Here is a 57,042-nt window from a genome sequence, read left to right on the forward strand (position 1 = left end):
GGCGCCATTGCCGCGCGAGCGGCTTCGTCCGCTTGGAACGGAAGCAGCCGCGCAGCTGAAACTGGACCAGTTCAACAAGGAAACCAAAGTCGCCGACAACAAGGAAGCCATCCGCCTTTTGCGCGAAGCAGACATTTTCGTCGAGGCCCAGTTCATTGTCGGCCTCGACAACGAGACTGCGGAAACGCTGGAGGAAACCTATCGAATGGCCTGGGACTGGCAACCGGATCTTGCCAATTGGGCGATGTATACGCCCTGGCCGTTCACTCCGCTGTTTCAGGAGATCCGGGATCAGGTCGAGATCTTCGACTTCTCGAAATACAATTTCGTCACACCGATCATGAAACCTGCCGCCATGAGCCGGGGCGAGCTGCTCAACGGCGTGATGAAGAACTATCGCCGCTTCTATATGCAAAAGGCGCTGTTTCATTATCCCTGGCGCGGAACCGGCTTCCGCCGCCGTTATCTGCTCGGCTGCCTGAAAGCCTTCCTGAAAGCGGGATTTGCACGCACGTTCTACGATCTCGGCAAGGCCGGATACTGGGGTCCCCAAACCAGGAACAAGGTGCATTTCGACTTTGACGAAACCCGGACGATCGCAGAGGCCCAGCTGGAAGACTGGGAATCGGCCGCAGACCGGGCCGCAAGGGCCGCAGAAAGACGGGAAGCATTGAAACTGCAGGGCAAGGAGCGCGCCAACCGCCGGCAAGCCGCTGCGGCCCAAGTCTCGGCCTGTGGCGGCGGAACACAGCAAATAACCGAAAATGCGTGACCACATCACAAGCTGCACGGAGGGAGCCGTGATCGGCCCCAATGCGGTCTTGCAGTTGTTTGAGGCTTTGGAGGAGGTCGGCGGCCCGTCCTTGCGCAATGCTTTTAGAACCGAACTGCATCTTCCTGCACGCACCGATTTCACCCGGATGATCCCGGAAAGCATGGCAGCAAAAGCCCACCGGCACCTGCGGAACAGATATCCCGAGAGTGCGGAACAGGTTGCCGGTCTGGCGGGAGAAAAAACCGCCAACTATATACTGGCGAACCGCATCCCGAGGCTCGCGCAAGCGCTACTCAAGACACTTCCGACAGGGATTGCAGCGCCGCTTCTTGCCATGGCCATTTCAAACCACGCCTGGACCTTTGCCGGATCAGGTTCCTTTGCGATTGTCCGTTTCCGCCCGCTGATTTTCAGCATTACGGGCAACCCGCTGACCGCAGGTGACACCGCCGAAGATCCTGTGTGTGCCTGGCACGCTGCCGTCTTCCAGCGCTTGTTCCGCATTCTGGTCGATCACCGCTACACTGTTCATGAGACTCAGTGCAGCGCAATGGGCGCGACTTGCTGCCAATTTGAGATCTTCAAAGAAATGTCTTCGGAACCAGCGCCTGGTCCAGCGCGAACCGCGGCACAGGCAAAACATCTGCCGCAGTCAGCGAAGAAGTGACAGACCTCCATTGGATTGCGCCGGCTGAAGCCCCACCGTATCGACTTCCGGACCAAACGGCTTGCTCCCCTCTGCGATCTCCAGAATGAGTTTCTTGCGCACGGCATCAGAGAATGTGTTGGCGTTGTCTGCCGTCACCACAAAGGCCCCGGGACCGCCGATAATATCCCGCGCAAAGCGCTCCTCCAGATCATAGGACACCGGGCGGCCCGAACAATGTCGGCACAGCACCGCCAATCCATTGATCACGATGCCGGAGTTGACCACCGTCTCACGTGCCTCGAAGATGCTTGGGCCGTTCCAGTTGTTGGCGCTGTCGGCGGACAGGTCGATCACCCGGCGCAGCCCCGTGATCCCATTGGTGTCGATCAGCGCCTTGCCTTTCAAAAGCGCTGCGCCGATGGCATTGCGGCCAAAAGCACGCCTCGGCGGTGTCATCAAGGCCTGCGCAAACCCTTGTGCGGAGGCGGGGCCGTCAATGATGGTCCAGTCCACAACAACGTCCTGCGAATTGACACTGCCCCATTCCACGTAGGTGACGGCGATCTTTCCATATATGTTGCTGGCGATCGCGGACAAAACTGCCGGATCGGTGATCGCCGTGGCATATCCCTGCCTCTGGAAACGGATCTCGGCCTCGTCAATCGATCCGGTCGCATCCGCCAGCAGCACAAGCTCAAGGTCAAGCTCTTCGGCAATGGCAGCAAGTCCCGACAGGAGAAACCCGAACAGGACAGCGGTAGGAACGGACAGTTTCAGATGAACCAAATCGAACTCCCGCCGAATAGTGAGATCTGCCTTTGACGTTCAACCGGCAAGCACATGTCACAAACGGTCAGGAGTGACGGTTCTCGGCCAACAACATGGACGCTCCCGAGATCGCCCCTTGCGGGCTTCCCGCAACAAAGTCCGCGCCGAGACGCAGATAGCGCTCCGGATCACGGGACACCGGCACCCCCCCTGCGGCGATCTTCAAGGTTTTGTTCCGCGACCTTGCACCGGCTGCGCCCAGAAATGCTTTCAGTTTTTGATCGGCAGTGTCCGTGCCAACCGACACACCGAGAATATCGATTGCATTTTTCTCAAGGATATCGAAGGCCTGTGGTCCGGCTTCCAGATCCGCTCCGCCCATGACCGTCCACCCGGCTTCCGCAAAACAGACACCAAGAACCGCGAGCCCAAGCACATGGTCATTATCCGGCATGCGCGCCAGCAAGACTGATGGTGCGCCCGGACAGCGCTCGACGGAAAACAACCGGAAAGACAATCGATTGACGAGGCACTGCAACCGGGTACCGGCAATGGAAACGGACACAAAATCCCGAAGGTCAGCCGCCCAGGCAATCCCGAGTTCACGCGCCATAGGCAAGACCAAAGCATCGCATATGCTCAAGATCAGGCAGTCTTCCTGTTCAAGGTCGGCCGAAAGTCTATCGAAAGCGGCAGAATCCGGGTCGAGCAAGGCCCGTTGAAATCGCGCAAGGTATTTTCCACCAAGGTCCGCGCACTGATCTGAGAGCGTTTCCTCGATTGACGGACAGGCTGGCGCGCTATTGCGGAAAGCGGAAACCGGTGCCTCGTGCTTGTGAACCAGTTCCTCAAGCACACGGTCCTCTATGACGGCAGCGAGGCACGAACGATCCCGGGAAGAAAGCGGCCCGGCACTGGTTGTATTGCAGGCGGGCGTCTGGCTTCCGACCGCATGGAGCTGCATCATCGCCCCGCCATTCAATGAGGATTGCGACCAGAGTCCGCCATCAACTCCGGCATCGGTCCCAAGCCCGTCGAGATCAAAATCCGACTCGCTTGAAACATCCGCAAGGCCGTCTGCGCGTTCTTGGTGTAGACTGATGATCCCCTTTGTCATGACCATGGCGTCCTCCAGCCGCCAAAAAGCCTCAACATAAAACAGAAAAATACTTTCCTTTATTATTCACACGGCCATTTTGCGGCACGCTTTCATGATTTTTCAGAAAGGCCTTATCATTCAAAAGGAGATAGATACATTAGGTTCTCAACGTCACGCGTAGCGAAACATCTCTCCCGGACCCCTCATCAACAGATAAACATTGCAGAACTGTCTTTGCAATATTTATCGAGTCTAATCGGGCTTTTGCGTACATCGTCTCAGGCGAGGCTTGGGGAATGTTTTCATCAGGCAAGGTCAGCGACCGGACCTGCAAGCCCGTGCCGAGCAGATCGGCAGCGGCAAGAAAATGCAAGACATGGGACCCGAAGCCGCCAACCGCGCCCTCTTCCACACAAACCAGCAGGTCATGTGATCGCGCAAGCCGCTCGATCAACGCCGTGTCGAGCGGCTTGGCAAAGCGCGCGTCCGCGATTGTCGGAAAGATGCCGCGGGCATTCAGGACCTTTTCGGCAGCAAGCGCTTCATAGAGGCGCGGACCCAGTGTCAGGATCGCCACGGACCGGCCCTGCCGCACGATGCGTCCCTTGCCGATCGGGACAGGCACGCCGACGCGCGGCAGCTCGACGCCAACACCGGTTCCACGCGGATATCGAAACGCAATCGGCCCGTCGCTGTGAGCCCGGGCGGTGGCCACCATGTGAACCAGCTCCGCCTCATCGGCCGGTGCCATGACGGTCATGCCCGGCAGGTTGGCAAGATATGCCAGATCATAGGCCCCGGCATGGGTCGGCCCGTCGGCACCCACAAGCCCGGCGCGGTCGATGGCGAAGCGCACAGGCAGATCCTGCAAGGCCACATCATGGACAATCTGGTCATAGGCACGCTGCAGGAAGGTCGAATAGATCGCGCAAAACGGCTTCATGCCCCCGGCTGCCAGACCGGCTGCAAATGTGACCGCATGCTGCTCGGCAATGCCGGCATCATAGGCCCGGTCCGGAAAGGCTTTCGCAAAGGCGGCAATGCCGGTCCCGGACGCCATTGCCGCCGTGATACCGACAATTGCGGGGTCGTGTTCGGCTTCCCTGATCAAGCTGTCGCCAAACACCTTGGTATAGCTCGGGGCCGCCGGTTTGGCTTTTGGAGACGTCTGGGCATTTGGTGCGCCTGTCACCAGATTGAATGTGCCAACCCCGTGAAACTTGTCGGCAGACTGTTCCGCAGGCTCGTAGCCTGCCCCTTTCCGGGTGATCGCATGGATCAGGACCGGCCCGTCGCCATGGTCTTTCAGCGCCCGCAAGAGCGTGAGGAGATCCTTCAGATTGTGGCCATCCACCGGGCCATAATAACTGAAACCGAGATGTTCGAAGATGTTGCCACTTCCAGCCAGCTCCCGCATGGCCCGCTGGGTCCGCTCCATGCCGGTCCGGATCGGGTCGGGCAGATACCTGGATCCTTTACGGACCAGACGGTCGATCTCCATCACCGGAAGCGTCCGGCACAGATTGGCAAAATGAGAGGAAGCCGCCCCGACCGAGGGTGAAATCGACATTTCATTGTCGTTCAGGATCACGAAAAGGCGCTTGCCGAGGGCTCCGGCATTGTTGATCGCCTCGTATGCCATCCCGGCAGACATCGCGCCGTCGCCGATCACACAGATCACATCTCCGATGTCAGCGCCCATGTCCCGCGCGGCCGCAAAGCCGAGCCCGGCGGAAATCGAGGTCGAGGAATGGGCCGCGCCAAACGGGTCATAATCGCTTTCCGAGCGTTTGGTGAACCCGGAAAGGCCGTTTTCCTTGCGCAGCGTTGTCATGCGCGCGCGCCGTCCGGTCAGGATCTTGTGAGCATAGGCCTGATGGCCGACATCCCAGATCAGCTTGTCGCGCGGTGTGTCGAACACTGCATGGATCGCGACCGTCAATTCGATCACACCCAGTGTCGAACCCAGATGGCCGCCTGTTCTGGAGACGCTGTCGATGGTGTCGGCTCTCAGTTCATCCGCGAGACGGCACAGGGTTGTGTCCGACAATCGGCGCAGCTGCTTGGGGTCGGTGATCTTGTCCAGAATCGGCGTGGCGCTCTGCGCGCTTGGCGAAACTTTCATGGTGTCCTCCCAGGCAGGAACCGTTCAAAAACCAGCTGTCATCTCGGCTTTACGCGGTTCGGCCCCGGATAGTGTTGAGCTAAACGGCAAAAATGTAAACTTTTTTTTACACTCACATACTGCAATCGACAGGCACACAAGACCCTTGCACCCAGCCATCAAATCAAACCAAATATCTGATTTTATTGAAACAAAAAGTTGATTGAAACTATTTGAAAACCGCTATGAGCTGCACTTAACCGTCCCGGGCACGGAATTCAACGCATTGCGTGAGTCTGAAAAATGTATAATCTAATTGACACTTTTTAGACAGAAACCGGCATGCCGGGCTCAGACTGCGAGGCCACAGGACATGACAAGGCCCTTTCCGTTTTCCGCGATTGTCGGTCAGGACGAAATGAAACATGCTTTGCTGCTTGCATCGGTCGAGCCGGCCCTTGGCGGTGTGCTTGTCTTCGGAGACCGGGGCACGGGAAAATCCACGGCGGTGCGGGCTCTTGCCGGTCTGCTTCCCAAGATCGAAAGCCGTGCCGGATGCGTCTATAATTGCACGCCCGATGCGCCTGCGGCGGAATGCAAGATCTGCAACAAGCCCCAAAAACCACGCAGAACAAAACGCCCCACGCCCATCGTCGACCTGCCTTTGGGGGCGACCGAGGACAGTGTCTGCGGCGCGCTTGATCTGGAACGCGCGTTGTTGAGCGGCGAGCGCGCGTTTGCCCCGGGGCTTCTCGCAAAGGCCCATCGCGGGTTTCTTTACATCGACGAAGTGAACCTTCTGGAGGATCATCTTGTTGACCTGCTTCTGGACGTGGCCGCCTCCGGCGTGAATGTGGTCGAGCGCGAAGGCCTGAGCATTCGCCACCCCGCAAGCTTCATTCTGGTCGGCAGCGGCAATCCGGAAGAAGGCGAGTTGCGGCCTCAGCTTCTCGACCGCTTCGGATTGTCCGTTGATGTCAGTTCACCGAAGGACATTCCGAGCCGGGTTGAAGTCGTCAAGCGCCGGGAAGCCTATGATGCGAGCCCGGAGAGCTTCTGCAAGGTCTGGGCACCCGAAGACCGGAAATGGCAGCGCCGGATCCTCGCCGCCCGCAAGCATCTTGCCGATCTCGACACTCCCGACACAGTACTGGCTCTCTGTGCAGACCTTTGTCTCAGGCTCGGGGTCGATGGCTTGCGCGGTGAGCTGACCCTGATCCGGGCGGCCCGCGCGAATGCAGCGCTTGAAAAACGGAAAACGGTCCGGGCCGCCGATGTGGTCAATGTTGCCGCCATGGCCTTGTGCCACCGGCTGCGGCGCGATCCGCTGGATGAATCTGGCTCGATTGCGAGGGTCAGCCGCGCCATCGGTGAAGTCACCGAAACCACCATGGGCGAAGCGGTGGCTGGCAATGCCTGACCCCGCCCTTGAACAAACCGGCGTCGAGCCTCAATACCGGCAGCAATGGCGGGACGCGGTGTTGGCGATCGACTTGCTGGCAGCCTATCCGGGCAACAACCTCTCCGTCCGCCTGCGCGGCGCGGCGTCTCCCGCGCGTGAGCGCTGGCTTCAGCTCCTGAAAGAGCGGCTGGAAGAAAACCGTGAGCCCGTCAGGCTTCCGCCCAACACTCCGGTCGAGAGCCTTTTGAGCGGTGTTGATGTGGTGGCTTCCCTCTTGAGCGGACGCATTTGCCAGCGCCGGGGTCTTTTGGAACGCGTCGCAGGCTCTCCGCTGCTGGTGCCCATGGCCGAGCGGCTGGAAGCCCCTGTCGCAACGATGCTGGCAAAGGCGCTTGAACAGGAGGTTAGAGGCGGTCGAGATCTGCCCTTGCAATCCAGCCCCGTCAGTCTGATCGCGCTCGACGAGGCTGTTTCCGATCACCATCAGCTCCCCACTGTTCTGGCGGACAGGTTGATGATCGATATCCGCCTCGACGGTATCGATCTGGCAACGGTTGAAAGCGGCGCAACTTGCATCCCGGCCTCTCTGGCGCTCGCCCCTGTTCCGGCGTTGGTCTCACCGGACATTGAGGAAAAGATCGCTCTTCTGGCTCTGGCCTTTGGCGCTGCCTCACTGCGGAAACACCTGCATATCTCCAGTCTTGCAAAACTGGTTGCGGGGCTTGACGGCAACCCGGACGTTGACGAGCAGCATGTGATCAGCGCCGCGCGCCTGGTCCTTGGTGTCTTGCCGGAACCTGAGTGTGTTGACGTTTCGGAAGAAAATGTTACCGACCCGTCTCCACCGGAGCCGGCCGACAACACGTGCGACACCGACACGTCCTCAGAGAATACCGGTGACCGGCCACTGGACGATCTTCTGGTTGCCGCACTGGCGGCCAATCCGGATGTGGTCGGAGCGCTCACGAAAGACGACAAGCACAAGGCGGCGCGCAACGCCCGTTCGGGCAAATCCGGCAACAGGACCCTGAAAAGCACACGTGGCCGCCCGGTCGGGCTGACGCCCCGGGCGCCCCATGCGGCAGCACGTCCGAATGTGGCTGCGACCTTACGGGCAGCGATCCCGAAGCAGCGGATCCGAAACCCCGAAGCGCTGCATAAGGGCTGGTCTCCGGACCTGGGTCTCCGGGTCATGCCACAAGACTTCCGCTACATCCGCTACAAGCATCGCACCGAATCCACCGCGATCTTTGCCGTCGACGCTTCCGGGTCGACCGCGCTTGCCCGGCTTGCCGAGGCCAAGGGGGCCGTCGAACTTCTGTTGGCCGACTGCTACGTCCGCCGCGACAGCGTCGCGCTGGTCGCATTTCGGGGCAAGGTGGCCGAAACCCTGCTGGAACCGACCCGCTCGCTGGTGCGGGCAAAACGCAGCCTGTCCGCCTTGCCCGGCGGCGGCGCGACCCCGCTTGCAAACGGCATCCTGCGGTCGCTCGAATTGGCTGAACACGCAAGACAACGCGGCCAGACACCGCTCGTGGTCTATCTTACCGACGGCCGGGGCAATGTGACCCTGTCCGGCGAGATCGACCGCAAAGCCGCAACGGAGGATGCGGAACGTCTCGCGCGGCGGGGGGCATTGCACGGAATCCGCTCGATATTGATCGACATTGCCGCCCGCCCTAAACCTTCAGCGCAAGCACTCGCGAATGCCATGGAAGCCGACTACTGCCCCCTGCCGCATGTGACGGCAACGGCGGTGTCCGGCCTTGTCAGCTGGTATATCCGGAAGCCCGCATGAGCAAACAGGACACCCGCAGCAGAGACCGACACCCGGACTGGCTGAGCCGCCAGCTGGAGCGTGCCGATTGGCCCAACCGGCAGTTCAGCCATCTGGTGCGCGCAGGCGGTCTCGAATGGCATGTCCAGCGTTTCGGGAATTTGGATGCTCCCGTCTGCCTTCTGGTGCATGGCACAGGCGCTTCTTGCCATTCCTATGCCGGGTTGGTGGCACAGCTCGCGAGCAAATGGCAGGTGGTCGTGCCCGACTTGCCGGGGCACGGCTTTACGCGGCACACATCCACCGCTCAGTTGACCTTGCCGGGCATGGCGAAGGCTCTTGCCGCCTTGCTTTCAGAGATGAACACTCCGCCGTCGATAGTTGCCGGACACTCGGCCGGTACGGCCATCCTGCTGCAGATGGCTCTCGACGGGCACTTGCGCGATGTTCCGGTTACCGGCCTCAACAGCGCCTTGCAGCAGATATCCGGCAACAGCTTCCTGTCTCCGCTTGCCAAGATGCTGTTTGCCAATCCGCTCACCCCGCGCCTGTTTTCCCTGCAAGCCCGCTTTGGCGGCGTGACGGAACGGCTTTTGAAGGCGACCGGCTCGACCATCGATGCCCAAAGCCAGGCCTGCTATGCGCAGCTTCTGAATACCCCACGGCATGTGCGGGGAGCGCTCGGCATGATGGCAGGCTGGGAGTTGAGGCCGCTTGTTACCCGTCTCAATGAAATCGGGCAGCCGGTCACCCTGATCGCGGCAATGGACGACCCGATGGTCCCGGCCCGGGTCTCCGAGGCAGCCGTGCGTGCCCTTTCTCAGGGAAAATTCATTCCTGTTCCGTCCGGGGGACACCTGCTTCACGAAGAAAACCCGGCCGCCATCGCCAAGCTCATGCAGGAACCGGAAAAGGCGGCCGCGTAATCGCATTCCGGCCATGCAGCCAAAACGCCAGGACAATTGAGGGCATCATGAACTACCTGAGCCATCATGCACTCGATGCCAAAACCGAAGACAGCCGCCCCCATGCCATTGTCATCGGCGCAGGGTTTGGCGGACTTGCCGCCGCCGTTCGGCTGGGCGCTCGCGGTTACCGGGTGACGGTGCTGGAACGGCTCGACCAACCCGGCGGACGTGCGCGCCGGTTCCGGCAGGACGGCTTCACCTTCGATGCCGGCCCCACGATCATCACCGCGCCTTTCATTCTGGAAGAGCTCTGGCAGCTTTGCGGCAAATCCCTTGCCGATGATGTCGAACTGGTCTCGCTGGACCCGTTTTACACAGTGCGGTTTGACGACGGCACGGAATTCCGCCCCTCGGCCGACACGGACCGCATGCGCAAGGAAATCGCACGGTTCAACCCGACCGACGTCGCTGGCTACGAGCGGTATCTTGAAGAGAGCCGCCGATGTTTCGATGGCGGGTTCACCGGCATGGTCGACCGGCCCATCGGCACGCTCGGGGCGATGGCTTCGGTGCTGCCGACCCTGATCAGGCGGCGCGCCGACCGTCCGATCATCAATCTGGTCCGGAAATATGTGCGCGATCCCAAGCTGCAGGTCGCATTGAGCTTCCATCCCCTGTTCATCGGCGGCAACCCGCTTCGGACCAGCGCCATGATGAGCCTGATCTCCTATCTTGAAAAGGAATACGGGGTTCACTACGCCATGGGCGGCACCCATGCGTTGATCGAAGGTCTGTGCGGGCTGATTGCCGGACACAACAACCAGATCCTGTGCAATGCAGCCGTTGAGCGGATCGAGACAGACGGCAACCGGGCAACCGCCGTCACCCTTTCCGACGGCGCCCGTCTTCCCGCCGATCTGATCATTTCAAACGCGGATAGCGGCTGGACCTATCGAGACCTTCTCAAACACCATTCCGCCCGGCGCTGGACGGACCGGAAAATCGCGCGTTCGAAATATTCCATGAGCCTGTTCGTCTGGTATTTCGGCACCAGCCGCAGATATCCGGGGGTCGATCATCACACGGTGATCATGGGACCACGCTTCGCCGAACTTCTGACAGACATTTTTGACCGCAAGATCCTCGCGGAGGATTTCAGCCTCTATCTTTACCGGCCGACCGCCACCGACCCCTCCATGGCGCCAGAGGGCTGCGACAGTTTTTACGTGCTGTCGCCAGTGCCGAACCTCGATGCAGACATCGACTGGACCGGCGAGCTGATCGAGACCTACCGGAAACGGATCGAGACCGCTCTTGAAGCCCATCTCATGTCCGGCCTGAGCGCCCATATTGCGGCCTCGAAGGTCATGACGCCGTTGAATTTCCGGGGTGATCTCCTGTCGATCAAGGGCGCTGCCTTCGGTATGGAGCCGCTCCTGACGCAGCTCGCGTGGTTCCGCCCGCACAACAAGAGCGAAGAGCTCGACAACCTTTATCTGGTCGGGGCCGGAACCCATCCGGGCGCCGGCCTGCCAGGTGTGCTATCCTCTGCCAAGATCCTCGACAAGGTTGTGCCCGATGCTTGCAAGATCTCCTGAAGCGTTCCGGCTTGCACCCGATTTGCAGCTGAGCTGCGATCTGGCGATCAATGACGGATCGAAATCCTTCATGATGGCTTCCTTGCTGTTGCCAAGGCCAACCCGGTGCGCGGCCCGGGCGCTTTATGCGTTTTGCCGGAACGCCGACGATCTGATCGACCAGTCACCGGACCCGGCCCAAGCCCTTGATCAGCTTCAAAAGCGGCTGGATGCGATCTATGCGGACGAAGACCCGGCCGAGCCCTGCGATCGGGCCTTTCAGATGGTGGTCAGGCACTTCGCAATACCCCGCCTTCTCCCGGACGCGCTGATCGAGGGCTTCGCTTGGGATGCAGGGGCGAGAACCTATCAGAGCTTCGGGGACGTCAAGGCCTATGCCGCCCGGGTCGCGTCCACAGTCGGGGTGATGATGACCCTGATCATGGGAAGCCGCGACGAGACCACACTTGCCCGTGCCGCCGATCTCGGCCTTGCCATGCAGCTCACCAACATCGCCCGGGATGTCGGCGAAGACGCCTTGAACGGCCGGGTCTACCTGCCGCTTGACTGGTTGCCCGAGCATCAGCACGACCTTGGGGCTTTTCTGTCCAGTTCCGGCGATCTGCGCCATGTGCGCAGCGCGACCCGCCGCTTGCTGGAGGAAGCCGACACGCTCTATGCCCGCGCGCTGACAGGTGTTGCCGGACTGCCCCTGGGCTGCCGGATCGCCATCGCAAGTGCCGGCCTGATCTATCAGGCGATTGGCCGGGAAGTGGCCGGAAACGGCTATGACAGCATCAGCAAGCGCGCCTTTACCAGCTCCTCCCGCAAACTGGCCCTTGTGGGCAGGGCCTGTCTGGTGACCGGCCTGACCCGGCACCACGATCCATCACCGCCCGATCCCGCGGCCGCTTTCCTTGTCGTTCCGTGCGCGCAGGCAAGTGCTCCGCCCGTCCGCGGTCTTGATGCCAAGGCAGCACGCATGCTCGAGCTGATCGCGCTGGCCGAAATAAGGCGGCGGGAAACCCGGGACAGCGGAGAGCTCAATGCCTGATGCCGCGCTTCTGGAAATCCTGCTCGGCTTCGGCGGCTTTCTGATCTTCTACATCTGGCAGCGCCGGTCTCTCGCCCGCGACATCCGGGCCCGCGAAGAACGCGAACGGCTTGAACGCGAAAACCGGGCGCAGTCCTCCGAAGAGGCCCGATAGGGACGTACACCAGACAGCCGCCACCATTCAATTATGCCTCGCAGTCGTCATCCCGGAAAAACCGAGAGGCTTTATCCGGCATCGGAGAGCCAGTGAATTCAGCAACAAACAGCCGGCAAGCGATATGAAATCCCTCAAAACCCTGTCCGGCCAATTCGCCTCGATCACTCACGGCACGGATACACCCCGCATCAGGCAAACGGCGGCCGATGGTTGCCGGTCCGGCGCGGCATGCGCCAGGGCAGCATCAGCTTGACCAGCGGCGAGGCATAACGGTCGCCGGACAGGCTTTCATGCATCAATTCAAGCGGTTGGCCAAACAAGCGGGTCTGGAGTTTTGACCGCGTATAAAACGGGCTGTCCTCCAGTGTCGCAATCAACTGCGGCTCGGTTCCGGGATCGTGGTGGCCATGGCGCATCATGCCCCAGAACCCGCGCCGCAACCGGGATTTGCCGGGCGTTTCGTGGGCCTCCACCTCCCCTTGCGCGTCCGCTGTCAGCATCAGGCAATGGCGGGTCTTGTCGCGCCGGTGGACGTCGTAAATCAGGGCCGCGCGCCCATCGGGCAGCACGCCACGTGCCCAGTCCCAATAGTGAAATCCACGCTCCAGCGGTTCCCGGCCCCAATTGCTGTCGAGATAGCCATGACCTCGCCAGTCCGGGCGATCCCCCTCAAAGGTCACCTCGATTTCGGCAAGGGGGGCAATCGGCCACCAGATGTGATCGCCCTGTCCGTCGATGTCATAGGTTTGCGCGGTGATGGCCTTCGGCCGGACCCGAACACGGGCCTTGAGCCGCTGCATCGACCATTCCGCAGGCGGACGTGGTACCGCCCGCTCGTTGAGGTCGAGTGTCAAAACACCCTCCTCCCATTGCAGTCCGCTCGGGCCGACGAAAAATCCGGTGCGATCCCGGGAAAGCGCCGGCGCGCCCCGCTCGGTCATCGCCCAGCGATTGCCCTCGGGCGCGTAGAGCGCAACATTGATACAGACATGATTGTCCGGATTCTGACGTCCCGACCAGGCGTAATAGGGCGAAAAAACCGACCCGACAAAGGCGATCACGCTGAGCCCGAAGCGCCCGCAATCGCTTACGCCGTCGACATACCACCAAAGATACCCCCCCGGCGGAACCTCCGCGTCGAAGCGCGGTCCGACACCAGGCACGCCGCCGCCAGTTTGCCGGAAAGCGCCGCCATCGGGACGCCGGGACCCGGATGCACGCTGCCTCCTGCGAGATAAAGGCCCGGAACCGGCGTCCGGTTGGCTGCCCGCCGGAATGCGCCCATCGCCCCATGTGTCTTCGGACCGTAGATCGCCCCGCCCGAGCCCGGAAACATCCGGTGAAACTCCTTCGGGCCGGCCGGCACCACCGACAGGCTCCCGGGCTGCAGGTGGAGGCCGCTGCGTTCCATGAGAGCGAGAGATCTTTCCAGACATATTGCAACCTCTCTGTCATCAGGGCTGTTCCGGTCGCCGGTGGCCGGGGCATTGACAAGACACAGCAGCCGTTCCGGGCCACCGTGCCGTGGCACATCATCCGTCAGCCGGTCCTCGGCGCAGACATAGACCGTCCCTGCCTCGGGCATCTTGCGGCGCTCAAAAATTGCCGCGAACTCCGCTCGATAATCGTCGGGCGTGAAAAAAACGGTGTGATAGGCGAGCGGAAAACCCTTCACCTCGGCACTCATCGACCAGGTGATGGCCGACAGGGACCGCTCTTCTTCCGCAACCGGCTGAAAGGCACGGTTTTGAACACCGGACATCAGTTCCGGGACCGCCGAGACATCGCCGTTGAAAATGACCGCCGAGGCCGCACGTTTTTCGCCGTTGGCCAGTTCGACCCCGGACACCGCGCCATTGCGCGTCAGGATCCGGGTAACCTCCGCATCGGTGCAGATCTCCGCCCCGAGGCTTTCAGCAGCCGAGGCAAGCGCCCAGGCGAGCGAACTCATGCCACCGGCCAGACGCCATCCGCCCGCCTGCTCCACATGGGCCACCAGCATCAAGGTCGCGGGCGCGTCGAAAGGAGACGACCCGCAATAGGTCGCATAGCGGCCAAACAGCTGACGCAGGCGCGGATCGGGAAAGTAATCGCCAAGCGCGCTCCAAAGTGTCGAAAATGGCCGCAGCTTGAGCTGTGCCCCCAAACTCCCGAGCCCCATACGGCGGGACAATTCGAAGAAACCCGGCTTTTCCGCCACGATAAAGGTTGTTTTCAGGTGATTGAAAACCTCGGCGCTGTCCGCGCAGAACCGGCGGTAACCATCGGCGTTCTGCGCATCGCTGAAAGTCTCGATCGCCTCGGCGCTTCTGGAGATGTCTTCAAAAAGATCCAGCCGCGATCCGTCCACCCAGGCATGGCGGGCCAGAAGGTCCGCAGGGCGCAGATCCGCAACGCTTTCCAAAGTCAGGCCAGCCTTCTTGAAAAGCTCATCAAAGACCCAGCGCATGGTCAATACGGTTGGACCGCTGTCGACCTGCTTGCCCGCGACCTCGACCTTGCGTGCTTTCCCGCCCGGGGCAGGCCCGCGTTCGAGGACGGTCACCGGCACGCCATCCGCAGCAAGGGACAGGGCCGCTGCCAGCCCGCCAAACCCCGCTCCGATGATGACAACCGGATGGCTTCCCATTGCTTGATCCCGTTCCGTCAACGCCGATTGACATTCATCGCAGTTATGTCAATCTTATTTGACATATTCTACCGTATTGTAAAACTGACACAAGGGGCGCGTGATGAACTTGCAGAAACGCATCGACCGCGGATTGGAGCAGGCCCTCACATTCGCCACCGCTGGCGGCCAGCCGGAGAAAGTCTGCAAGGCCCTTCGGCACGCGGTGTTTCCCGGCGGCGCAAGGGTGCGCCCGAGGCTCTGTCTAGCGGTGGCCATGGCCTCCGGCGACGGCAACCCGGAAGCGGCGACGGCAGCAGCCGCCTCGATCGAGCTGCTGCACTGCGCGTCCCTGGTTCATGACGACTTGCCCTGTTTCGATGATGCCGATCTCAGACGCGGCCAGCCTTCCGTTCATGCAGCCTTCGGTGAAGCTCTGGCCGTTCTGGCAGGCGACGGCCTGATCATACTGGCATTTGAAACACTGGCGCGCGGATGTGCCAGCGCGCCCGAAACGCTCGGACCGCTGGTCACGACGGTCGGGCGGGCGGTCGGCATGCCGCACGGGCTGGTGGCCGGTCAGGGCTGGGAAAGCGAACCGGAGATCAACCTGAACGACTATCACCGGGCCAAGACCGCGTCGCTCTTTACCGGGGCAACCGCAGCCGGAGCCATTGCCGCAGGAGCTGATCCCTTGCGCTGGCTTGCCCTCGGCGAGGCCCTGGGGGCCGCCTATCAAGTCGCAGACGACCTCCGGGACAAGGCCGCCACGGTCGAGGAAACCGGCAAGCCATGCGGTCAGGATGCCGTCCATGCCCGGCCCAACGCGGTCGAGGAACTGGGCCTTGCCGGTGCCGTTGCCCGCCTTCAGGACACCGTTCAGACCGCAGCCGACGCCATTCCCGACTGTGCGGGCGCAATGATGCTGCGCCAGTTGATCCTGGATGAGGCCAAGCGTCTGGTCCCGAAGAAGCTCGCCCGCTATGCCGCCTGACATGACATGGCCGAGGATCTTGCGATAACTAAGTCCGCCGATCCCGCGACACCGGACAGGCTGAGCTTGCGCGACCGGGTGCGTCTGCTCAGACAGCGCGCCGTCGGCACCCCGGCCTTTCACAGGTGGTTGCGGCGTTTGCCTTTTGGCCGCCAGTATGCCAACAGCCGGGCGGCAGACCTCCTGTCGGTCATGAGCGGCTTCGTTCAGTCGCAGGTTCTTTTCACCCTGCTGGACACCGGTGTTCTTGAGCTTCTGGAAAAGCAGCCGTTGTCGAGGAGCGACCTCGGCATCCGGCTGAGCATCCCGTCAGACAACTTGCGGCCCTGGCTGCAGTCCGCAGTGGCGCTTGAGATCCTGCAAGAGCTGGACAACGGCACCTTCACGTTGGGCGATCACGGCATCATGGTGGTGCGGGACCCGGGAATAGAAGCCATGATCCGGCATCATGCGGTGCTTTACCGGGATCTTGTGGCCGCGTCCGATCTTCTGAAATCCGGGCACCACGCCGCACGTCTCCACCGTTTCTGGAGCTATACCCAAGGCACCGATGTCTCGCCAGAAGAGGCCGGGGCCTATTCAAGAGTGATGAGCGAAAGCCAGATCATGCTCACCCGCGAGATCCTGGGAGCGGTCCGGTTCGACCGGTTCCGCTCGGTTCTCGACATCGGCGGCGGCACCGGCACGTTCCTGACCGCTCTTGGCAAACAGGTTCCGGCCACCACTCTCCATCTGCTCGACCTGCCAGCCGTTGCCGAACAGGCGCGTGCGGCATTCAACAAGGAAGGACTGACCGCGCGCGCAAGCGTTCATGGAGCCGATTTTTTCCAGGACCCGATTCCCGCTGGCCACGATTGTTATTGTCTGACGCGGGTTCTGTTTGATCATGACGACGCCGCGGTCATGAAATTGCTCAAGAATGTGCACCGCGCCATGGCGCCCGGTGCAAAACTCCTGATCGCCGAACCCATGGCCGGACCGTCAAAAGGCGAGCGCGTGTCCTCGGCCTATTTCGCGATTTATCTCTATGCCATGGGCGGAGGCCGCTGCCGAACTCCGCAGGAAATCAGGGCCTTGGCCGAAACTTCCGGGTTCTCCCGCACACGGGTGATCCGATGCGGCACACCGATGCTGGCAACGGTGATCGAGGCGGCTGTGTAGCTCCGGGCTGACACCTAGGTATGTAAATTTTAATTGACACATCCTCCTGTACATTTATTCTGACAACAGGAGGAGAGCAGGCTCGATCAATCCGGCCCGCCACGCACCATGAAAACCAACGCCGTCCTTTTCGAAGCACCGAACTCGGTGGCCATAAAACCCCTTCACCTGAAGGAGCAGACGCAGGACGCGGTTTTGGTGAAAGCCCTATGGAGCGGGATCAGTTCGGGCACCGAAAAGCGCCTGTTCGACGGCACCATGCCCTTCTTCCCCGGCCTGCAATATCCCCTCGTTCCCGGCTATGAGACCGTCGGGCGTGTTCTCAAGGAAGATGCAGCCGGTCAGTATGACAAGGGCACGCTGGTGCTTGTCCCGGGTGCAGACTGCTACCGGGAAGCCGCGGGCTTGTTCGGCGCGACGGCCGCCACGCTGATTGCCCCGGCAGAGCGGGTGATCAGGGTCGATGAAGACCTGGCCGAAGACGCCACGCTTCTGTCGCTTGCCGCAACGGCCCACCACGCGGTGATGCGGGCAGAAGAGACGCCGCCGGATCTGGTGATCGGACATGGTGTGCTCGGACGCCTCGTGCTGCGGATCATGGCCGCCCTCGGCCTGCCGCTCCCCACGGTTTGGGAGACGGACGAAACCCGCCGGAGCGGTAATTTTTCCTACATCGTGACAACAGCCGAAACGGAGCCCGGGACGCGGTTTGCCGCGATCCTCGACGCCAGCGGCACACCGGATATCATTGATCTCGCCGTCTCGCGCCTGATGCCGGGCGGCACAATCATTCTTGCCGGGTTCTACGATGCGCGCCTGTCTTTCGGCTTTCCGGCCGCGTTCATGCGCGAGGCCAGCATCCGGATCTCGACCGAGTTCCGCCCCGCCGACCTCGCCGCGGTCACCAACCTGATCGCGTCCGGCAAACTGTCGCTCAAGGGCCTGATCACGCACAGCGCTCCGGCCGGGGACGCGAGGCAAGCCTATGAAACCGCCTTCCGGGATCCGGCCTGCGTGAAAATGATACTCGACTGGAGGACACTGCAATGAGCCAGGACATGGTCACGGATGGTGTCTCGAAGGTCTATGACCGGCTGCGCAAGGAAGCCTCCGAACCGGCCCCGGCCCTGCCGGCCGGACCGGTCACCAAGGCCACCCAGATCATCGCGATTTACGGCAAGGGCGGCATCGGCAAGAGCTTCACCCTTGCCAACCTGTCCTATATGCTCGCCCAGCTCGGCAAGAAGGTCTTGCTGATCGGTTGCGACCCGAAAAGCGATACGACGTCGCTGCTGTTTGGCGGGCGCGCCTGCCCGACCATCATCCAGACCTCCTCGAAGATGAAGGAAGCCGGTGCGGAGCTCAAGATCGGGGATGTCTGTTTCAAGCGCGACGGTGTGTTCGCGATGGAACTCGGCGGCCCGGAAGTCGGCCGCGGATGCGGTGGCCGCGGTATCATTCACGGCTTCGAAACCCTTGAAAAGCTGGGGTTCCACGATTGGGACTTCGATTACGTCCTGCTGGATTTTCTGGGCGATGTGGTGTGCGGCGGCTTCGGCCTGCCGATTGCCCGCGACATGTGCCAGAAGGTCGTGGTGGTCGGCTCCAATGACCTGCAATCGCTCTATGTCGCCAACAATGTCTGTTCGGCGGTCCAGTATTTCCGAAAGCTCGGTGGCAATGTCGGCGTCGCGGGCCTTGTCATCAACAAGGATGACGGCACCGGTGAGGCCCAGGCCTTCGCCAGGGCCGTGGGCATTCCCGTTCTGGCGTCGATCCCGCAACACGAGGACATAAGGCGCAAGAGCGCGAACTATCAGATCATCGGGCATCCAGAAAACCAATGGGGCCCGCTCTTCGGCGGCCTTGCGTCTGCGCTCGGCGACGCACCGCCGGTGCTGCCCGAGCCCCTTGATCAGGATGATCTGATCGGCCTGTTCGACGCCTCGGACAAGACCTCGGGCGTTGCACTGGAGCCCGCCACGGAAGCCGACATGTGTGCCGCCGGCAAGCTGAACAAGCCGTCTCTCGAAGTCATTTACGATACCGTGTGAGGAGAGGATGGACCGCGCCCCCGACACAGTTCCCGAACAAGCCGCAGCCCAGGATGGGGCTGCCGGATGCCATGCGGGCGCTGAAAAGCTGAAGGCTGCGGCCATGGCCTCCGGCAAGGGCGAGGTGCTCAACGCTCTCGAACGTGACTATCCGGTTGGTCCCCACGATCAGCCGCAATCCATGTGCCCGGCCTTCGGATCGCTCCGGGTCGGCCTGCGCATGCGCCGGGTCGGCACGATCCTGTCCGGGTCTGCATGCTGTGTCTATGGCCTGACCTTCACATCCCATTTTTATGGCGCGCGGCGCTCGGTCGGCTATGTGCCGTTCAATTCCGAAACACTGGTTACCGGCAAGCTCTACGAAGACATCCGCGACGCGGTCCACCTGATGGCCGATCCGGCCAAGTATGACGCAATTGTCGTCACGAACCTGTGTGTGCCAACCGCTTCCGGCATTCCCCTGCAAATGCTGCCGCGGGAAATCGACGGCGTGCGTATTGTCGGCATCGACGTGCCGGGTTTCGGCGTGCCCACCCATGCCGAAGCCAAGGATGTTCTGTCGGGCGCCATGCTGGCCTATGCCAGACAGGAAGCGGAGACTGGCCCGGTCCTGCCGCCGCGTGGCCAGACCGAAGACCGGCCCACCATCACGCTACTGGGGGAAATGTTCCCGGCCGATCCGATGATCATCGGAAAGCTGCTGGAACCGCTCGGTCTTGCCTGCGGCCCGGTTGTGCCGGTGCGCGAATGGCGCGAGCTTTATTCCGCGCTTGACTGTGCAGCCGTTGCCGCCATTCATCCGTTCTACACCGCATCCATCCGCGAATTCCGCGCCGCCGGCCGGTCTGTGATCGGTTCCGCCCCGGTCGGGGCCGAGGGCACGGACCAGTGGCTTGACGCTATCGGCACCGTCTGCAACGTGGCGCGCCCGCGGATTGACGGCACACGCAACGCCATGCGCGCAGCCATATCGCAGGCCCTGAGCGCTCATCCGATACGGGGACGGATCACCCTGTCCGGCTATGAAGGTTCGGAACTTCTCGTCGGGCGGCTCTTGGCCGAAAGCGGTGCGGATCTCAGATATGTCGGCACGGCCTGCCCCGCGACACCCTTTTCGGACCGTGATGCGGAGTGGCTCAGGGCGAGAGGCGTTCACGTCCAGTTCCGCGCCTCGCTGGAACAGGACATCGCCGCCTTTGAGGAATTTAAGCCGGACCTTGCCATCGGCACCACACCGGTGGTCCAGCATGCCAAGGAGCGTGCCACCCCGGCGCTTTATTTCACCAACCTGATTTCCGCCCGGCCGCTGATGGGGCCCGCAGGGGCCGGATCGCTTGCAGGGGTGATCAACGCAGCGCTTGCCAACAAGGGCCGCTTTGACGAAATGCATGCCTTTTTCGAGGGCGCCGGCACGGGTGACAAGGCCGGGATCTGGCAAGACACACCGGAAGATCTCGGCGCCGTCCGCAAACGCCACGCCAAGGCCAGCCACACCTCGCGCAATGCCGTCGACAACGGGGAGGCTGTGGGATGCTGATCATCGACCACGACCGGGCCGGCGGCTATTGGGGATCGGTTTATGCCTTTACCGCGATCAAGGGCCTGCAGGTGATCATCGACGGGCCTGTCGGTTGCGAAAACCTGCCGGTGACCTCGGTCCTGCACTACACCGACGCCCTCCCCCCGCATGAATTGCCCATTGTCGTCACCGGCCTGTCGGAGGACGAACTTGGCCAGCATGGCACGGAACATGCCATGAAACGGGCGCGCAAGGCGTTGGACCCGGACCTGCCGGCCGTCGTCGTCACCGGCTCCATCGCCGAGATGATCGGCGGCGGGGTGACCCCGGAAGGCGCAAACATCCAGCGATTCCTGCCGCGTACCATCGACGAAGACCAATGGCAATCGGCCGACCGCGCGCTGAAATGGCTCTGGACAGAGTTCGGACCGCGCAAGGGCAAGGTGAAGGCGCCAAAGCCCCGCAAGCCCGGGGACAGACCGAAGGTCAACATCATCGGCCCGATCTACGGCACCTTCAACATGCCCTCCGACCTCGCCGAAATCCGCCGTCTGATCGAGGGGATCGGGGCAGAGGTCCACATGACCTTCCCGCTCGGCAGCAACCTGAACGCCGTGCCACGGCTGGCAGAGGCTGAAGTGAATGTCTGCCTCTACCGGGAATTCGGCCGCCTGTTGTGTGAATGCCTCGACCGGCCCTACCTGCAGGCCCCGATCGGACTGCATTCGACCACCGCGTTCCTGCGCAAGCTCGGCGACCTTCTGGGGCTTGATCCCGAACCCTTCATCGAGCGCGAGCGCCACACGACCTTGAAGCCGCTTTGGGACCTGTGGCGCTCGGTGACACAGGACTTTTTCGGCACGGCAAGCTTTGCTGTCGTTGCCTCGGAAACCTATGAGCGCGGTATCCGGCACTTTCTGGAAGACGATCTCGGTATGCCCTGTGCCTTTTCGGTGCAGCGCCGGGCCGGTGTAAAGCCGGACAATGAAACGATCCGGCGCCAGATCGGCGACAGCAAACCGATGATCATGTTCGGCTCTTACAATGAACGGCTGTACCTTGCCGAAACCGGCACGCGTGCAGCCTATATCCCGGTTTCCTTTCCCGGTGCCATCATCCGCCGGCACACCGGCACGCCGGTGATGGGCTATTCGGGCGCGGTCTGGCTGACCCAGGAATATTGCAACGCACTGTTTGACGCGCTGTTCCACATCCTGCCGCTGTCGAGCGACATGGACCGTGTCGAGGCGACACCGGCGCGCGGACGCCTGGAAATGAGCTGGCAGGACGCCGCCGCCAAACACCTGGAAGACCTTGTTTCGAAAGAACCGGTCCTTGTGCGCATCTCCGCAGCCAAGCGCCTGCGTGATGCGTCCGAGGCCACAGCCCGAACCAACGGGCGGGACGTTGTGATGATGGAGGATGTCAGGGCCGCCCGCACGGGTTTGACAGCCGGATCGGCTGCCTGACGGGCCGGGCGTACCCGGCAAAGCATGGAGGAAGCACATGCGAAACGCGAGAGCAAGACACAAGGGCCGGATCGACGGCTGGCAGGACCGGGCCGAATACCGCCTGCTGGTCGCCCTGTCCTTCATCCTGTGCCTCGGCATGGTGACCGCGCAACGGACGGTGACCCTGGTCAAGGGACAAAGACCGGCAACCGGTCAAGGACTGATTTCAGAAGCATGGGCCGCAGCCCATGCCACCGCGGGCTACGCATTCATCATCTAGCCCGTGGCGAAAGGATCGTTGGCCGCAAGGCCGGCGAGACCGCCGAAAGACCGCTTCACGGCGGTCCGGAGGCGACCCGGCTGCGGGGGGCCGCAGCGTTTGCGACTAGGAGGTATTTTTATGTCCAGTCCAAATTCCGTCTCGCTCAGCGGCATGTCCGAGGGCGAGGCGCAGGAGTTCCACAAGTACTATCTCCAGGGCATGTTCCTGTTTGTGGCGATTGCGGTCGTCGCACACTTGCTGGTCTGGTTTTGGCGCCCGTGGATTCCGGGACCGCAGGGCTATGCGTCTCTTGAAGACGTTGGCCAGACGGTCACGGCGCTCCTTCCAACACTCGCGTAAGGGAGAAGCACAATGTGGAGAATCTGGATGATTTTCGACCCGCGCAAGACGCTGGTCGTCCAGGGCGTTTTCCTCTTCTCGCTGGCAGTTCTGATTCATCTCGTCCTGCTCAGCACGGAACGCTTCAACTGGCTCGTCGGAGCCCCGGTCTAACCGGCAAGGACCGGTCGCGGAGGCACGGCATGGCCGGGCACCTGCGGCGGGTCAACGAGTGGACACCAAGGTTGCGGGCGGAGCAGGCCTGCCTGCCCGCAGCCATCCCGGACCAGACACGACGAAAAGTCACAACGACCAGCAAGCCGGTTCACCGCAATCGGAGGAATGAACGATGGCGCTCTTGAGCTTCGAAAGAAAATACCGTGTCCGCGGCGGCACTCTGATTGGCGGCGATCTGTTCGATTTCTGGATCGGTCCGTTCTATCTCGGCTTCTTCGGAATGATGACCATCTTTTTTGCCGCCCTCGGCACCGCCCTGATCCTTTACGGCGCCGCGATCGGTCCAACCTGGAACATCTGGCGCATTTCGATCAATCCGCCCGATCTCAGCTATGGGCTGGCTCTGGCACCGCTTGCGGAAGGCGGGCTCTGGCAAATCATAACCGTGTGCGCAATCGGGGCTTTCGGATCCTGGGCGCTCCGGGAGGTCGAAATCTGCCGCAAGCTCGGCATCGGCTATCATGTTCCAGTGGCCTTTGGCGTTGCCATCTTCGCATATGTCACGCTGGTGGTGATCCGCCCGGTCCTGCTCGGGGCATGGGGGCATGGCTTTCCATACGGGATTTTCAGCCACCTCGATTGGGTGTCGAATGTCGGCTACCAGTATCTGCACTTCCACTACAATCCGGCGCATATGCTGGCGGTGACCTTCTTCTTCACCACGACACTGGCGCTTTCCCTTCATGGCGGGTTGATCCTGTCGGCCGCAAACCCGGGCAACACCGACGACTTCCCGCCGAAAAAGGCTGAAGTCAAGGTGCCCGAATACGAAGACACCTTTTTCCGCGACACCATTGGCTATTCGGTCGGCACGCTCGGCATTCACCGGCTCGGACTGTTGCTGGCCTTGAATGCCGGCTTCTGGAGCGCGGTCTGCATCGTGATCAGCGGCCCGTTCTGGAATCAGGGCTGGCCGGAATGGTGGAGCTGGTGGCTCGATCTGCCGATCTGGAACCGGGGGGGATAAAACCATGGAATACCAGAACATCTTCACCCAGATCCAGGTTCGCGGGCCACTCGAGGCAGGCATCGCCTTGCCAAAGGGTAACGATGAACGCACCGGCAAGCCCTTTTTCAACTGGATCGCAGGCTGGTTCGGCAACGCGCAAATCGGCCCGATTTATCTCGGTTTTCTCGGCACGGCCTCTTTGCTGGCCGGAGCGGTCTGGTTTGTCATCACCGGGCTGAATATGCTCGCCTCGATCGGCTGGAACCCGATCCAGTTCGTCCGGCAACTGTTCTGGCTCGCCCTTGAGCCGCCGCCCGCGAAATACGGCTTGTCCGTCTTCGTGCCTCTCAATGAAGGCGGATGGTACCTGATCGCCAGCCTGTTCCTGCTGGTGTCCGTGCTGCTTTGGTGGCTTAGGGTCTATACACGCGCCCGCCAGCTTCAGCTTGGAACCCATGTGGCCTGGGCCTTTGCATCCGCCATCTGGCTGTTTCTGGTGCTCGGCCTGTTCCGGCCGATCCTGATGGGCAGCTGGGCGGAGGCCGTGCCTTACGGCATCTTTCCGCATCTGGACTGGACCGCAGCGCTGTCGATCCGCTACGGCAATCTCTACTACAATCCCTTCCACTGCCTGTCGATCGTGTTCCTCTATGGCTCGGTGCTGCTGTTTGCCATGCATGGCGGAACAATTCTGGCCGTTACCCGGTATGGCGGCGAGCGGGAGCTGGAACAGATCACCGACCGCGGCACGGCCTCCGAACGCGCTGCCCTGTTCTGGCGCTGGACCATGGGCTTCAACGCGACGATGGAATCGATTCACCGCTGGGCCTGGTGGTTTGCAGTTCTTACGACACTTACAGGCGGCATCGGCATCCTGCTGACCGGAACCGTGGTCGAGAACTGGTACCTGTGGGGCATCAAGCACGGCATCGTCGCGCCCACCCCGATCCCGGAATCCTGGGGCACTGTCGTCGATCCGGCACTGGGAGGATCGGGACAATGAAACTCGGAACCACCTTCGCAGCCAGCGCTGCGGTGATTTTCGCCCTCATTCTCCTTCTGGCGCCAGACTGGGATTTGCCACCGGTTGAGTCCGAACAGATCGGCTACCGGGGCACCGGTATGGTCCTGAACAAGGATGTCGAAAAGCAGAAGGAATTGCGTATTGCCAACGAAGTTCCGGCCCCCCCGTGGGAGCCGGACCCCGAAGGCGACAAGGCGGGGGATATCTACGAGAACGTCCAGGTTCTGGGTGATCTCTCGGATGACCAGTTCAACCAGTTCATGGCCTCGATCACCGAATGGGTGGCTCCCGAACAGGGTTGCGCCTATTGCCACAACGAGGAAAACTTTGCGCTTGATGATGTCTATCAGAAGGTCGTGTCCCGGCGCATGATCCAGATGAACCAGGCAGTCAACGCGAACTGGAAGGACCACGTCGCGGATGTCGGGGTCACTTGCTACACCTGCCACCGGGGCCAGCCGGTCCCAAAGAATGTCTGGTGGTTCGACAATTGGCCCAAACCGGCCGGCGGCGATCTCGGATACCGGGACGGTCAGGATGTGGTCGCGCGCTTTGCAGGTCTGACCTCTTTGCCGCAAAATGCACTTGCCTACTACCTTCTTGGCGACCGCAATATCAATGTCCATGGCAACACGGTTCTGCCGACCGGAAAGGAAACCGCCACAACCCGTGACACGGAAGCAACCTGGGCCCTGATGATCCACATGTCGGAGAGCCTCGGGGCGAATTGCACGACCTGCCACAATTCGCGCGCCTTCAACGAATGGGACCCAAGCCCGCCCCAGCGCGTGACGGCGTGGTACGGCATTCGCATGACCCGGGCCCTGAACAAGGACTATATGGTCGGTCTGACACCGGTCTTCCCGGAGAACCGGTTGGGGCCTGAAGGCGATGTGCTGAAGATCGGGTGCTCGACCTGCCACAACGGCGTTCAAAAGCCGCTTTATGGCGTGTCCATGCTGAAGGACTATCTCGCTGCTCTCGGTCAAACCACGAATACGGGTGTGCCCGACTACACCACCTACAAGCCGGGTGAGACGCAGAAACTCGAACCCGCCGCACCCGCAGCTTCAAGCACATCCTCTTCTGTAAACGAAAACGGCGCTGCCAAAACACAAGTGGTGTCAGCGGATTGACACCTCATCGGGTCCCGCTTCCGGGGCCCTGCCCCTTGCCTTGCAAGGACGCTGATGCCTGGAGCCAACGCAATTCTTGATGGTTCCGGTCAAGGTCTTTGAAGGCAACCTTGCCCGCAGCACCTTGCCAGACGGCTTCGGCGGTCTGGCATTTTTTTTGACAAGCCCGCGTCTGGCGGACCACGGCTGCAGATGATTTCGGAGGCAGATATCCCTGCATACTGCCCGCTGCGCGGCAGAACACAGCATTTCTCTCCAAAATCATTCGTGAGCGCTGGAAATGATGTGTTCACGGAACGCCTTTGAAGGCGGTCTTTGCCTTGAAAGGCTTCCGGGCCGCTTCGTCATAAGGAATTGTTTGTCAAGGGCCTTTGACCGTCAAGCGGCGCGTTCCGCGTCGATTTCAAAAGCCACACCATGCAGAGGTCTATTCAAACCGATGTATAAGGCGGCCTTGGATCTCAGAATGCCAGTTCGGGAAACCGTTCGACATAGATACGTAGCCAGGGCGTGAAAGCCCCGGGAGCCGCCGCGATCTCGGCCCGCAGCTGATCCGGCCGCAGCCATCTAGTCACCGAGACCTCCTCCGGATCGGGATGGAGATCCAGTTCGTGCCGGTTCACCGATGCGGTGAACATAGTGACCTTTTCGTGCTCGTGCAGCCCCTCACCGACATCTGCCGAATATTCGACGACGCGTTTTTCCGTGAGAGGCACGGTAAATCCAAGCTCTTCCTTCAACCGGCGCTCGGCACAGGTCTTGAGATCCTCGTTCCAGTAGGGATGGCTGCAGCAGGTATTCGCCCAAAGCCCGCCGCAATGGTATTTTGACGCCGCCCGTTTCTGGATCAGGAGCGCATCGTCATCGAATACAAACACCGAGACCGCCAGGTGAAACAGCGCATCGCGATGGGCCTGCAGCTTCTCGACCGGAAACAGCGATCCGTCCGCAGCGATCGCCGGAATGATAATCGGTTGATGGGTCATTGGACCGGTGTTTCCCGGGTATGATTGTGTTGATCCCGCAAGGAGGCGGCGCGGTTTGCCGCTGCCGAAAGCGAAGAAAATGGTATGCGCTCGGCTCCCGGCCATGCGCCGACCATGTCCATCAGGTTGAACCGGGCAAAGCAGGATTCGGCAAACCAGTTCTCCGCATAGGCCTTGCGGGCGGCAACACCATGATTGGGCGTATCCAGTGAAAAGCGCTGCATCGCGTCCTCATCGGTCCAAATGCTGAAGGTGACCTGACGCACCCACGGAAGCTCCCCGGTTCCGATCATGAAACACTGAGCCGCATCCCGTTCCGCCTGATCGGAAATCGCCGAGACATGGCGCCAGAAGGAAAAGGCACATTCCGGCCGGATGGTCGCTCGGGTCAGCGCGACGACGGGCGTGTGCTGGACCCTTCGCCCGTCTGCAACAGGGACTTGATACCCGTCCCAGGAACCTCGTGCCGAAACCGGCTCCAGAAAGAAGGTCATGAACCGTCCGGCCTGTTCCAGATACCGCTGATGCACAGGCGCGTTTTCCAGCGCGTTCCTGGCCTCGTTGACGCCCGGCCAAACACCGAAAAAGGTAAACGTTCCGAAATCCGGCCTTGCGGAAAAGCCCGCTCCCGCTCCTGTTCCCATCAACTTGAAGAATTCAAGCCCCGGGATCCGCCGGAACTGGCGTTTGGCCACGGCCATTTGACCAAGGGCCCAAGCTTTGGCGCGCGTCGTTTCAAACCCGAAAAGCGTGAAGGAAACGACGCGGCTCATCGCGTCAGGCGACGGCCCGCGCCAGTGCGCATTGCGACCACAGATCGCACAGCGCGCCGGCAAGGTGCCGTATGTCATCGTCGGTGTGGAACGGGGTCGGCGTGATCCGCAGACGCTCGCTGCCAACCGGAACGGTCGGGTAGTTGATCGGCTGAACGTAGATGCCATAGGTGTCCAGCAGGATATCGGAGATCCATTTGCACTTCTTGGCATCCCCGACCATGACAGGAACGATATGGCTGGGGTTCCACATGTGGGGAATCCCGCGCTGGTCCAAAGCCTTGCGAACCTTGGCAACGGCCGCCTGATGCGCGTCGCGCTCGGCAGAACTTTCTTTCAAATGCCGGATCGATGTGGCTGCACCTGCGGCCAGTGCCGGCGGCAGGGCGGTCGTGAAGATAAAGCCGCTTGCGAAAGACCGTACAAAATCGACGATGGTTCTTGAGCCCGTAATGTAGCCGCCCATGACACCGAAAGCCTTGCCCAATGTGCCTTCGATAATGGTCACACGGTCCATCAGGCCCTCGCGTTCTGCCACACCGCCGCCGCGCGGACCGTAGATCCCGACGGCATGGACCTCATCAAGATAGGTGATCGCGTTGAACCGGTCGGCAACATCGCAGATCTCCTTGATCGGTGCGATATCGCCATCCATGGAATAAACGCTCTCGAAGGCCACCATCTTTGGCGCGTCCGGATCATCGGCCGCCATCAGCCTTGCGAGATCCTGCGGATCATTGTGCTTGAAAATCCGCTTTTCGCAGCGGGCGTGGCGAATGCCTTCAATCATCGAGGCGTGGTTCAAGGCGTCGGAATAGACGATCATGCCCGGCACTTGGGACGCCAGGGTCCCCAGAGCCGCCCAGTTCGACACATAGCCGGAGGTGAAAATCAGCGCGGCTTCCTTGGCATGAAGATCCGCCAATTCGTTCTCAAGCAGGACGTGATAGTGGTTGGTGCCGGAAATGTTGCGGGTGCCGCCTGCCCCTGCACCGCATTTGCCGATGACATCCTGCATGGCCGAAACCACTTTGTCGTGCTGGCCCATGCCGAGATAATCATTGGAACACCAAACGGTCACTTCCTCGGTGTCGCCATCCGGACGGTATCTTGTGGCGCGCGGAAACGCCCCTGCCTTGCGCTCCAGATCAGCAAATACGCGGTAATTGCCGTTGTCGTGGAGCTTTTCCAGGCGCCCCTCAAGATATGCGTTCAGATCCATCTGACGGTTCCTTTCGCCTACGCCCCGGCCGTTTTCGGACAGGAGTCTTCTGGTTTTTCCGGCGGTTTCGCCGTTCTTATATCGTTGTCCGGCCTTGCGGGACAAAGCCGGGCGGCCCAATGCCACAATACGCTGTCACGCACCGGCAGGACCAAAAACAAGTGCTCGATCAGTGCCAACCCGGCAAATGCCGACAAAAGGCTCCACATCACGCGGACATCGTCGGACAATGCCAAAAAAGCGGCCCCAGCCAAAGTCAGTAGTATAACGGTGCAAGCCGTTAAGGAAATCCAGAAAACCCGGCTGAGACGATCGGTCCGAAAATACGTTTCCAGATAAGAAAGTCGATGCGGCAAAAGATCATTCACTGCATGCGGGGCGCCCAGAAATATGTTGACCTTCGTACTCAGGCGCATGCCCCATAACAAAAGAAATGTCCAAAGTCCCGTTTTATTGGCCGCATCCGCCAACAAAAACACCAGAAGCAGCGCGGTTGCAGCCAGTGCATATTCATGATCGCGCACCGCCCTGAAGGCAGCCCGGAACCGGCTTCGCTCCCTGGGCACGTGATCCAGCCCCACCCGGCGCGGACCGGTAATGACGCCAAGAAGAAATGCCGTTTCATGCCAGGCCCAGACGGCAAGTGCGGCGAAAAAGGCAAGATATGTGCCTTGAACCGTCTGCTGGTCCGCCGTTCCCATGAGAACCGCGACACCGCCCAGCGCCAGAACCGACACGATCGCCATGGACATGCCCGCCCGGTGCCCGCCCTGCCGGGCCAAAATCAAAACTGCCCCGGTGGCAAACCACCAGACCAGAATTGCAACGCCAACGGCAATCAAACCAGACATGGGCTCAAGGCTCCTGATTTCAACCGGTCACCAGACCGGATGCAGACGGCTGGTCGCGGGAATTTGGTTCGGCTTGCCCGGCAGCATGTAAAGCCGCAGGAAACAGGCCCCCGCGCGCAGCATATGCGCCCTCTTGGCAACCCAGCCGCCAATGCCGCCGCGCGCGTCTGCCCGGCCAATCGCCTGATTGATCCGCTCCAGCTTCCTGAAGCCGACAATCAGTTTCGGATTATCGAGATCAAGCTCAACCGGAAACACCTGACGGGAAATCTCTGAGGTCAGGCGGAAAACACGCATGTCATAGTCGTCGATCTCAATGCCCAGCGCCTTGTGAAAGGCGGGTCTTGCATGATCGCGCACATACATGGTCGCAAACACCGCCAGCAGGAAAAACTTGATCCAGTAGGTGTTCCATCCGCTGATCAGCTTGGTGTCCGAGCGCATGATGAGTGAAAACGCCTCGCCATGGCGGAACTCGTCATTGCACCACTCGCGGAACCACTTGAAAATCGGATGAAACCGGTTTTCGGGATGTTTTTCGAGATGCCGGTAAATGGTGATGTAGCGGGCGTATCCGATCTTCTCCGACAAATAAGTGGCATAATAGATGAATTTCGGCCTGAAGAAGGTGTATTTCTTGGCCTTGGCGAGAAAACCCATATTGACGCCGATGCCGAAATCCTTGAGCGCATCATTGATGAAGCCGGCATGACGCGACTCGTCCCGGCTCATGAAGCCGAACAGCTCGCAGATTTCCCTGTTTTTGCCCCGGCGCTTCATTTCCTTGTAAAGGACGCAGCCCGAGAACTCCGCCGTCAGCGAGGAGACCAGAAAGTCGACAAGCTCCGCGCGCAGATCATCCGGCAAGCCGTCGATATCGATGTCCTCCCAATCGGCATTGCGCTTGAAATGCCCCTTGTTGGGATCGGCCCGCATCTCGGCGATCAGCGCGTCCCACTCCTCGCGCACGCCGGAGACATCGATCCGGTCCATTTCGTCGAAATCGGTGGTGTAGAACCGCGGATTGAGCATGGTGGATTCAAGTGCGGCGCGGGTCGTGTCATTGACCGGCCGGGCGTCCTTTTCGATCGACGCCGTATCGAGTGCCTTGTTCATGCCCTTGCCCTTTCCGAAAACGAGAATTCGCACAGTTCCATGAATTCAAGATCGCCGGTGGCCCGGGTCCAGGCGCGCTCGACACCGGATGCCCGCGTGATCACGGCAGTCCGGCGGAACGATCCCGTCTCGCCGTAGGGCAGCTCGACCGGCGCGCCCTCCACAATGACTTCGTCGCCCGGATGCACAACGACGCCACCGTCAAAACGCAGATGCGCGCCGAGTGCCTCCCAGGTGTTGTTGATCTCGATCGTACAGGGAACGGTCTCCCTGCGACGGAACAATACCGACAGCATGCTCATGACCTGTCTCCTTCCCCCGGCCCCAGCAGCGCAGCAAAGGCGGCTGCGTTGTCCGGACCGAATGCATTCAAGTAAATCCGCTCGCCACTGATCGTGTCGGACAGGGAAATGATGCCGTTTTCCCAGCGGATCAGGCGATAGGGCGCATCAGCTGCCGCCTGCTCGACAAGCCGCAAACGGGCAAGCGCCCTTAAAGACCCGCGAACAAATCCGCCATCCTCGACAGCGAAGGTCCGGATCAGGTCGCCGGTGCGTGCATCATGAACGAGGACCGGTTCGGAGACCTTCCCCGTTATGACGATATCGCGGATAGCGGTCGGCTGGCCGAATGTGTCGCGCACCGTTCCGATATCGGTGAGGGTTCCGAAGACGGTCGCCAAGACCGCAAGCCCGATCAACCCGAAGGCTGCATAAAGCGGAATGACCGGAAAGCGGATCGGACGCCGTTTGCTTTTGGCGTCAAGACTGCCGAAGGATCGCCGATGCGCCATGAGATCTACTCCGCTGCCACTTGTGTTGCCGTATCGGCCGCCTCAACGCCGGATGCGGCCAGTACCGGCGACCGGCTTGAAGCCATCGCCAGCTGGCCTGCGAGAATACGGGCGGGTGCCGCCACATCCTTGAGGCAAATCAGCTGGGGCATGGTGTTCCCGGCGTGCCAGCCCCTGACATGCGGCCAGAACACGACGAAGGACAGCCGGTGACCGGGCTTCATCTGCAGGCTGATATCACCGCGCCCTTGATCATCCTTGCGCATGTCAACCGAAAGCATTCTCGCAAAGGGAAGGTTGAAGGTCGCGGACAGGGCCACGCCGATGCGCATGACGATGCGCTTGTTGGTGATCGTGTAAAGGGTTGTTTTCTGGACCCCCCAGGCAAACAGCTCGATCAGTCCGACGGCAATCCCGCTCATGGTCAGGATCGCACCACTGGAAAACGCGATGGCCCAGGGCGACACCCCGTCCAGGAACCCGCTTGCCATGTTCCAGAGAAGAAGCAGGACGAAATACCCGGCAATCCAGCGCGATTTCAAAACCCGCCTGGCCACGAGCCCGCCGTCCGGCGCCCCCTGCCAGAGGATATGCTCGCCCTCCGGCAACCGTGCGGGCAGACCCGGCACAGGCTCCAGATCATGTTCGGGAGTATCGGGATACATGCTCATGCCCAGGGCTCCTGACGTGCCGGGGTCGCATAAAGCAGTCCGGACCCGAAATAGGCCGTGATCTTGTCCTCTTCGAGCAAGGTCACCGAACTGTCGGACTTGGTGCCCGGAACAAGCGCGAACTGCTCGCCGGTGATGGCATGCACATAGAAAATCCGCTCGCCCTCCCGCGTCTTGCGCATGACCGTGAAATTCATCGGCAACAGCACCCGGCGCGAGGCCTCGCCGACCTCGGTTTCCACCTCCAGATAGCGCATCATCTGCTCGGACCGGTCGACCCAGGCGTCGACAACCTTGCCGACCACAATCAGGTCGCACCCGACAACCCGAATGCCCTTCGGATCAATGTCGCCCTCGGCAATCGACCAGTCCTTGTCGATCCGCATGGGCACAATCTTGGCCGCGCCTTCATGGGTCAGATCGACGGTGTCGGAGCGTTCGGCCCAGGACCCCGGCCCGATGGAGGACAGCATCGGATTGTCGGCGGTCGGAACATAGGGCGCGCCTTCAAACGGTGCGATCTTTTCGCCGGGAACAGGCCGGTCTTCATTGTCCCGTTTGCCGTCCGGGAAACTGGCTTCGCCATGGCCGTGCGGTAAGAGAAATGTTTTTGCCGGCGGCACAAACAGCCAGGGATCCTTGTTGTAGGCCCCGCTGCCATCGGATTCGAGCGGATAGCCTTCCCGCCGGTCTTCCAGACGGATGTAGAAGATCAGGATCGCAAAGAACACCCAGAAGACGTAGAGCGTCACCTGAGCGACATCAATGTGCTGGGTTATGGCTCCGATTTCCATGACACTTCTCCCAAGAGTGACCCGGCCTTATCCGGGCAGGTCCGCCAGACCGAATTGAACGGAACCGGTCCGGGCCGCCGGGCGGTGCCGGCTGACCAGCGGTCCGATCGCAACCAGACTTCCGAACAAGAGCGCGATTTCAATGTGATAGACGACGCCGTAGCCTGCGGCCGGAGCGTGGAGCGCAGCCTCCACACCGCCCGCGGGCACGAGCGCATTGACGGCATCGCGGACAAGACCACCGGCCGCCAGCGCCAGCCCGATGGCCGTCGCCTGCACCGCCCCCCAGGCCCCGATGGCAAATCCGTTGTCCGACCTGTCCGCCAGCGCCATCGCCGCAAGCAAGGTACAAACCGCGAACAAACCACCGCCTGCGCCAATCAAGAGCGTGCCTGCCCGGAACAGGTTTGCCGCCTGAAGAGGTTCGGAGAACACGATTGCGGAAAAGCCGCAAACCCCGATCAGAAGCCCGAGCCCGGCAAGCCGGTACATGTTCCAGCCCCGGGCGAGCGCGCGCGCCGCATAGGCAAAGCCGAGCAAGGTCCCGAAGGTCCAGATCGCCGTCAACAGCGTCGTCTGGCTGACAGATAACTTCAACACCTCGCCGCCATAGGGCTCCAGCAACACGTCCTGCATGGCAAAACCGGCCGAGCCCAGCGCCACCGCAACGAGCAGGCGCAAGGTGCCCTTGTCCTGACGGTAGACCCGGAACGCCTCGAGGAAGGACGGGGTTTGGCGGTCAGGCCGGGTGAACTGCGGATTGCGCGGTTCCTGTTTCCAAAGGCAGACAATGTTGATGTAAACCGTTGCAACGGCTGCTCCCTGCACCACCTGGATCAGGGTTTTCGGCGAGAAATCAGACAGCAGCCAGGCGAAAACCAGCGACGCGCCAAGCATGCCGACCAGCAGCATGACATACATCAGCGCCACAACGCGCGGACGGGTCTCTTCGGCGGCAAGATCCGTGGCAAGGGCCAGTCCGGCGGTTTGCGCCATATGCATGCCGAGCCCGGTCAGCAGGAACGCAAGACACGCCCCGGCGGGGCCTGCCCATTCCGGCCCGGTTGTCTGCGACTGCAAAAGAAGCAGGGCAAACGGCATGATCGCCAGACCACCGAACTGCAACAGCGTGCCCATCCAGATGTAAGGCACCCGGCGCCAGCCGAGCAGCGACCGGTAGGTGTCCGACTTGTGACCGATCAGTGCCCGGAACGGCGCGACCAGCAGTGGAATGGCAACAACCAGTGCGACCAGACTGGTCGGCACTCCGAGCTCGACAATCATCACCCTGTTCAAGGTCCCGGTCAGCAACACGGCCGCCATCCCGATCGACCACTGGAACATCGAAAGCCGCATCAAGCGGCCAAGCGGCAGATCCGGCGTCGCCGCATCCGCAAAGGGCAGCGCACGCGGGCCCAGCGTCTGCCAAAAGGCGACCATCCGGCCATTCATGCTGCGCAGCGGGTTCATCGGCGGACGAGCTCCTGCAGTTCGGAAATGTAAAACCCCCGTGCAACCCGATAGGGCGCGCGGGTTTTCCAGCCGTCCAGATCAGGCCGCGCAACAAGCTCGCGCAGTAAATTCTCGGTCCGCACCGGTTCGATCGAGGGGGAGCGGTCGGATTTCGGGAACAGCTGTCCGATGAAATGCATCGCGGCGAGCAAATGCGTGCGCGGTGCCAGTGTGAACACCATCTTGCGCCGGGTGCGCGATGCCAGGGAGGCGATGGCGTTTGCGACATCCGCGCGCGGATAGTGGATCAGCGAATCCATGGCGACAACCGCGTCAAAGTTCCCGCCCCCGGGCGCAAGCATGTCACCAGCCATCAGCGTCAGCGTCCCGCCCCCGGTGACCGGCGGCAAGCCTTCGCGGGCATGGTCGATCATTTGTGCCGACAGATCCACGCCCAGCACATCCGCGCCGCGATTTGCCAGCTCCAGCGCCAACCCGCCGCCGCCGCAACCGGCATCCAGAATGCGCCAGCCGTCAAGGTCATCGGGAAACCGTGACAGGATAGCCGCCCGCATGTCCGCCCGGCCTGCCCGCACCGTCGCGCGGATGCCGCTCACCTTCTCGGTGCTGGTGAGCCGTTTCCAGGCCTCGAGCGCGGTGCGGTCGAAATATGTTTCGATCTCGCTGCGGCGTTTCAGATAGCGGGCCGTTTCCATGGGTCCCCCTCACTCGAAACCGAGGAAATCAAAGATTTCCCGGTCTTTCATCGGTTGCGCCTGCAAGGCTCTAGTGCCGTTCCAAAGCTGTTCGGCAAGCTGGAGATATTCGGCCTGGATCGCCTGAAGCTCCGGCGTGTCGCCCATCTCGAACAGGGTGCTTTTCTTCAGACGGCTCAGGCGGACCGCATCCGCGTCGGGAATATGGGCCAGGCGTTTCAGGCCAATCGCCTCGTTGAAACGGTCGATCTGGTCGGTGTTGCGCGAGCGGTTGGCGATCACGCCCCCAAGCCGGACGTCATAGTTTTTCGACTTGGCGCGGATCGCCGCAACAATCCGGTTCATGGCAAAGATCGAATCGAAATCATTCGCGGCCACGACAAGTGCGCGTTCGGCATGCTGAAGCGGAGAGGCAAAGCCGCCGCACACCACATCGCCCAGAACATCAAAGATCACCACATCGGTGTCTTCCAGAAGGTGGTGCTCTTTCAAAAGCTTGACCGTCTGGCCGACCACATAGCCGCCGCAACCGGTGCCAGCCGGCGGGCCGCCTGCCTCGATGCACTGCACCCCGTTATAGCCCTCGACCATGAAGTCTTCCGGCTGCAGTTCCTCGGAGTGAAAATCCACCTGTTCCAGAACGTCGATCACGGTCGGGATCAGCGACTTGGTGAGCGTAAAAGTGGAATCATGCTTCGGGTCGCAGCCGATCTGGAGTACCCGCTTGCCAAGCTTGGAAAAGGCGACGGAAAGGTTCGACGAGGTGGTCGACTTGCCGATGCCGCCCTTGCCATAAATCGCAAACACCTTGGCCTTGGTGTCTTCCAGCGCCGCATTCAGATGGACCTGAACGCTGCCCTCGCCGTCGCCCGATCCGGACGCCTTGCGGAGCTTCGCGGCCCTGGCGTTGTCTGCTGCGGTTTTCGGATGGGTATAAAGGTTCATGCGGCGGCCTCCACGCCAATGCCTTCGACCCGGTCTTCAAGTTCATCCCCGGCCGCGCGCAGCGCGTCCCAGGTGTCCTCGTCGGGTGTCCAGTAGTTGCGGTCACCGGCCTCGATCAGCCGGTTGACGAGTTTGGCGCTCGCCTTCGGATTGAGCTCGGACAGGCGCTTGCGCATGTCTTCGTCGAGCATGAAAGTCTCGGTCAGGGTCCGGTAAACCCAGGGGTCCACCTGACCTGTTGTTGCCGACCAGCCGAGCGTGTTGGTGACATGGCTTTCGATCTGCCGGACGCCTTCATAACCGTGGTCGAGCATGGCCTCGTACCATTTCGGATTGAGCATCCGGGTCCTTGTTTCGAGCGCAACCTGTTCGCTAAGCGTGCGGACCTTTGCCTGGCCGCAGGTCTGATCACCGACATAAACGGCAACCCGCTTGCCGCCCGCCTTGCGGATTGCGCTCGAGAGCCCCCCCAGCATATCGAAGTAGTGATCAATCGACGTCACCCCGAGTTCGACGGAATCAAGGTTCTGGTAGGCCATGTCGGTGTCCTTGAGCACCGCCTCCAGAAGATCAGCGCGTGCTACCGGCTTGCCGTCGACCCCGTAGGCGAAGCTCTTGCGTTTGGAATAGGTCTCGGCGAGTTCGTCGTCTTCCGCCCAGGCGCCGCTCTCGATCAGCATGTTGACATTCGAGCCATAGGCACCGGACGCATTGGAAAAGACCCGGAGCGCTGCGTCTTGCAGCGAGCAACCGTGTTGGCTGGCATAGGCAAGGGCGTGTGCGCGAACCGGGTTCATCTCTTCAGGCTCATCGGCGCTGGCGGCCTTGAAACAGGCCTCGGCCAGAAGTCGGGTTTGCATCGGCAGGAGGTCGCGGAAGATGCCCGACAGGGTGATCACCAGATCGATGCGCGGCCGCCCGAGGTCCTGCAGCGGGATCAGGTCCGCACCTGAAAGACGCCCGAAACTGTCGAAACGGGGCGCCGCCCCGATCAGCCACAGCGCCTGCCCGATCGGTCCGCCCTCGGACTTGAGATTGTCGGTGCCCCACAAAACCATCGCCATCCGCCGTGGCGGCGCGCCGTGGTCCTTGACATGGCGGTCGATCAAAAGTTCCGCCTGCCGCCTGCCATCGGCAACCGCAAACGCGCTCGGCAGCCGGAACGGATCGAAGCCGTGGAGATTGCGGCCCGTCGGCACGATTGCAGACGAACGGACAATATCCCCGCCACTCACCGGCGGAATGTACTGGCCGTCCAGCGCGTTCAGGAGAGCCGGCAATTCGGGGTCGCTCCGGAGGTCACGGTTGAGCCGGATCAGTTCCTGACCGGCTTCGCCCGGACTTGGCGTCATTTCCTCCCGGCCGGCGGCGATGTGCTCCACCTCCGGTTCGCGAAGACTGTTTTCTCCAAAGGCTTCATTGACGGCCTTCAGAAGGTCCAGCCGCTCCTGATCTGTTGGAGGCTGACCGGCAACATGAAGACCATGCGGGATCAGCGCCGCTTCAAACTCCGCAAGATCGGCGGCAAGCTTCTCGATCCCGCTCTCCGCGTCATCACTCCACACCACCTCTTCAGGCACCAGATCCAGCTGCACGGCCTGCAGGTGCAAGGCTTCGGCAAGACGTGTTTTTTCCGCGCCGCTGTCCGGTGGCAGGCTGCGCCAGCGGTCAAGTGCCGATTTGAGGTCCAGCAACCCCTTGTAAAGACCGGCATGGCCGACCGGCGGGGTCAGGTAGCTCACAAGGGTCGCGGCAGAACGGCGCCGCGCGATAATGCCTTCAGACGGATTGTTTGCCGCATAAAGATAAATGTTCGGCAGGGCGCCGATCAGCCGGTCGGGCCAGCAGTTCTCCGAAAGACCGGTCTGTTTGCCCGGCATGAATTCAAGGGCCCCGTGGGTGCCGAAATGCAGCACCGCGTCGGCGGCAAAGCCGGTTTTCAGGTAGCGGTAGAAGGCGGAAAACGCGTGGGTCGGCGTAAAGCCGCGCTCAAACAGCAGCCGCATCGGATCGCCTTCATAGCCAAAGGCCGGCTGGATCCCGACAAAGACATTCCCGAACCGGCGGCCGAGAACCAGAATGTTGCGGCCATCAGTCTGGACCCGGCCCGGCGCCGGACCCCACTGCGCCTCGATTTCCGCGAGCCAGCGTTCATCGCGCACATGCTCATCGGCCGGGATCCGCGCGGCCACATTGGCGGGCATGCCGTATTTGGACGCATTGCCTTCCAGAACCGCTTGCCGCAAGGCCTCGGCATCGCCGGGCACCTCGACCGTGTACCCGTCGGCTTTAAGAGCTTTCAAGGTGTTGAACAGCGACGCAAAGACATCCAGATGGGCGGCGGTTCCGGTCGCGCCGCCATTGGGCGGAAAATTGTAAAGGACCGCCGCGATTTTCCGGTCGGCCTTGGGCGTGCGGCGCAGCTGCACCAGTTTTGCGACCCTGTCGGCCAGCATGTTGGCGCGCTCGGGATGCGCAACCATGTCCTGCCCCGGATTGCGCTCAGAGCTGGCAGAGCGTCCGCCAAACAGGATCGGGTTGGTGCCGCCGTCAATCTCGGGCAGCGCCATCATGATCGTGGTCTCGACCGGCGTCAGTCCCTGCTCTCCCGCCTCCCATTGTTCCAGGGTCTGGAATTCGGTGGCAAAGGCGGACAGGTAAGGCACGTTCAGACGGCGCAAGGTCTCTTCGGCAGCCGCTGCATCATTATATGCAGGTCCGCCCACGAGCGAGAACCCGGTGAGCGACACGACGCAATCGACTGTGCTGCGGCCATCTTTCAAGAAGTAGGCGTCAACGGCCGGACGGGCATCCAGCCCGCTGGCAAAAACCGGCACGACGTTGAGGCCGCGCGCCTCCAGAGCCCCGATCACCCCATCAAAATGAGCCGCATTTCCGGACAGGATGTAGGACCGCATGACCAGAACACCGACCGACCCGGCATCGGGCTTGACCGGCACGTCCCTTCGGAATTCGATCAGGCTGTCGGTAACTCCGCCCGGAAGTGCGGGATGGTAGAGCCCCGTGTCGGGATAGTGAACCGGGTCCGCAGCCCGCACCCGTTTGCGCAAGATCTTGCGGGGCCCGTCCGCATAGCGTCCGATGAGGTAACGGATCAGGTTTGCGAGGTTGTCATCGGACCCTGCCAAAAGGTATTGCAAGACCAGAAAATAGGCCCGCACATCCTGTGCCTTGCCCGGAATGTATTTGAGGATTTTCGGCAGGCGGCGGAGCATTTTCATCTGCCCCTTTCCGGCCGAACCGGGCTTCGAAGAGCCCTTGCCCCGCAACCGCTTCAGAAACCCGAGCGCACCGCCTGACGGGTGCGACATCGAAAACTCGCCAAGCCTTGTCAGCTTCACCACTTCGGCGGCCGCCAGACAGCCGACCATGCAATCGCAATTTTCCTGCCGTGCCTGCAGCCATGGCAGCACCTTGCGGATGTGGTCTTCGAGAAACAGCATGTTGGCGATGATGATGTCGCCCGTCTCGATGTCATGCCTGCACGAGAGCGCGGCGTCCGCCTCGCCGGTCCAGCCGGCCAGCGCATGCAAGCGGATCTCCAGTCCCGGAATTTCGCGCGCCAAGGTGACCGCCACCCGGTCCATCGCGCTCGCCATGTGATTGTCGAGCGTGAGGATGACGACCTTGACCGGGACCGCGCCCGGTGCGCTGTTGGCGGGCTCACCGCCCGAAATGGGCCTTGGCATCGTAGAGCGTCTCGATTGTGATTGGGTTCACACCGCGTTCGGCGGCAAAACTCTCCGTGTTGCGGCGTGCCTTGCCGCGAACGAAGAACGGGATTTTCCTGAGTTCCTTTTCAGCGCTTTCGGTCCAGTTGATGATATTGGCGAACTTGTCCGTCCCGGCCGGGACCTGATCCGGCTGCTCATGCGGAACCGGTTGGGGCTCATCGGGAGCCACAGCCGCCAGATGGGAGGCGGATGCAGTGTCATTGAATTCGAAATCATCGCGGAACATCTGCAGGAGATGCTCTTCGAGCCCCATCATCAGCGGATGGACCCAGCTGTCGAAAATGACATTCGCGCCCTCCGGTCCCATTTGGGGCGAATAGCGGGCGGGAAAGTCCTGCACATGGACAGGGCTGGATATCACCGCACAGGGCACGCGCAGCCGCTTGGCGATATGCCGCTCCATCTGCGTGCCCAGCACCAGCTCGGGTTGGGCCGCGATGATTGCATCTTCCACGTCAAGATGGTTGTCGGTGACGAGTGCCGTGACGCCATAGCGTTCCGCCGCGGCGCGCACATCCCGCGCCAGTTCCCGGGTGTAGGTTCCAAGACCGCAGACCTTGAAGCCCAGTTCCTCATGGCAGATCCGCGCAGCCGCCACTGCGTGGGTCGCATCGCCGAAGATGAAGACCCGCTTTCCGGTCAGATAGTTGGAATCGATCGACCGCGCATACCAGGACAACCGTTCCGCCACGCGCCCGGCCCCATCGGAGATCCCGGCGCATTTGGCAACAGCCTTGATGAAATCCAAGGTTGCCCCGACCCCGATGGGCGGCAGGGTGACGCTCTCCTGAGCAAATGTCTTCTTGAGCCAGCGCGCCGCCGGGGCTGCGATCTCCGGATAGAGCACCACGTTGAAATCCGCCTCCGGCAACCGGGCGAGATCCTCCGGGCTTGCCCCAAGCGGAGCGACGGCGTTGATCGCGATCCCGAGTTCCTCCAGCAATTTCCGGACTTCCCCGATGTCGTCGCGGTTGCGGAAACCGAGCGATGCCGGACCAAGAATATTGCAAACCGGCTGGTGTTTTTCAGAGCGCACCGGTGCCGCGCCGATCCTTGAAGACGCGCAGGCCCGAACCAGCCGGTAGAAGGTTTCGGCTGCGCCCCAGTTTTCCTTTTTCTGGTAACTGGGCAGTTCCAGCGGCACCACCGGCATCGTCAGATCAAGGGTTTTCGCCAGTCCGCCCGGATCGTCCTGAATGAGTTCGGCAGTACAAGACGCCCCCACGAGCATGACCGAGGGCTTGAACCGTTCTGCTGCCTCCCGGCAGGCGTCCTTGAAGATTTCGGCGGTGTCACCTGAGAGGTCACGCGCCTGAAAGGTCGTGTAGGTGACCGGCGGCCGGGTCTTGCGCCGTTCGATCATGGTGAACAACAGGTCCGCATAGGTGTCACCTTGCGGCGCATGCAGAACCAGATGCACATCGCGCATGGAAGCGGCAATCCGGATCGCGCCGACATGGGGCGGGCCCTCATATGTCCAGGTGGCAAGCTCCATCTCAGGCCTCCACCTTCAACAGCGCCCGTCGGCGCAAGGGACGGGCGAAGAGCTCGGCCAGATCGCCTGCCTGCTCGTAGCCCTGGATCGGGGTGAAGACGAATTCGATCGACCACTTGGTAGTGAAGCCTTCGACCTCGAAGGGATTGGCAAGGCCCATGCCGCAGACAATCAGGTCCGGGCGGGCGGCCCGCGCCCGGTCGATTTGCCGGTCGACATGCTGGCCCTCGGACAGGTGCACGGTCCCGGCCAGCGCGTCCAGTTCGCAGCTCATATGGTCGCGGTGGAGATAGGGCGTGCCGACCTCGATGATCTCCGCGCCCATTTCATTTTGCAGGAAACGGGCGAGGGCCGGTTCCATCTGGCTGTCGGGAAAGAAGAACACCCGTCGCCCGTCAAGGTCTTTGCGGCAATGAGCCAATGCCTGACGGGCCCGCTGGCGGCCCGGCTGTGTGATTGCCTCGAACCGCGCCTTGCCGACCGAAAAATGCGCCGCAATCGCAGACAGCCATTGGGTGGTTCCGTCTTCCCCAAACGGAAACGGCGCCGTGATCTGCCGCGCTCCGCGCCGGGTCAACGCCTTGGCGGTGTCATTGGCAAAGGGCTGGGCCAGAATGAAAGAGGTCCCGGGGCCGACCGGCGGCAAGGCCGAGCTCGACCGGGACGGCAAAAAGGAAATATTTGTCAGCCCGAAGCCTTGCAGGATCCGGGTAAACTGGTCCTCAACCACATCGGCGAGCGAGCCGACAACAATCAGGGAGGGGGCCGCGTCCGGCTGCTCTTCGGGGAGATCGTCCACGAGAGCGGTCAGGAAAGCATCCTCGCCTTGTGTGAAGGTCGTCTCGATCCCGCTGCCCGAATAGGCCATGACCCGGCAGTCCGGTGCATAATGACGGTTCAGCCGCAGGGCCGCCCGGTCAAGATCCAGCTTGATCACTTCCGAAGGACAGGACCCGACAAGCACCAGCATCCTGATGTCCGGGCGGCGTTCGATGAGCTGCGCGACGATCCGGTCAAGCTCTTCATTGACATCGGCAAGGCCCGCCAGATCCCGCTCCCCGATGATCGCCGTTGCAAAGCGCGGTTCGGCGAAGATCATCACACCGGCTGCCGACTGCATCAGATGGGCGCAAGTCCGCGACCCGACGATCAGGAAAAACGCATCCTGCATCTTGCGATGCAGCCAGATAATGGAAGTCAGCCCGCAAAACACCTCGTGCTGGCCACGCTCGCGCAAGACCGGACGTGATTTGGCGGCTGATCTGGAAAACGGCTGTTTGATGGTGTCGAGAACGGTTGTCATCGCGCCGCCTCCATCGCCGGAGCGGCTGCAAGCTGGCCGCCTTGCTTGCGGGCGAGCCGGAGCTTCCAGAGGAACTGCGCGGCATTGACGACATAGGCGGCATAGGCGGCCAGCGCGATCCAGAGTGTCAATTCAGGTTGACGCCCGAGCAGATAGGCCGCCAGATACCAGGTGTGCAGTGCCAGGACGAGCATGGAGAACACGTCTTCCCAGAAGAACGGCTTCGCGAAAAGGTAGACCCCGAAGACTTCCCGTTCCCAGATCGAGCCCGTCACCATGATCGTGTAAAGGAGAAAGGTTTTCACGATCACAGAGACTTGGGCCGCAAACATCCCCTCACCTGTGCGCATGCTCCAGACAATCAGACCGAGGCTGACCAGAAAGACCAGGAATTGCAGAGGTGCCAGGATGCCTTGAACCATTGTCCAAGAGGAGGCATCGCGGCGCCGCCGCTGGTCCGGGGTATAAAGTGTCTGGATTTGCACCTTGTGTTGCATGTGACTGGCGCCGTGCACGCCGCCTCCCTCGCCTTGACTGTCAAAGAGGATAGGCACAGCCGGATAAAAGTGTCAACTTTGATTGACGTCCATAAATATTTACAAAGGTATTGTCATCGGGCATTCTGACGCCAGGACAGTGACAGCATGAAATTTCGCCCTTTTGCCGCTCCGAAGATGGCGTCGATTTGAAAGGCCGAGCACTCTGCAAGCATATGTGCCCGTCGTCTGTCCCAACACGGGAGGGAGCGGCATGAACGACTATCAGGACTGTGGTTCTGAAATTGCGGAGAGCCTTCCCGAGATAGACGAACCTTTTTCCAATCATCTGAATCGGGATTTACGCGACTCGCTTCATGGAACGCTGGTCAACACGTTCACCCGGCCGGATTTCCAAAAGCGGCTGCTTGGTTGCCGGGTATTTTCAGGTCCTTCCGAAATCGCAAGCGGCGAGGCCGCCTTCACGCTGCTGTGTACCCGGGTCCTGAAAAGCCTGACGGACGGGCCGGAACTGGATATTGCCAGAGCCATTGTGGCGTTTTCCGACGATCCGCATTGTCAGCTGGCCGCCCTGCAAACCGTTACCCGCAGCCTTGGCGAAGCGTGGTGCAGTGATTCGACGAATTTTGCTTCCCTGACTGCAGCAGTCTCCCGGCTGCATCTGGCATTGAACGTGAATTCCTGTGCACTTCAGGCCCAATCGGTCGGCACGGACTGCCCTTCGATCCGGTTTGTTTTACCGAAGGGCGAGACGCATCGGTTTGCCACCGCCTTGGTTGAAGAACACTTCCGCATCAGGGGATGGCACACTCATGTCCAGTATTCATGCAACCGGCATGAACTTAAAAAGGTTTTGGCATTCGACAGGCCAAGCGTTATCTGTCTGTCTTGGTCCGATTCGCGGCTGAAGCCCTCGGTCAACGACTTGTTGGAATTCCTGAGCGAACATCGTCCAGAAAACACACTCTTTATTGCAGGCGGCCCCGCATCTGTCGCAAAAATGGGCTGGCTTTTTAAACGTGGTGTTGACAATGTATTCTCGGATACATACTTGGCACGGGAGTGTGCCGAGATGCATGTCGCTCTGATAACAAAGCAAATTGGCGGGCAAAAAATCTAGCGTCCTAAAAATTCAAGGAGTGGCTGGATGATGCCTGATGGTAAGATGGAAAAACAACCGTCAAAACCGACGCATTGTCTGTTCCGCCAGTCGGAAGAGATTTTCGGCAATTTGCCGGCACACGTCGCAATGACTCTCGCCGCCCATGGCGCGGACCTGACCCTTCTGGTTTCTCCGGAAGGGTACATTCTGGATGCTGCCTACGGCGATCCGGCCCTTGATGCCTACGCCCCTCAGTCCTGGGCCGGGAAACCGCTGAAAGAGGTTGTCACACAAGAATGCCTCGACAAGGTCGATGCCTTGTTTGACGAGTGCTTCAAGCACAATGCCAGCCGACCGCATCAGATCAATCATGCCAGGACCGGCGGACCGGACTTACCCGTTGAATACACGCTGGTGCGTATCGACGGGTTTCCAGCCCTTCTTGCGCTCGGAAAAGACCTGAGACGCTTTGCCGAAATCCAGCAGCAGCTGATGCGCGCGCAGTTCGAGCTGGAGCGCGAATACCGCCGGATCCGTGAAACCGAAGCCCGCTACCGGGTCATCTTTCACAAGATGGAATGGCCCGTGCTTGTTCTGGATGGGGATCAGCGCAAGGTTCTCGATGCCAACACGGCTGCGGCCTCGGCGCTTCAGACAAAGCCCGCGAAACTGACTGGCGAAACCCTGGCCGCACTTGTCGACCGCAATGACCGCGACACGGTTCTGGACGCGCTGGCGTCTGCCCGCGAGAAAGGCACCGGACGGAAGGTCCATGCGCATCTGAATGCCATTCCCGAGCCCTTTTCCCTTCACGTGGATCCCTTCCGCGAAAGTGGAAAGATCAATTATCTTCTGTCCCTGTCCCAAAGTGACAGCAGCCTTGCGGCGTCCGGCACATCCCATATTGCGGCCGAGTGGATCGACACCATCCCCGAAGCGGTTGTGATCCTTGACGACCGCGGCATCGTTCTTGCGGTCAACGACCGGTTCCTGGATCTCGTCCACATCCTGAACAAGACCCAACTGGCCGGGCGCAATGCAAACAACTGGATCGGCGCATCAAATGTCGACATGCAGGTCCTGCTCGCCCGCCTTCAGGAGGAAGGCGAGGTCAACAATTTCATGTCGGTGCTGCGCGATGCCCTGGGCGATTCCCGGCAAATCCGGATCAATGCGGTCCGTGATCTGAATGGCGGCGAAACAACCACTGTCCTGCTCCTGAGCGAACAGGTGGCCCGCGAAACCCAGCTGCGTGTCCATGCAACGGACCGCACGGCAGAAACCTCCGATTTTGCGGAACTGATCGGCCGGGTGCCCTTGAAGGAACTGATCCGCGAATCGGTGGATGTGATCGAAAAACTGTGTATCGAAGCCGCCCTCCGGCAAACAGAAAACAATCGGGCTTCAGCCGCCGATCTGCTCGGCCTGAGCCGGCAGAGCCTCTATATCAAACTGAAGCGTCACAGGCTGGAAGATTTCGACGGCACGGCGTAATTGTAAATCCAAATTTACACTGTCAGTTTTGATTGACACTCCTGCCTTGACCTCCTAGGCTCAAGGCATGGTTGAGCAATCCGTCAGCGCTTCAGAACGCGTTGTGCCGGCACCCGGCGCCGTGCTTGCGTTGCTGAAACCCATTACATGGTTCCCGCCCATGTGGGCCTATGCCTGCGGCGCGATTTCCGTTGGCGTGGCCAGTGGCCGCTGGCCGGATGTGGCCCTCGGGGTCCTGCTGGCCGGTCCGCTCCTGTGCGGCACCAGCCAGGCGATCAACGACTGGTTTGACCGCCACGTCGACGCCATCAACGAGCCGCACCGGGTGATCCCTTCCGGGCGCATGCCCGGCCGTTGGGGGCTCTGGATTTCACTGATCGGATCCGTTCTGTCCCTGGGCGTGGCGGCGGTTCTGGGGCCATGGGTGTTTCTGGCCGCCTGCCTCGGACTTACCTTTGCCTGGGGCTACAGCATGCCCCCCTTCCGGTTCAAGCAGAACGGCTGGATCGGCAATGGCGCTGTCGGATTTTCCTATGAAACGCTGCCCTGGATCACGGCGGCCTGCGCAAGCCTCGGCGCACTTGCCCCGCCGCACGTGCTCGCCGTCGCGTTTTTCTATGGCCTTGGAGCCCACGGCATCATGACCATCAATGATTTCAAGGCAATCGAAGGCGACAGGCAAATGGGTGTCGCCTCACTGCCGGTCCAGCTCGGGACGAGGCGGGCAGCTCTTGTCACCGGGATGGTCATGATCGGCGCGCAGATCGGTGTCATCATCTGCCTCGCCGTCTGGGGGCTGATTTTGGCCGCTGTGAGCGTTGCGGCCTTAAGCCTTCTGCAGGCAATTGCCCTGCCCCGTTTTCTGAATGATCCGGCCGGCAAGGCCGTCTGGTACTCCGGGCTCGGTGTCGGTCTCTATGTCACCGGCATGATGGTGGCGGCCTTCGCACTCAGGGGGCTCTGGTGACCTGTATCTTCCAAATCACAGCGTCCGCGGGATCAAGATAGCCAAGGCAGGCAACGGGAGCAGTCCGCAACACAAACCCGGGAGGAGAGAACGCCATGCAACGCATAATCCCCGGTCAAACCGCCCAGGGTCTCTCCTGGTTGGCGATCATGCGTCTCGGTTTGGTGCAGGCGGCGCTTGGATCAATCATTGTGCTGACCACCTCCACCCTGAACCGGGTGATGATGGTGGAACTTTCTCTTGCGGCGAGCATTCCGGGCCTGCTTGTCGGCCTGCATTACGGCGTTCAGATCTCGCGTCCGGTCTGGGGACACAAGTCCGACACGGGCGGCAGACGGACACTCTGGATCATCGGTGGCATGACCGTGCTTGCACTTGCCGGTACAGGAGCCGCCGCATCCACTCTTCTGTTCGAAACCCGTTTTGCCCTGGGGCTGGCTGCGGCCGTGGCAGCGTTTGTGTTTATCGGTTTCGGCGTCGGTGCGGCCGGAACATCCTTGCTGGCATTGCTTGCCAGCAAGACCGCACCGGCCCGCCGCGCGGCGGCCGCCACAATTGTCTGGATGATGATGATTGCAGGGATTGTCGTGACCGCGATCGTCTCGGGATTGCTGATGGATCCCTTCAGTTTTACAAGGCTCATCGCCATCACAGCGGCGACCGGGGTACTGTCAGTTCTTTTAACGACAATTGCCGTCTGGCGCATCGAGAAAGCCCAAGACACCCAAGCAAAGCCTGCCCCCCAGCCGCAACGGTTCTTGATCAGCCTGAAGGCGGTCTGGAAAGATGGCGAGGCCCGCCTGTTTACGGTATTCGTGTTCGTCTCGATGCTGGCCTACAGCACCCAGGATCTCATTCTGGAACCGTTTGGCGGCTTCTTGTTCGGGTTGTCTCCCGGTGAAACCACCACGATGTCCGGCACACAGCATGGAGGCGTTTTGCTCGGCATGGCGCTTGTGGGCATTCTCGGCAGTCTTTTGGCCCACCGGAAGAGCCAGATCCTCAAGCACTTCACGTTTCTCGGCTGCATCGGGTCTGCCCTTGCGCTGGCAGCCCTTTCAACTGCGGCGATCTTCGCCCCGGACTGGCCACTGGCTGCAAACATTTTCCTTCTTGGTCTGGCCAATGGCGTCTTTGCGGTTGCCGCGATCGGCACGATGATGACCCTTGCCGGTGACAATGGCGGCAAACAGGCGGGGATCCGGATGGGGGTCTGGGGCGCGGCCCAGGCCCTGTCTTTCGGCATCGGCGGATTGATGGGAACCGTTCTTCTGGACGCAGCCCGGTTCATGACCGGTGACACCGCAAAGGCCTTTTTCGCCGTCTTCAGTTTTGAAGCCACGCTTTTCGTGGCCTCGGCACTGATTGCGATCCGGCTCAGGACCGCTTCCCAGGCGCAAGGCCAGTCCAGCGCCTTCATCCCGCATCCCGTTCCAGACGCGGCGGAGTAGATCCATGCACCAGACCGATTACGATGTGATTGTCATAGGCGGTGGCCCGGCAGGTGCCACGGCAGCGGAGAAGCTCGCAAAAGCAGGTGCCCGCACCCTGCTTGTCGATCGCGAAGGCCGCATCAAGCCTTGCGGCGGTGCCATTCCGTCGATTGCCATGCGCGACTTCGACATCGCCCCGGCCCAGATCAAGGCACGCGTGAAACGGGCCCGCATGACCGGCCCCTCCGGACATCAGGTCGGCATGGAAATCGGTGATATCGGCTATGTCGGCATGGTCGACCGGGAGGAATTCGACCCCTATTTGCGCCGCCGCGCGCAAGACGCGGGTGCAGCGTTCCGCAAGGCGGTGTTCAAGTCCCTTGAACACCGGCCCGACCGCACGATTTCCGCCGCCCTCCAGCTGGCATCATCAGGCGCAACCGAAACGGTCTCCACCCGTCTGGTGATCGGGGCCGACGGCGCGAACTCGCAGGTCCGAAAGGCTGTGTTCGGGCCGAACAAAAAGCCGCCTTACGTGTTCGCCTATCACGAGATCGTCGAATCGCCGGAAGAGATCGACCCGGACTTTTTCGAACCCGCACGTTGTGAGGTGATCTATGACGGGACCGTGTCGCCGGATTTCTATGGCTGGGTGTTTCCGCATGGGGCCCAAACCAGCATCGGCACCGGCTCGGCCGTCAAGGGCCATAGTCTGAAAGAGGCCACAAGGGTTTTGCGCGGCCGGTTCCAGCTCGGTGACAGCCGGACCATCCGCTGCGAAGGGGCGCCGCTGCCGCTCAAGCCGATGCGCCGCTGGGACGACGGCAAGAACGTGGTGCTGATCGGCGACGCGGCGGGCGTTGTCGCCCCCTCCTCGGGCGAGGGCATCTACTATGCCATGCACACCGGCGATCTCGCCGCCCAGGAAGCGCTCGGCTTTCTGCAGACGGGCCGGGCCAGACATCTGTCAGCTGTGCGAAAACGGTTCATGAAGGGCCATGGCCGGGTGTTCTTCATTCTCGGGCTCTTGCAGTATTTCTGGTACGGCTCGGACAAACGGCGCGAGCAGTTCGTTGCCATGTGCCGGGATCCGGATATCCAGCGGCTGACCTGGGAATCCTATCTGAACAAGAAGCTGGTTCGAAAAGACCCCATGGCGCACTTAAGAGTGGCGCTCAAGGATGCCGGGCAGCTTCTCGGCCTCACAGCGCGGTAACGGCCATGTCCCTGCTGGTTGAAGCGGCTGTTTCGGGCCCCCTCGCCCTGATCGGATGCGTGGTCCTTATTGTGGAAGCCGCGGCGATTGCGTTGTTTCGACATCATATCCAACAGCCAATCCGGCTGCTTGCGACCATTGCGGCCGGGTTCGGGCTTTTGGCCGCCTTGTACAGCTATCAGACCGGGCTTCCGGGCTGGATGGTCACGATTTTTCTGGGAGGCGCTTTCCTCGCGCATATTCTGGACATGCGCCAGAGGCTTCTACCGGTCAACTCGGGCAAGCCGCCTCAATCGGCGACTTCTTCCGGGTTCAAACGCCAGACCGAAAGGTTCAAGAGCGCGGCCACCGATACCCACAAGGCATAAGGCACAAACAGCAGAGCTGCGGCCACTGAAATTTGCCATGCGGCGAAGATGTAGACAATGATCGCGAGAAGCATGGCGCAGGCATCGGCAAAGGCCACATCCATGCGCCGCAATCCGAAAAACAGCCAGGACCAGGCCGCGTTCAGGATCAGCTGCACACCCCAAAGGACCAGCGCCGCCCCCCAGCCCGCAGAGGACCAGACCAGCCAGCCCGACACCGCAATCATCACGTAAAGGATCGTCCAGACCACCGGAAAGGCCCAGTTCGGCGGCGTCCAGGACGGCCGTTTCAGGGACTGGTACCACGGCCCCGGCTTGAATACGGCACCGGACAACGCAGTGATGAATACAAGTGCCGCAAACACGAACCCGGCCATCCCGGCTCCTTTCAAGAAACTATCCCTTCCAAATATGCGCTTTGGCCCAAGCCCTTCAAGGCATATTTCTGCAAACCGCGCTTCGACCAGGCATCACCTGCGACAAGTCTTGTTCGTCCGGAAGGGTTTACCGGAGCCCGCCATCAAGATGCACCATCCCGTACCTTGCGTAATTCTGGCGGGCCAAACCGGACATTGATGCTCCTGGAACGCGGGCCTTTCGTCAGCACGTCAGGCAGCCTTACCCGATGCCAGCTGGCGCAGAATGGCGACGTAATTGTCGGTTCCTTGTGCGCCGGTCACCAAGTGCTGGCGGTCAAAGATCACGGCAGGCACGCCCTGGATCCCGTTTGACGTCCAAAATGCCTCTTCCTTGCGCACCTCGTCGGCAAACCGTCCGTCTTCCAGAACCGCGAGAGCTTCTGCACGGTCCAGTCCGAGGCTCCCGGCCGCATCGGCCAGAACCTGGAGGTCATTGAGGTTTTCCCGGCGGGCGAAAAAGGCCTCGAACAGAGCCATTTCCGCATGATGCTCCTTGCCCTGACGTCCGGCCCATCGGATCAGCTGATGCGCCCGGAAGGTGTTCACCATCCGCATGTCATCAGCATAGTTGAATGTGAAACCGACCTCTTCGCCAATGGCTGTCAGGCGATCCCGGGCCTTGCGCGACTCTTCCGGCGCCGTGCCGTATTTCGCCGCGAGATGTTCGCGCAGGTTTTCGCCCTCTTCCGCCATATGCGGGTTGAGCTCGAACGGATGCCACCGGATTGACGCGGACGTGGCCGTGATCCGGAGTGCTTTTTCCAGTTGGCGGAAGCCGATGATGCACCAGGGGCAAACGACATCGGACACAATATCGATTTGCAGAACCGGCCCCTCGTCAGGCGTTTGCATGTCACTCATGGAAATCTCCTGCCAGCTGGCTTAAAGGGTAGCGTCACTTTTCGGGGGCGGTGTCCAGCTCCGTTCTTCCCGGTCATCACGTTCGTCGCGTTCGGCCTTCATGATATCGAACAAGGTGTCCGAATGCGCCCGCATGGCATCAATGTAGGACTTGTCGACACCTCCGTCGTTGAAGTTCTCGCGCAAGTCGTCAAGCATCTCGAAGTCGTGCTTCTGGAACCGGCGGGTTTTCGTCAGCGCCCGGAACGGATGGACCCCGAGTTCCACCATGGCCCGTTTTCCAAGCGCCAGCGCACTTTCGAACACCTCGCGTTCTGCGACATGCGCGCCTGCATTTTCCAGCTCGTAGATGTGATGCCGGTCGCGGGCCCGGGCCAGAATCTTCACCCTTGGATAGGTCTTGGCGACATGTTCGACAATCATGGTCTGTTTTTCGCGGTCATCGACCGCGGCAATGAACAAGTCCGCGCTGTCCAGTCCCGCGCTGTGCAGAAGATCTGGCCGGGTGGCATCACCATAAAACGCCCGCATCCCGACCCGGCCGACATTTTCGACCGTTTGCGGATCATGGTCCAGAATGACGACTTCATAGCCGTTCGTGAGCAAGAGGCGCGAAATCACCTGACCGAAACGGCCCATGCCGGCAACCACAACCCGGCCCTTCTCGTCAATGGAGTCCGGTTCCCGGTCCGAACCGGAAAGCGCCCGTGGGGCAATCACCCGCTCGTATAGAATGAAAAGCGCCGGGGTCAGGATCATCGATATCGCAACCACCAGGGTCAGCGTCTTCACCAGTTCGGGATCAAGAACACTGGTCTGCGTTGCGATGCCGAACAACACGAATGCGAACTCCCCGGCCTGGGCCAGCCCGAGCGCGAACAGCCACCGGTTCGCGCCCCTGAGACCGAACAGGGCACCAAGAGCGAACAGCACCAGGAACTTGACCAGGATCAGGCCGACCGCCAGTGCGAAAATGGTTCCGGGCGCACCAAACAGGAGACCGAAGTCGATCCCCGCCCCAACGGTGAGAAAAAACAGGCCGAGAAGTAGACCCTTGAACGGCTCGATGTCGCTTTCCAGCTCGTGCCGGTATTCACTGTCGGACAGGACGACACCGGCAAGAAACGTCCCGAGTGCTGCCGACAGACCGACCATATCCATCAGCAAAGCCGTCCCGACCACCAGCAGCAAGGCAGCGGCAGTGAAAATCTCGCGCATCCGGGCTTCGGCGATGAAACGGAATATCGGCCGCATCAAATGGCGGCCAGCGGCGATGATCGCGATAATTACCGCAAAAACGACAATCGCCTGCATCCAGCCGGGCAAGGACGCAAGATAGTCATGGGCATGGTCAACCATACTTTCGCCATGCCCGGACCCCGCCCCGGCAGGATTTTCCCCGGCGCTGGCCGGTGCAAGCAGGGGAAGGACCGCAAGCATCGGAATGACCGCGATGTCCTGTGTCAGCAGCACGGAAAACGACCCCTGGCCGCCGCTTGTCTTCATCCAGCCCTTTTCATTGAGGGTTTGCAGGACAATTGCCGTCGACGACAAGGCGAGGATCATGCCGAGCGTGACCGATGTCTGCCAGGAATATCCAAAAAGGAGACCCGCCCCTGCAAAGACGGCTGTGGTGCCGATGACCTGCAGACCGCCCAGTCCGATCAGCTGCTGGCGCATGCGCCAAAGCACGGCAGGCTGAAGCTCGAGGCCGACGAGAAACAGCATCATCACAACGCCAAATTCGGCAAAATGCATCACGTCCTCGGTATCCTGCCCGACAATGCCGAGCACCGGACCGATCATGACGCCGGCGATCAGATAGCCAAGCACCGACCCAAGGCCAAGACGGTTTGCAATCGGAACCGCGATCACCGCAGCCGCAAGATAGACAAAGGCATCGACAAGAAGACCCATTACGCCACCTCTGCGGGAAGAATGAACTTCGAAAGATCTGCGCCAAGATAAGGCGCTTTTGCGGCCTTCCGGAGATCAAGACGGTCCGCAACGAGCGCTTTCAGAAGGTCGTCATAGGCATTCAGATGCACGTCCAGCCGGTTTTCTTCAAGCGCCCGTCCGGCACCAAAGACCGCGAACGGCGCAAGATACCGCATGCCGCACAAATCCGCCGTTTTCTCAAACGGGGCCAGCAGGCTGCGCAGGGCAGCGTGATTCATGCCGTGTTCGGTATAGGCATCGGACTTGGCCCCCATGGTCACGACATTCATGAAGCTCTTGCCTTCAAGCGCATGACCTTTCAGGCCATAGGCGAAGTTGTGCTCCAGAACCAGATCCTGCCATTCCTTCATGATGGCAGGCGCTGAGTACCAGTAAAGCGGATGCTGGAAGATGACGGCATCATTTTCGGCGAGACGTTTTTGTTCGGTGTCGACATCGATCGCAAAGTCCGGATAGTCCGCATAAAGGTCGACGGCGGTCACACCGCGCACCGACTTCGCAAGCTCGAACATCGGCACATTGATCTCCGACCGGTCAGGCCGCGGATGCGCAAACAAAACAAGGACTTTTGCCAAATCCAGCCTCCCAATCACCGCCGAACACAGTGTCCGGGCCACCGCAGGTGCGGCCCGGCTGCCATAAACCCACCAGAACGTTATAGCTGATTGAAAAGCTGCGGCAATTCGTCAGACGTGTTTCACACGGCTGCGGCATCGGGGTGGTTAGTGCCTACTGCTCGTTCTTCGCAAAAGGGTCGCTTAACAAAAAGGTCAGCACCCCGGGGACGCCCGCCTCTTCAGGAAAGATGACGGGCCTGTAGCCATTCCTGTCGCAGCGGAACAGATATGAATGTCAGGCTGCGGCGTGGCTGCTCTTCGCGCCAAATACAAAGTTCAAGTGCGCGTCGAACCGCTTGAAATCGCTTTCGACATCAGCATTCTTCATAACATCGTAGGCCGCAAAGGTCGGCAGCTTTTCCATCGCGAAAAAGCGGGCATTCATGTGCAGCGGGAACATCAGGTCATCAACGCTCGCGCCTTCAAACAGGAACTCTTTCGGATCGTCGAACGCTTCTTTTGGAGCATTATACGTCAGGGACAACATGTACTTGGTGCCCTTCAATTTTCCGCCTGCTCCGTAGTTTTCCTTCGGTGCCCCGGCCGACCGGCCGTCGCCTTCGCAAAGACGCCCGTCAATGCCAGCGGTCCAGACCAGATCCTGGTATTTCTTGAAACTCCAGGGAACGCCCATCCAGTTGACCGGAAACTGCATGATCACGATATCTGCCCAAAGATGGTTCCCGATTTCGGTTTCGATGTCATAGTCCTTGGCCGTTTCCGTGACCCGGACCGTATCGCCACGGTTTTCGAAAAAGACCTTCATCCGCGCAACAAGGGAGGCATTCAGCTTGCCTTCGGAAAAGGAATAGGGATGGTGTCCATTGAGGATGAATACGTTTGCCATTTGGTCTTCGCCTTCCAGTTTCGCCGTTTGCAGCTGCGTCCGGCTTGATTTCGAGACACAGATGGGCAATTAAGGAACCATCGTCAACCAGTATACTTTTTGTAACCACCCGGGAGGACACATGCCGGAAGGCGTAGAGACCGTTGGAAAGCGGCGTATTGCACTTGATCCTTGTAGTGAGCCCTGTCCGATTGAGCGGGGCATGCGGATACTGGGCGGCAAATGGACCGGGTCAATCCTTTGGCATCTCAAGGATGGTCCGATCCGATTTAACGATCTCGCCCGGATGGTCGACGGCGCCAGCAAAAAAATGATCACGGACAGGTTGCGGCATCTGGAAGACTGCGGCCTGGTGTCGCGCACGGTTCGCAACACCTCCCCGGTCTCGGTCGAATACGAAATCACAGAATTGGGACGGACTGCACTCGGTGTGCTGGATGAATTGCGCGAATGGGCTGAAAACCTGCCTTTAAGCGAACCAGCCTGACCGCAATCAGGCTGGTTCAAGAGTTCAACCAAAGCGATTTCGGACCGGTACGCGACCCGCGGCTACATCTGAGGAGTGTTACAATGGCAAATCTGTTGGTCAAACCAAAGGGCAAAAGCGGCAAGGTGCATGACATCACGCCGGAAAGTGCCGGTTGGGGGTATGTCGGGTTCGGTCTTTATCATCTGAAGGCCGGCGAAACCGCCTCTGAAGAAACCGGTGACCGCGAAGTCATTCTGGTGCTCGTGGAAGGCAAGGCGGAAATCGGTGCGGCGGAACAGAATTTCGGCGAGCTGGGCGAGCGCATGAGCGTATTCGAGCGCAAGAAACCGCATTGTGTCTATGTACCCAATGGCACCAGCTGGTGCGCAGCCGCGACAACCGATTGCGTGCTGGCAGTCTGTTCCGCACCGGGCAAGGGCAATCACAAGGCTCAGGTGATCGCGAATATCGGGTTCGAGGAACGCGGCACCGGCGCCAACACCCGCTTTATCCATCCGATTGCGATGGAAGACCGCGATATTGCCGACAGCCTTTTGGTCACCGAAGTCTACACCCCGCAGGGCAACTGGTCCTCCTACCCGCCGCACCGGCATGACGAGGACAACTATCCCGAGATGACCTATCTTGAAGAAACCTATTATCACCGGCTTGATCCCGCGCAAGGGTTCGGCTTTCAGCGGGTTTTCACCGAAGACGGCGAACTGGATGAAACCATGGCGGTCTCGGATGGCGATGTCGTGCTGGTTCCCAAGGGGCACCACCCGTGTGGAGCGCCCTACGGCTACGACATGTACTACCTCAATGTCATGGCCGGCCCTTTACGCAAATGGCGTTTCAAGAACCATCCGGATCACGACTGGATTTTTCAGCGGGACTCCCGCTGACCCGGCTGGCGTGAACAGGGGCTTCGGCCCCATTTTTCTTGCGCACCTGTTCGGATCTGCCCACGCGCATCCGTAAAAGGCGCATTGCCTTCATCTCCCTGCAACACTGGTCACGCCACATAAGGAAAGCTACGAATTTCGATTTGCGCGGTGCACACATAGTCTGGACATTGCACCATCTGGTTGCCTACCATTTGCCACAAGCGGCATTGTTTTATTTAATTTTCGAGACCTGAGGGGAATGGCGGATGCTTGTATCCCACACACGGATTGTCGACATTGTCGGCGATATCATCCGTATCCGCGTTGCCGCAGACCGAAGCTCGAATGAAGGCCGTCCGTGCCTTGGCGACCTTGCCATCGTGGACTCCGGCGACGGCACCTCCTCGCTCGCACAAGTGATCAACATCGATCAGGACATGGTCTCGCTGCAGGTCAATTCCGGCACCAAGGGCCTTGCCAACAATTCCGCCGTGAGGTTTCTCGGTGAAGCCGCGAAGGTCACCTTCTCGGAAAACATTCTCGGCCGGGTGTTCGACGGTGCAGGCCACCCGATCGACCGGGGTCCGAACCTTGACAGCGATCCGACGGTGCCGATCGGCGGCCCGTCCGCCAATCCGATGAAACGCGTTCTGGCTTCGCGCATGATCCGCACGGATGTGCCGATGATCGACGTGTTCAATTGTCTGGTCGAAAGCCAGAAGATCCCGATCTTTTCCGTTTCCGGCGAACCCTACAACCAGTTTCTGGCCCGGATCGGCATCCAGGCCGACGCGGATGTGGTGGTGTTCGGCGGGCTCGGGCTGATCTTCGACGATTACGCCTATTTCCGGAAGCGGTTCGAGGATGCGGGCGTGTTTCCACGCACCATCATGTTCGTGAACCAGGCCTCCGATCCCGTGGTCGAACGGCTTCAAGTCCCGGACATGGCGCTGGCGGTCGCCGAGAAATTCGCAGTCGAGGACGGCAAGCGCGTGCTCGTGCTGATGACCGACATGACCGCCTTTGCCGA

54 protein-coding genes and 1 pseudogene (1 of these 55 only partly in view) are annotated in these 57,042 nt (G+C 60.8%); 29 read left to right on the top strand and 26 right to left on the bottom strand.

The window, feature by feature from the left end:
- Together E1297_RS22445 and bchJ are read left to right on the top strand one after the other, a co-directional pair.
- Nucleotides 1–772, top strand: a pseudogene (locus E1297_RS22445) (magnesium-protoporphyrin IX monomethyl ester cyclase); the annotation flags it as partial.
- A 28-nt stretch (nt 773–800) separates the two neighbouring features.
- Nucleotides 801–1,442 (top strand): bacteriochlorophyll 4-vinyl reductase, encoded by a 642-nt coding sequence (gene bchJ, locus E1297_RS22450; protein ID WP_209015935.1) that lies wholly within the window; start codon nt 801–803, stop codon nt 1,440–1,442.
- Here bchJ and E1297_RS22455 read toward each other — a convergent pair.
- The 3 genes from E1297_RS22455 to dxs all read right to left on the bottom strand — a co-directional run bounded on the left by E1297_RS22455 (nt 1,428) and on the right by dxs (nt 5,416).
- The gene (locus E1297_RS22455; RefSeq protein WP_209015936.1) at nt 1,428–2,210 is read right to left on the bottom strand and encodes a DUF1194 domain-containing protein; all 783 of its coding nucleotides are present in this window, start codon (nt 2,208–2,210) and stop codon (nt 1,428–1,430) included. The two genes, bchJ and E1297_RS22455, sit on opposite strands and share 15 nt — an antisense overlap.
- 67 nt (nt 2,211–2,277) lie before the next feature.
- The gene (locus tag E1297_RS22460; protein ID WP_155142462.1) at nt 2,278–3,315 is read right to left on the bottom strand and encodes a B12-binding domain-containing protein; all 1,038 of its coding nucleotides are present in this window, start codon (nt 3,313–3,315) and stop codon (nt 2,278–2,280) included.
- A gap of 133 nt (nt 3,316–3,448) precedes the next feature.
- The gene (gene dxs, locus E1297_RS22465) at nt 3,449–5,416 is read right to left on the bottom strand and encodes a 1-deoxy-D-xylulose-5-phosphate synthase (RefSeq protein WP_155142464.1); all 1,968 of its coding nucleotides are present in this window, start codon (nt 5,414–5,416) and stop codon (nt 3,449–3,451) included.
- Nucleotides 5,417–5,768: 352 nt separating this feature from the next.
- Between dxs and bchI the strand changes: the two genes are divergently transcribed.
- Genes bchI through E1297_RS22495 form a run of 6 tightly spaced genes read left to right on the top strand, consistent with a single transcriptional unit; the run spans nt 5,769 to nt 12,267 of the window.
- The gene (gene bchI, locus E1297_RS22470; protein WP_155142466.1) at nt 5,769–6,815 is read left to right on the top strand and encodes a magnesium chelatase ATPase subunit I; all 1,047 of its coding nucleotides are present in this window, start codon (nt 5,769–5,771) and stop codon (nt 6,813–6,815) included.
- On the top strand, nt 6,808–8,595 hold the full coding sequence (locus E1297_RS22475; protein ID WP_196223383.1) for a VWA domain-containing protein: 1,788 nt from the start codon (nt 6,808–6,810) through the stop codon (nt 8,593–8,595). Before bchI ends, E1297_RS22475 begins: the two co-directional genes overlap by 8 nt.
- Nucleotides 8,592–9,500: an alpha/beta fold hydrolase BchO gene (bchO, locus tag E1297_RS22480; protein ID WP_155142470.1), complete on the top strand. Its 909-nt coding sequence runs from the start codon at nt 8,592–8,594 to the stop codon at nt 9,498–9,500. The genes E1297_RS22475 and bchO overlap by 4 nt, the downstream gene beginning before the upstream one ends.
- A 47-nt stretch (nt 9,501–9,547) precedes the next feature.
- The gene (gene crtI, locus E1297_RS22485) at nt 9,548–11,080 is read left to right on the top strand and encodes a phytoene desaturase family protein (RefSeq protein WP_155142472.1); all 1,533 of its coding nucleotides are present in this window, start codon (nt 9,548–9,550) and stop codon (nt 11,078–11,080) included.
- Complete coding sequence (locus E1297_RS22490; protein ID WP_155142474.1) at nt 11,061–12,113, top strand: phytoene/squalene synthase family protein; 1,053 nt, start codon at nt 11,061–11,063, stop codon at nt 12,111–12,113. The genes crtI and E1297_RS22490 overlap by 20 nt, the downstream gene beginning before the upstream one ends.
- Nucleotides 12,106–12,267: a hypothetical protein gene (locus tag E1297_RS22495; RefSeq protein WP_155142476.1), complete on the top strand. Its 162-nt coding sequence runs from the start codon at nt 12,106–12,108 to the stop codon at nt 12,265–12,267. The genes E1297_RS22490 and E1297_RS22495 overlap by 8 nt, the downstream gene beginning before the upstream one ends.
- Nucleotides 12,268–12,458: 191 nt before the next feature.
- Here E1297_RS22495 and E1297_RS22500 read toward each other — a convergent pair whose 3' ends face one another.
- Together E1297_RS22500 and crtD are read right to left on the bottom strand one after the other, a co-directional pair.
- Complete coding sequence (locus E1297_RS22500; RefSeq protein WP_196223384.1) at nt 12,459–13,433, bottom strand: carotenoid 1,2-hydratase; 975 nt, start codon at nt 13,431–13,433, stop codon at nt 12,459–12,461.
- Nucleotides 13,358–14,899, bottom strand: a complete 1,542-nt coding sequence (gene crtD / locus E1297_RS22505) for a 1-hydroxycarotenoid 3,4-desaturase CrtD (RefSeq protein WP_155142478.1) — start codon at nt 14,897–14,899, stop codon at nt 13,358–13,360. The genes E1297_RS22500 and crtD overlap by 76 nt, the downstream gene beginning before the upstream one ends.
- Nucleotides 14,900–15,002: 103 nt before the next feature.
- On the opposite strand from crtD, the gene E1297_RS22510 reads away from it, so the two are divergent.
- The 12 genes from E1297_RS22510 (at nt 15,003) to pufC (ending at nt 26,004) form a co-directional block, all read left to right on the top strand.
- The gene (locus E1297_RS22510) at nt 15,003–15,872 is read left to right on the top strand and encodes a polyprenyl synthetase family protein (RefSeq protein WP_155142480.1); all 870 of its coding nucleotides are present in this window, start codon (nt 15,003–15,005) and stop codon (nt 15,870–15,872) included.
- 6 nt (nt 15,873–15,878) lie between these two features.
- Nucleotides 15,879–17,033, top strand: a complete 1,155-nt coding sequence (locus E1297_RS22515; protein WP_155142482.1) for a methyltransferase — start codon at nt 15,879–15,881, stop codon at nt 17,031–17,033.
- 108 nt (nt 17,034–17,141) lie between these two features.
- Complete coding sequence (gene bchC, locus E1297_RS22520; protein ID WP_155142484.1) at nt 17,142–18,083, top strand: chlorophyll synthesis pathway protein BchC; 942 nt, start codon at nt 17,142–17,144, stop codon at nt 18,081–18,083.
- Nucleotides 18,080–19,087 (top strand): chlorophyllide a reductase iron protein subunit X, encoded by a 1,008-nt coding sequence (locus E1297_RS22525; RefSeq protein ID WP_196223385.1) that lies wholly within the window; start codon nt 18,080–18,082, stop codon nt 19,085–19,087. Before bchC ends, E1297_RS22525 begins: the two co-directional genes overlap by 4 nt.
- A gap of 7 nt (nt 19,088–19,094) precedes the next feature.
- Nucleotides 19,095–20,624: a chlorophyllide a reductase subunit Y gene (gene bchY / locus E1297_RS22530; RefSeq protein WP_155142485.1), complete on the top strand. Its 1,530-nt coding sequence runs from the start codon at nt 19,095–19,097 to the stop codon at nt 20,622–20,624.
- A complete protein-coding gene (gene bchZ / locus E1297_RS22535) occupies nt 20,618–22,075 on the top strand; it encodes a chlorophyllide a reductase subunit Z (RefSeq protein ID WP_155142487.1) in 1,458 nt (485 codons plus the stop codon). Before bchY ends, bchZ begins: the two co-directional genes overlap by 7 nt.
- A 37-nt stretch (nt 22,076–22,112) precedes the next feature.
- Nucleotides 22,113–22,337, top strand: coding sequence for a hypothetical protein (locus E1297_RS22540; protein WP_155142489.1), 225 nt, complete (start codon nt 22,113–22,115; stop codon nt 22,335–22,337).
- Nucleotides 22,338–22,457: 120 nt separating this feature from the next.
- Nucleotides 22,458–22,679, top strand: a complete 222-nt coding sequence (gene pufB / locus E1297_RS22545) for a light-harvesting antenna LH1, beta subunit (RefSeq protein WP_155142491.1) — start codon at nt 22,458–22,460, stop codon at nt 22,677–22,679.
- Nucleotides 22,680–22,691: 12 nt separating this feature from the next.
- The gene (gene pufA, locus E1297_RS22550) at nt 22,692–22,832 is read left to right on the top strand and encodes a light-harvesting antenna LH1, alpha subunit (protein ID WP_155142493.1); all 141 of its coding nucleotides are present in this window, start codon (nt 22,692–22,694) and stop codon (nt 22,830–22,832) included.
- A gap of 175 nt (nt 22,833–23,007) precedes the next feature.
- On the top strand, nt 23,008–23,862 hold the full coding sequence (gene pufL, locus E1297_RS22555; RefSeq protein ID WP_155142495.1) for a photosynthetic reaction center subunit L: 855 nt from the start codon (nt 23,008–23,010) through the stop codon (nt 23,860–23,862).
- A gap of 4 nt (nt 23,863–23,866) precedes the next feature.
- On the top strand, nt 23,867–24,847 hold the full coding sequence (gene pufM, locus E1297_RS22560; protein WP_155142497.1) for a photosynthetic reaction center subunit M: 981 nt from the start codon (nt 23,867–23,869) through the stop codon (nt 24,845–24,847).
- A complete protein-coding gene (gene pufC, locus E1297_RS22565; RefSeq protein WP_155142499.1) occupies nt 24,844–26,004 on the top strand; it encodes a photosynthetic reaction center cytochrome PufC in 1,161 nt (386 codons plus the stop codon). Before pufM ends, pufC begins: the two co-directional genes overlap by 4 nt.
- A 461-nt stretch (nt 26,005–26,465) precedes the next feature.
- Here pufC and idi read toward each other — a convergent pair whose 3' ends face one another.
- Genes idi through bchF form a run of 16 tightly spaced genes read right to left on the bottom strand, consistent with a single transcriptional unit; the run spans nt 26,466 to nt 43,373 of the window.
- Complete coding sequence (gene idi / locus E1297_RS22570; protein WP_155142501.1) at nt 26,466–26,990, bottom strand: isopentenyl-diphosphate delta-isomerase; 525 nt, start codon at nt 26,988–26,990, stop codon at nt 26,466–26,468.
- The gene (locus E1297_RS22575; RefSeq protein WP_155142502.1) at nt 26,987–27,763 is read right to left on the bottom strand and encodes a spheroidene monooxygenase; all 777 of its coding nucleotides are present in this window, start codon (nt 27,761–27,763) and stop codon (nt 26,987–26,989) included. The genes idi and E1297_RS22575 overlap by 4 nt, the downstream gene beginning before the upstream one ends.
- Before the next feature lie 4 nt (nt 27,764–27,767).
- On the bottom strand, nt 27,768–28,985 hold the full coding sequence (gene hemA / locus E1297_RS22580; RefSeq protein WP_155142504.1) for a 5-aminolevulinate synthase: 1,218 nt from the start codon (nt 28,983–28,985) through the stop codon (nt 27,768–27,770).
- A 17-nt stretch (nt 28,986–29,002) separates the two neighbouring features.
- A complete protein-coding gene (puhE, locus tag E1297_RS22585; protein ID WP_155142506.1) occupies nt 29,003–29,836 on the bottom strand; it encodes a putative photosynthetic complex assembly protein PuhE in 834 nt (277 codons plus the stop codon).
- A 27-nt stretch (nt 29,837–29,863) separates the two neighbouring features.
- Entirely contained in the window at nt 29,864–30,952 is a 1,089-nt protein-coding gene (acsF, locus tag E1297_RS22590; RefSeq protein ID WP_155142508.1) for a magnesium-protoporphyrin IX monomethyl ester (oxidative) cyclase, read from the bottom strand.
- Nucleotides 30,949–31,254, bottom strand: coding sequence for a hypothetical protein (locus E1297_RS22595; protein ID WP_155142510.1), 306 nt, complete (start codon nt 31,252–31,254; stop codon nt 30,949–30,951). Before E1297_RS22595 ends, acsF begins: the two co-directional genes overlap by 4 nt.
- The gene (gene puhC / locus E1297_RS22600; protein WP_155142512.1) at nt 31,251–31,745 is read right to left on the bottom strand and encodes a photosynthetic complex assembly protein PuhC; all 495 of its coding nucleotides are present in this window, start codon (nt 31,743–31,745) and stop codon (nt 31,251–31,253) included. The genes E1297_RS22595 and puhC overlap by 4 nt, the downstream gene beginning before the upstream one ends.
- Before the next feature lie 5 nt (nt 31,746–31,750).
- Nucleotides 31,751–32,416, bottom strand: a complete 666-nt coding sequence (gene puhB / locus E1297_RS22605) for a photosynthetic complex putative assembly protein PuhB (protein ID WP_244327855.1) — start codon at nt 32,414–32,416, stop codon at nt 31,751–31,753.
- A complete protein-coding gene (puhA, locus tag E1297_RS22610; protein WP_155142514.1) occupies nt 32,413–33,210 on the bottom strand; it encodes a photosynthetic reaction center subunit H in 798 nt (265 codons plus the stop codon). The genes puhB and puhA overlap by 4 nt, the downstream gene beginning before the upstream one ends.
- 27 nt (nt 33,211–33,237) lie before the next feature.
- The gene (locus E1297_RS22615) at nt 33,238–34,680 is read right to left on the bottom strand and encodes a BCD family MFS transporter (RefSeq protein ID WP_155142516.1); all 1,443 of its coding nucleotides are present in this window, start codon (nt 34,678–34,680) and stop codon (nt 33,238–33,240) included.
- The gene (bchM, locus tag E1297_RS22620) at nt 34,677–35,378 is read right to left on the bottom strand and encodes a magnesium protoporphyrin IX methyltransferase (protein WP_155142518.1); all 702 of its coding nucleotides are present in this window, start codon (nt 35,376–35,378) and stop codon (nt 34,677–34,679) included. The genes E1297_RS22615 and bchM overlap by 4 nt, the downstream gene beginning before the upstream one ends.
- 9 nt (nt 35,379–35,387) lie before the next feature.
- Entirely contained in the window at nt 35,388–36,323 is a 936-nt protein-coding gene (gene bchL / locus E1297_RS22625; RefSeq protein ID WP_155142520.1) for a ferredoxin:protochlorophyllide reductase (ATP-dependent) iron-sulfur ATP-binding protein, read from the bottom strand.
- Complete coding sequence (locus tag E1297_RS22630; RefSeq protein WP_155142522.1) at nt 36,320–40,033, bottom strand: magnesium chelatase subunit H; 3,714 nt, start codon at nt 40,031–40,033, stop codon at nt 36,320–36,322. The genes bchL and E1297_RS22630 overlap by 4 nt, the downstream gene beginning before the upstream one ends.
- Nucleotides 40,008–41,573, bottom strand: a complete 1,566-nt coding sequence (gene bchB, locus E1297_RS22635; protein WP_155142524.1) for a ferredoxin:protochlorophyllide reductase (ATP-dependent) subunit B — start codon at nt 41,571–41,573, stop codon at nt 40,008–40,010. The genes E1297_RS22630 and bchB overlap by 26 nt, the downstream gene beginning before the upstream one ends.
- A 1-nt stretch (nt 41,574) precedes the next feature.
- On the bottom strand, nt 41,575–42,876 hold the full coding sequence (locus E1297_RS22640) for a ferredoxin:protochlorophyllide reductase (ATP-dependent) subunit N (protein ID WP_155142526.1): 1,302 nt from the start codon (nt 42,874–42,876) through the stop codon (nt 41,575–41,577).
- Nucleotides 42,873–43,373 (bottom strand): 2-vinyl bacteriochlorophyllide hydratase, encoded by a 501-nt coding sequence (gene bchF, locus E1297_RS22645; RefSeq protein ID WP_155142528.1) that lies wholly within the window; start codon nt 43,371–43,373, stop codon nt 42,873–42,875. The genes E1297_RS22640 and bchF overlap by 4 nt, the downstream gene beginning before the upstream one ends.
- Before the next feature lie 253 nt (nt 43,374–43,626).
- Here bchF and E1297_RS22650 point away from each other — a divergent pair, with 253 nt between their 5' ends.
- The 6 genes from E1297_RS22650 to E1297_RS22675 all read left to right on the top strand — a co-directional run bounded on the left by E1297_RS22650 (nt 43,627) and on the right by E1297_RS22675 (nt 49,953).
- Nucleotides 43,627–44,493 carry a hypothetical protein gene (locus E1297_RS22650; RefSeq protein ID WP_155142530.1) on the top strand — a complete coding sequence of 289 codons (867 nt, stop codon included), beginning with the start codon at nt 43,627–43,629 and terminating at the stop codon, nt 44,491–44,493.
- A gap of 27 nt (nt 44,494–44,520) precedes the next feature.
- Nucleotides 44,521–45,969: a transcriptional regulator PpsR gene (gene ppsR / locus E1297_RS22655; protein ID WP_155142532.1), complete on the top strand. Its 1,449-nt coding sequence runs from the start codon at nt 44,521–44,523 to the stop codon at nt 45,967–45,969.
- 67 nt (nt 45,970–46,036) lie between these two features.
- A complete protein-coding gene (chlG, locus tag E1297_RS22660) occupies nt 46,037–46,936 on the top strand; it encodes a chlorophyll synthase ChlG (protein ID WP_155142534.1) in 900 nt (299 codons plus the stop codon).
- Nucleotides 46,937–47,031: 95 nt separating this feature from the next.
- A complete protein-coding gene (locus tag E1297_RS22665) occupies nt 47,032–48,387 on the top strand; it encodes a BCD family MFS transporter (protein ID WP_155142535.1) in 1,356 nt (451 codons plus the stop codon).
- 4 nt (nt 48,388–48,391) lie between these two features.
- Nucleotides 48,392–49,585 (top strand): geranylgeranyl diphosphate reductase, encoded by a 1,194-nt coding sequence (locus E1297_RS22670; RefSeq protein ID WP_155142537.1) that lies wholly within the window; start codon nt 48,392–48,394, stop codon nt 49,583–49,585.
- Between the two features lie 5 nt (nt 49,586–49,590).
- Entirely contained in the window at nt 49,591–49,953 is a 363-nt protein-coding gene (locus tag E1297_RS22675; RefSeq protein ID WP_155142539.1) for a hypothetical protein, read from the top strand.
- Here E1297_RS22675 and E1297_RS22680 read toward each other — a convergent pair.
- The 5 genes from E1297_RS22680 to E1297_RS22700 form a co-directional block, all read right to left on the bottom strand.
- Nucleotides 49,875–50,330 (bottom strand): TspO/MBR family protein, encoded by a 456-nt coding sequence (locus E1297_RS22680; protein WP_155142541.1) that lies wholly within the window; start codon nt 50,328–50,330, stop codon nt 49,875–49,877. The two genes, E1297_RS22675 and E1297_RS22680, sit on opposite strands and share 79 nt — an antisense overlap.
- Nucleotides 50,331–50,561: 231 nt before the next feature.
- Nucleotides 50,562–51,233, bottom strand: coding sequence for a DsbA family protein (locus tag E1297_RS22685; protein ID WP_155142544.1), 672 nt, complete (start codon nt 51,231–51,233; stop codon nt 50,562–50,564).
- Nucleotides 51,234–51,254: 21 nt separating this feature from the next.
- Nucleotides 51,255–53,150, bottom strand: coding sequence for a monovalent cation:proton antiporter-2 (CPA2) family protein (locus E1297_RS22690; protein ID WP_155142546.1), 1,896 nt, complete (start codon nt 53,148–53,150; stop codon nt 51,255–51,257).
- A complete protein-coding gene (locus E1297_RS22695) occupies nt 53,150–53,767 on the bottom strand; it encodes an NAD(P)H-dependent oxidoreductase (protein WP_209015937.1) in 618 nt (205 codons plus the stop codon). Before E1297_RS22695 ends, E1297_RS22690 begins: the two co-directional genes overlap by 1 nt.
- A gap of 277 nt (nt 53,768–54,044) precedes the next feature.
- On the bottom strand, nt 54,045–54,656 hold the full coding sequence (locus E1297_RS22700; RefSeq protein ID WP_155142549.1) for an NAD(P)H-dependent oxidoreductase: 612 nt from the start codon (nt 54,654–54,656) through the stop codon (nt 54,045–54,047).
- Between the two features lie 121 nt (nt 54,657–54,777).
- Here E1297_RS22700 and E1297_RS22705 point away from each other — a divergent pair, with 121 nt between their 5' ends.
- The 3 genes from E1297_RS22705 to E1297_RS22715 form a co-directional block, all read left to right on the top strand.
- A complete protein-coding gene (locus tag E1297_RS22705) occupies nt 54,778–55,143 on the top strand; it encodes a helix-turn-helix domain-containing protein (protein WP_155142550.1) in 366 nt (121 codons plus the stop codon).
- An 83-nt stretch (nt 55,144–55,226) separates the two neighbouring features.
- On the top strand, nt 55,227–56,030 hold the full coding sequence (gene iolB / locus E1297_RS22710) for a 5-deoxy-glucuronate isomerase (RefSeq protein WP_155142552.1): 804 nt from the start codon (nt 55,227–55,229) through the stop codon (nt 56,028–56,030).
- A 248-nt stretch (nt 56,031–56,278) separates the two neighbouring features.
- Nucleotides 56,279–57,042, top strand: the 5' portion of a protein-coding gene (locus E1297_RS22715; RefSeq protein WP_155142554.1) for a V-type ATP synthase subunit B. 604 nt of this gene lie beyond the right edge of the window; the window shows 764 of its 1,368 coding nt (coding positions 1–764); it begins with the start codon at nt 56,279–56,281; its stop codon lies off the right edge, out of view.

Source organism: Roseibium sp. RKSG952 (assembly GCF_009711355.1).

Bases quoted from the DNA above. Each gene is read 5' to 3' on its own strand.
- E1297_RS22460 (WP_155142462.1), bottom strand. From the start codon at position 3,315: ATGGTCATGACAAAGGGGATCATCAGTCTACACCAAGAACGCGCAGAC.
- dxs (WP_155142464.1), bottom strand. From the start codon at position 5,416: ATGAAAGTTTCGCCAAGCGCGCAGAGCGCCACGCCGATTCTGGACAAG.
- bchI (WP_155142466.1), top strand. From the start codon at position 5,769: ATGACAAGGCCCTTTCCGTTTTCCGCGATTGTCGGTCAGGACGAAATG.
- E1297_RS22475 (WP_196223383.1), top strand. From the start codon at position 6,808: ATGCCTGACCCCGCCCTTGAACAAACCGGCGTCGAGCCTCAATACCGG.
- bchO (WP_155142470.1), top strand. From the start codon at position 8,592: ATGAGCAAACAGGACACCCGCAGCAGAGACCGACACCCGGACTGGCTG.
- crtI (WP_155142472.1), top strand. From the start codon at position 9,548: ATGAACTACCTGAGCCATCATGCACTCGATGCCAAAACCGAAGACAGC.
- E1297_RS22490 (WP_155142474.1), top strand. From the start codon at position 11,061: ATGCTTGCAAGATCTCCTGAAGCGTTCCGGCTTGCACCCGATTTGCAG.
- E1297_RS22495 (WP_155142476.1), top strand. From the start codon at position 12,106: ATGCCTGATGCCGCGCTTCTGGAAATCCTGCTCGGCTTCGGCGGCTTT.
- crtD (WP_155142478.1), bottom strand. From the start codon at position 14,899: ATGGGAAGCCATCCGGTTGTCATCATCGGAGCGGGGTTTGGCGGGCTG.
- E1297_RS22510 (WP_155142480.1), top strand. From the start codon at position 15,003: ATGAACTTGCAGAAACGCATCGACCGCGGATTGGAGCAGGCCCTCACA.
- E1297_RS22515 (WP_155142482.1), top strand. From the start codon at position 15,879: ATGGCCGAGGATCTTGCGATAACTAAGTCCGCCGATCCCGCGACACCG.
- bchC (WP_155142484.1), top strand. From the start codon at position 17,142: ATGAAAACCAACGCCGTCCTTTTCGAAGCACCGAACTCGGTGGCCATA.
- E1297_RS22525 (WP_196223385.1), top strand. From the start codon at position 18,080: ATGAGCCAGGACATGGTCACGGATGGTGTCTCGAAGGTCTATGACCGG.
- bchY (WP_155142485.1), top strand. From the start codon at position 19,095: ATGGACCGCGCCCCCGACACAGTTCCCGAACAAGCCGCAGCCCAGGAT.
- bchZ (WP_155142487.1), top strand. From the start codon at position 20,618: ATGCTGATCATCGACCACGACCGGGCCGGCGGCTATTGGGGATCGGTT.
- E1297_RS22540 (WP_155142489.1), top strand. From the start codon at position 22,113: ATGCGAAACGCGAGAGCAAGACACAAGGGCCGGATCGACGGCTGGCAG.
- pufB (WP_155142491.1), top strand. From the start codon at position 22,458: ATGTCCAGTCCAAATTCCGTCTCGCTCAGCGGCATGTCCGAGGGCGAG.
- pufA (WP_155142493.1), top strand. From the start codon at position 22,692: ATGTGGAGAATCTGGATGATTTTCGACCCGCGCAAGACGCTGGTCGTC.
- pufL (WP_155142495.1), top strand. From the start codon at position 23,008: ATGGCGCTCTTGAGCTTCGAAAGAAAATACCGTGTCCGCGGCGGCACT.
- pufM (WP_155142497.1), top strand. From the start codon at position 23,867: ATGGAATACCAGAACATCTTCACCCAGATCCAGGTTCGCGGGCCACTC.
- pufC (WP_155142499.1), top strand. From the start codon at position 24,844: ATGAAACTCGGAACCACCTTCGCAGCCAGCGCTGCGGTGATTTTCGCC.
- idi (WP_155142501.1), bottom strand. From the start codon at position 26,990: ATGACCCATCAACCGATTATCATTCCGGCGATCGCTGCGGACGGATCG.
- E1297_RS22575 (WP_155142502.1), bottom strand. From the start codon at position 27,763: ATGAGCCGCGTCGTTTCCTTCACGCTTTTCGGGTTTGAAACGACGCGC.
- hemA (WP_155142504.1), bottom strand. From the start codon at position 28,985: ATGGATCTGAACGCATATCTTGAGGGGCGCCTGGAAAAGCTCCACGAC.
- puhE (WP_155142506.1), bottom strand. From the start codon at position 29,836: ATGTCTGGTTTGATTGCCGTTGGCGTTGCAATTCTGGTCTGGTGGTTT.
- acsF (WP_155142508.1), bottom strand. From the start codon at position 30,952: ATGAACAAGGCACTCGATACGGCGTCGATCGAAAAGGACGCCCGGCCG.
- E1297_RS22595 (WP_155142510.1), bottom strand. From the start codon at position 31,254: ATGAGCATGCTGTCGGTATTGTTCCGTCGCAGGGAGACCGTTCCCTGT.
- puhC (WP_155142512.1), bottom strand. From the start codon at position 31,745: ATGGCGCATCGGCGATCCTTCGGCAGTCTTGACGCCAAAAGCAAACGG.
- puhB (WP_244327855.1), bottom strand. From the start codon at position 32,416: ATGAGCATGTATCCCGATACTCCCGAACATGATCTGGAGCCTGTGCCG.
- puhA (WP_155142514.1), bottom strand. From the start codon at position 33,210: ATGGAAATCGGAGCCATAACCCAGCACATTGATGTCGCTCAGGTGACG.
- E1297_RS22615 (WP_155142516.1), bottom strand. From the start codon at position 34,680: ATGAACCCGCTGCGCAGCATGAATGGCCGGATGGTCGCCTTTTGGCAG.
- bchM (WP_155142518.1), bottom strand. From the start codon at position 35,378: ATGGAAACGGCCCGCTATCTGAAACGCCGCAGCGAGATCGAAACATAT.
- bchL (WP_155142520.1), bottom strand. From the start codon at position 36,323: ATGAACCTTTATACCCATCCGAAAACCGCAGCAGACAACGCCAGGGCC.
- E1297_RS22630 (WP_155142522.1), bottom strand. From the start codon at position 40,033: ATGCCAAGGCCCATTTCGGGCGGTGAGCCCGCCAACAGCGCACCGGGC.
- bchB (WP_155142524.1), bottom strand. From the start codon at position 41,573: ATGGAGCTTGCCACCTGGACATATGAGGGCCCGCCCCATGTCGGCGCG.
- E1297_RS22640 (WP_155142526.1), bottom strand. From the start codon at position 42,876: ATGACAACCGTTCTCGACACCATCAAACAGCCGTTTTCCAGATCAGCC.
- bchF (WP_155142528.1), bottom strand. From the start codon at position 43,373: ATGCAACACAAGGTGCAAATCCAGACACTTTATACCCCGGACCAGCGG.
- E1297_RS22650 (WP_155142530.1), top strand. From the start codon at position 43,627: ATGAACGACTATCAGGACTGTGGTTCTGAAATTGCGGAGAGCCTTCCC.
- ppsR (WP_155142532.1), top strand. From the start codon at position 44,521: ATGATGCCTGATGGTAAGATGGAAAAACAACCGTCAAAACCGACGCAT.
- chlG (WP_155142534.1), top strand. From the start codon at position 46,037: ATGGTTGAGCAATCCGTCAGCGCTTCAGAACGCGTTGTGCCGGCACCC.
- E1297_RS22665 (WP_155142535.1), top strand. From the start codon at position 47,032: ATGCAACGCATAATCCCCGGTCAAACCGCCCAGGGTCTCTCCTGGTTG.
- E1297_RS22670 (WP_155142537.1), top strand. From the start codon at position 48,392: ATGCACCAGACCGATTACGATGTGATTGTCATAGGCGGTGGCCCGGCA.
- E1297_RS22675 (WP_155142539.1), top strand. From the start codon at position 49,591: ATGTCCCTGCTGGTTGAAGCGGCTGTTTCGGGCCCCCTCGCCCTGATC.
- E1297_RS22680 (WP_155142541.1), bottom strand. From the start codon at position 50,330: ATGGCCGGGTTCGTGTTTGCGGCACTTGTATTCATCACTGCGTTGTCC.
- E1297_RS22685 (WP_155142544.1), bottom strand. From the start codon at position 51,233: ATGAGTGACATGCAAACGCCTGACGAGGGGCCGGTTCTGCAAATCGAT.
- E1297_RS22690 (WP_155142546.1), bottom strand. From the start codon at position 53,150: ATGGGTCTTCTTGTCGATGCCTTTGTCTATCTTGCGGCTGCGGTGATC.
- E1297_RS22700 (WP_155142549.1), bottom strand. From the start codon at position 54,656: ATGGCAAACGTATTCATCCTCAATGGACACCATCCCTATTCCTTTTCC.
- E1297_RS22705 (WP_155142550.1), top strand. From the start codon at position 54,778: ATGCCGGAAGGCGTAGAGACCGTTGGAAAGCGGCGTATTGCACTTGAT.
- iolB (WP_155142552.1), top strand. From the start codon at position 55,227: ATGGCAAATCTGTTGGTCAAACCAAAGGGCAAAAGCGGCAAGGTGCAT.